36 protein-coding genes, 1 pseudogene and 1 CRISPR repeat array (2 of these 38 running past the window's edge) are annotated in these 57,671 nt (G+C 67.7%); of the genes and pseudogenes, 22 read left to right on the forward strand and 15 right to left on the reverse strand.

Going from position 1 to position 57,671, the window contains the following annotated elements:
• The 11 genes and pseudogenes from AC1GI4_RS05255 to AC1GI4_RS05305 all read left to right on the forward strand — a co-directional run.
• Positions 1-420, forward strand: partial view of an Eco57I restriction-modification methylase domain-containing protein gene (locus tag AC1GI4_RS05255; protein WP_479628815.1) — the 3' end only. Its footprint begins 3,507 nt before the window's first position; the window shows 420 of its 3,927 coding nt (coding positions 3,508-3,927); the start codon falls outside the window, past its left edge; the stop codon is at positions 418-420.
• Positions 417-3,857 (forward strand): DISARM system helicase DrmA, encoded by a 3,441-nt coding sequence (drmA, locus tag AC1GI4_RS05260; protein ID WP_479628816.1) that lies wholly within the window; start codon positions 417-419, stop codon positions 3,855-3,857. The genes AC1GI4_RS05255 and drmA overlap by 4 nt, the downstream gene beginning before the upstream one ends.
• Complete coding sequence (gene drmB / locus AC1GI4_RS05265; protein ID WP_479628817.1) at positions 3,854-5,722, forward strand: DrmB family protein; 1,869 nt, start codon at positions 3,854-3,856, stop codon at positions 5,720-5,722. Before drmA ends, drmB begins: the two co-directional genes overlap by 4 nt.
• 117 nt (positions 5,723-5,839) lie before the next feature.
• Positions 5,840-7,339 carry a hypothetical protein gene (locus AC1GI4_RS05270; protein ID WP_479628818.1) on the forward strand — a complete coding sequence of 500 codons (1,500 nt, stop codon included), beginning with the start codon at positions 5,840-5,842 and terminating at the stop codon, positions 7,337-7,339.
• Entirely contained in the window at positions 7,329-7,892 is a 564-nt protein-coding gene (gene casB, locus AC1GI4_RS05275; RefSeq protein ID WP_332753418.1) for a type I-E CRISPR-associated protein Cse2/CasB, read from the forward strand. Before AC1GI4_RS05270 ends, casB begins: the two co-directional genes overlap by 11 nt.
• Positions 7,882-9,102, forward strand: coding sequence for a type I-E CRISPR-associated protein Cas7/Cse4/CasC (gene cas7e, locus AC1GI4_RS05280; protein ID WP_479628819.1), 1,221 nt, complete (start codon positions 7,882-7,884; stop codon positions 9,100-9,102). The genes casB and cas7e overlap by 11 nt, the downstream gene beginning before the upstream one ends.
• The gene (gene cas5e, locus AC1GI4_RS05285; RefSeq protein ID WP_479628820.1) at positions 9,099-9,833 is read left to right on the forward strand and encodes a type I-E CRISPR-associated protein Cas5/CasD; all 735 of its coding nucleotides are present in this window, start codon (positions 9,099-9,101) and stop codon (positions 9,831-9,833) included. The genes cas7e and cas5e overlap by 4 nt, the downstream gene beginning before the upstream one ends.
• Positions 9,830-10,597, forward strand: coding sequence for a type I-E CRISPR-associated protein Cas6/Cse3/CasE (locus AC1GI4_RS05290; protein WP_479628821.1), 768 nt, complete (start codon positions 9,830-9,832; stop codon positions 10,595-10,597). Before cas5e ends, AC1GI4_RS05290 begins: the two co-directional genes overlap by 4 nt.
• Positions 10,597-11,511: a type I-E CRISPR-associated endonuclease Cas1e gene (cas1e, locus tag AC1GI4_RS05295; RefSeq protein ID WP_479628822.1), complete on the forward strand. Its 915-nt coding sequence runs from the start codon at positions 10,597-10,599 to the stop codon at positions 11,509-11,511. Before AC1GI4_RS05290 ends, cas1e begins: the two co-directional genes overlap by 1 nt.
• A complete protein-coding gene (gene cas2e / locus AC1GI4_RS05300; protein WP_294274137.1) occupies positions 11,512-11,838 on the forward strand; it encodes a type I-E CRISPR-associated endoribonuclease Cas2e in 327 nt (108 codons plus the stop codon).
• Positions 11,839-11,898: 60 nt separating this feature from the next.
• Positions 11,899-17,722: a CRISPR direct-repeat array (repeat unit 29 nt; unit sequence GGCTCCCCCGCACCCGCGGGGATCGACCC).
• Positions 17,723-17,730: 8 nt separating this feature from the next.
• Positions 17,731-18,439: pseudogene (locus tag AC1GI4_RS05305) on the forward strand (IS5 family transposase); the annotation flags it as partial.
• A gap of 16 nt (positions 18,440-18,455) precedes the next feature.
• Here AC1GI4_RS05305 and AC1GI4_RS05310 read toward each other — a convergent pair.
• The 7 genes from AC1GI4_RS05310 to AC1GI4_RS05340 form a co-directional block, all read right to left on the reverse strand.
• Positions 18,456-21,860, reverse strand: coding sequence for a S8 family serine peptidase (locus AC1GI4_RS05310; RefSeq protein WP_479628823.1), 3,405 nt, complete (start codon positions 21,858-21,860; stop codon positions 18,456-18,458).
• 292 nt (positions 21,861-22,152) lie between these two features.
• Positions 22,153-22,707: a GNAT family N-acetyltransferase gene (locus AC1GI4_RS05315; RefSeq protein WP_479628825.1), complete on the reverse strand. Its 555-nt coding sequence runs from the start codon at positions 22,705-22,707 to the stop codon at positions 22,153-22,155.
• Entirely contained in the window at positions 22,704-23,255 is a 552-nt protein-coding gene (locus tag AC1GI4_RS05320) for a 4'-phosphopantetheinyl transferase superfamily protein (protein WP_479628826.1), read from the reverse strand. The genes AC1GI4_RS05315 and AC1GI4_RS05320 overlap by 4 nt, the downstream gene beginning before the upstream one ends.
• On the reverse strand, positions 23,252-27,274 hold the full coding sequence (locus AC1GI4_RS05325; RefSeq protein WP_479628827.1) for a Pls/PosA family non-ribosomal peptide synthetase: 4,023 nt from the start codon (positions 27,272-27,274) through the stop codon (positions 23,252-23,254). The genes AC1GI4_RS05320 and AC1GI4_RS05325 overlap by 4 nt, the downstream gene beginning before the upstream one ends.
• Before the next feature lie 38 nt (positions 27,275-27,312).
• Complete coding sequence (locus AC1GI4_RS05330) at positions 27,313-28,275, reverse strand: glycoside hydrolase family protein (protein WP_479628828.1); 963 nt, start codon at positions 28,273-28,275, stop codon at positions 27,313-27,315.
• Positions 28,272-29,039 carry an SDR family NAD(P)-dependent oxidoreductase gene (locus tag AC1GI4_RS05335; RefSeq protein WP_479628829.1) on the reverse strand — a complete coding sequence of 256 codons (768 nt, stop codon included), beginning with the start codon at positions 29,037-29,039 and terminating at the stop codon, positions 28,272-28,274. Before AC1GI4_RS05335 ends, AC1GI4_RS05330 begins: the two co-directional genes overlap by 4 nt.
• Positions 29,040-29,120: 81 nt before the next feature.
• Entirely contained in the window at positions 29,121-30,635 is a 1,515-nt protein-coding gene (locus AC1GI4_RS05340; RefSeq protein ID WP_479628830.1) for an MFS transporter, read from the reverse strand.
• A gap of 369 nt (positions 30,636-31,004) precedes the next feature.
• Between AC1GI4_RS05340 and AC1GI4_RS05345 the strand changes: the two genes are divergently transcribed.
• From AC1GI4_RS05345 to map, 5 genes are all read left to right on the forward strand, one after another.
• Complete coding sequence (locus tag AC1GI4_RS05345; RefSeq protein WP_479628831.1) at positions 31,005-31,991, forward strand: alpha/beta fold hydrolase; 987 nt, start codon at positions 31,005-31,007, stop codon at positions 31,989-31,991.
• Positions 31,992-32,052: 61 nt separating this feature from the next.
• Complete coding sequence (locus AC1GI4_RS05350; protein WP_479628832.1) at positions 32,053-34,173, forward strand: S9 family peptidase; 2,121 nt, start codon at positions 32,053-32,055, stop codon at positions 34,171-34,173.
• Positions 34,174-34,271: 98 nt separating this feature from the next.
• On the forward strand, positions 34,272-34,631 hold the full coding sequence (locus tag AC1GI4_RS05355; protein ID WP_294269194.1) for a YbaN family protein: 360 nt from the start codon (positions 34,272-34,274) through the stop codon (positions 34,629-34,631).
• 43 nt (positions 34,632-34,674) lie between these two features.
• Positions 34,675-34,881, forward strand: coding sequence for a ParD-like family protein (locus AC1GI4_RS05360; protein ID WP_294269196.1), 207 nt, complete (start codon positions 34,675-34,677; stop codon positions 34,879-34,881).
• Position 34,882: 1 nt separating this feature from the next.
• Positions 34,883-35,647: a type I methionyl aminopeptidase gene (map, locus tag AC1GI4_RS05365; protein WP_479628833.1), complete on the forward strand. Its 765-nt coding sequence runs from the start codon at positions 34,883-34,885 to the stop codon at positions 35,645-35,647.
• Between the two features lie 135 nt (positions 35,648-35,782).
• On the opposite strand, the gene AC1GI4_RS05370 is transcribed toward map, so the two are convergent.
• From AC1GI4_RS05370 to AC1GI4_RS05400, 7 genes are all read right to left on the reverse strand, one after another.
• Positions 35,783-36,466 (reverse strand): response regulator transcription factor, encoded by a 684-nt coding sequence (locus AC1GI4_RS05370; RefSeq protein ID WP_433910031.1) that lies wholly within the window; start codon positions 36,464-36,466, stop codon positions 35,783-35,785.
• A complete protein-coding gene (locus AC1GI4_RS05375; protein ID WP_479628834.1) occupies positions 36,466-39,132 on the reverse strand; it encodes a DUF4118 domain-containing protein in 2,667 nt (888 codons plus the stop codon). The genes AC1GI4_RS05370 and AC1GI4_RS05375 overlap by 1 nt, the downstream gene beginning before the upstream one ends.
• The gene (gene kdpC / locus AC1GI4_RS05380) at positions 39,129-39,701 is read right to left on the reverse strand and encodes a potassium-transporting ATPase subunit KdpC (RefSeq protein ID WP_479628835.1); all 573 of its coding nucleotides are present in this window, start codon (positions 39,699-39,701) and stop codon (positions 39,129-39,131) included. The genes AC1GI4_RS05375 and kdpC overlap by 4 nt, the downstream gene beginning before the upstream one ends.
• 130 nt (positions 39,702-39,831) lie before the next feature.
• Positions 39,832-41,868 (reverse strand): potassium-transporting ATPase subunit KdpB, encoded by a 2,037-nt coding sequence (gene kdpB, locus AC1GI4_RS05385; protein ID WP_479628836.1) that lies wholly within the window; start codon positions 41,866-41,868, stop codon positions 39,832-39,834.
• Between the two features lie 15 nt (positions 41,869-41,883).
• Positions 41,884-43,587, reverse strand: a complete 1,704-nt coding sequence (kdpA, locus tag AC1GI4_RS05390) for a potassium-transporting ATPase subunit KdpA (protein WP_479628837.1) — start codon at positions 43,585-43,587, stop codon at positions 41,884-41,886.
• Positions 43,588-43,599: 12 nt separating this feature from the next.
• Positions 43,600-43,689, reverse strand: coding sequence for a K(+)-transporting ATPase subunit F (kdpF, locus tag AC1GI4_RS05395; RefSeq protein WP_037531783.1), 90 nt, complete (start codon positions 43,687-43,689; stop codon positions 43,600-43,602).
• Positions 43,690-43,798: 109 nt separating this feature from the next.
• A complete protein-coding gene (locus AC1GI4_RS05400) occupies positions 43,799-44,650 on the reverse strand; it encodes a TorF family putative porin (RefSeq protein ID WP_479628838.1) in 852 nt (283 codons plus the stop codon).
• 313 nt (positions 44,651-44,963) lie between these two features.
• On the opposite strand from AC1GI4_RS05400, the gene AC1GI4_RS05405 reads away from it, so the two are divergent.
• From AC1GI4_RS05405 to AC1GI4_RS05415, 3 genes are all read left to right on the forward strand, one after another.
• Positions 44,964-47,012 (forward strand): phosphocholine-specific phospholipase C, encoded by a 2,049-nt coding sequence (locus AC1GI4_RS05405; protein ID WP_479628839.1) that lies wholly within the window; start codon positions 44,964-44,966, stop codon positions 47,010-47,012.
• Between the two features lie 210 nt (positions 47,013-47,222).
• Positions 47,223-49,526 (forward strand): glycoside hydrolase family 31 protein, encoded by a 2,304-nt coding sequence (locus AC1GI4_RS05410; protein WP_479628840.1) that lies wholly within the window; start codon positions 47,223-47,225, stop codon positions 49,524-49,526.
• Between the two features lie 105 nt (positions 49,527-49,631).
• Positions 49,632-50,210: a hypothetical protein gene (locus tag AC1GI4_RS05415; protein ID WP_479628841.1), complete on the forward strand. Its 579-nt coding sequence runs from the start codon at positions 49,632-49,634 to the stop codon at positions 50,208-50,210.
• Positions 50,211-50,468: 258 nt separating this feature from the next.
• On the opposite strand, the gene AC1GI4_RS05420 is transcribed toward AC1GI4_RS05415, so the two are convergent.
• Positions 50,469-53,921: a TonB-dependent receptor gene (locus tag AC1GI4_RS05420; protein ID WP_479628842.1), complete on the reverse strand. Its 3,453-nt coding sequence runs from the start codon at positions 53,919-53,921 to the stop codon at positions 50,469-50,471.
• A 254-nt stretch (positions 53,922-54,175) separates the two neighbouring features.
• On the opposite strand from AC1GI4_RS05420, the gene AC1GI4_RS05425 reads away from it, so the two are divergent.
• The 3 genes in view from AC1GI4_RS05425 to AC1GI4_RS05435 are tightly spaced (each overlapping or abutting the next) and all read left to right on the forward strand, a layout consistent with a single transcriptional unit that may run on beyond the window.
• Positions 54,176-55,693 carry a tryptophan halogenase family protein gene (locus AC1GI4_RS05425; RefSeq protein ID WP_479628843.1) on the forward strand — a complete coding sequence of 506 codons (1,518 nt, stop codon included), beginning with the start codon at positions 54,176-54,178 and terminating at the stop codon, positions 55,691-55,693.
• Positions 55,690-57,159: a tryptophan 7-halogenase gene (locus AC1GI4_RS05430; RefSeq protein ID WP_479628844.1), complete on the forward strand. Its 1,470-nt coding sequence runs from the start codon at positions 55,690-55,692 to the stop codon at positions 57,157-57,159. Before AC1GI4_RS05425 ends, AC1GI4_RS05430 begins: the two co-directional genes overlap by 4 nt.
• Positions 57,156-57,671, forward strand: partial view of a tryptophan halogenase family protein gene (locus tag AC1GI4_RS05435; protein WP_479628845.1) — the start only. 1,095 nt of this gene lie beyond the right edge of the window; 516 of the gene's 1,611 nt are visible here — the first part of the coding sequence; it begins with the start codon at positions 57,156-57,158; its stop codon lies off the right edge, out of view. The genes AC1GI4_RS05430 and AC1GI4_RS05435 overlap by 4 nt, the downstream gene beginning before the upstream one ends.

Consider the following 57,671-nt stretch of genomic DNA (forward strand, 5'->3'; position numbering starts at 1 on the left):
GATCGTCTCCGTTACACGCCCTCGGACTGTTTCGAGACCTTCCCCCTGCCCCCCTGCCATACCGACTCCCCCGAACTCGAAGCCGCAGGGCGAACCTATCACGACCACCGCGCCGCGCTGATGGTCGCGCGCGATCAGGGGATGACGCCGACCTATAACCGCTTCCACCGCGCCACCGATACGCAAGCGGACATCGCGACGTTGCGCGACCTGCACCACGCCATGGATCGGGCGGTGCTGGCAGCTTACGGCTGGGGCGATCTCGCCGCCGAGGCCGCGCCGGTCTTCCTCGATGCCGAGAGCGAGGACGACCACCGCTATCAGGGCCGCCTCTTTTGGCCCGCGCCGTTTCGCGACGCGGTGCTGGCGCGCCTTCTCAAGCTCAACGAGGAACGGGTCAGGATGGAGCGGATGCTGTGAACGCGGACGGCGTGCGTGCGGAGATGGTGCGGCGGCTGCGCCGTAACCTGATCGGCCCGAGCGAGGCGGACGACCATGACCTGCTCGCCGAACGGCTCCCGGCGGGCGAGAACCCCTCGCGCTGGTATCTGGCGGGCTTCATCGCCCCCTCGGGCGAGCTGACCCAGGAGCCCGCCGCCGATACCGAATGGGATGAGGTCGATGGCCTCCTCTCCGATGTCGAGGCGTTCGGCGCGGGCGGTGCGGCGGGGGATCATGACGAGCCGGAGGTCCCGGCCGCGCGACGGCGCTTCCTGCCCAGTTCGATCGGGCTGTCGACCATGGTCGATCCCCAGGTCCGTGACGTGGAGGTCGCGCTCGACTGGGGCGATTATGTGCCCGAGCCGCCGCTGCCGCCCGACATGCTGGAGAGCGGCGGCGAGCCCGGCCATACGCCCATCGGCTGGCGGCGGGTGGCGCGCGAGCATCGCATTACCCTGACCGTGCCGCGCGAGGACGAGGGCGTCGCGCATCACCCGCTACCCGGCACCGCCGCCACCGCGCGGCCCGGCGGTGCGCTGGAGCTGGCGATCCGCGCCCGGCCCTTTGCGCTGCACCTCGCCGACGGATCGCGGCGCATGGTGCAGGTCGTCACCGTCTTTCTGGTCAACAAGCGGCTGGAGCCCGCCTCGCGCTATCGCGACCTGGCTTATGCCTTTCAGGTGCGGCTGTCGCTTCGTTGCGAGGCCGGGTTCGTCGCGCAGCACGACCTGTCGCGGATTGCGCGCGACGACTGGGACGACCAGCTCGCCGATCTGCATTACCGGGACAGCGCCGCCTATGCCGCCGGTCTGGGCTGTGCGGCGGCGCATGTCACGGACGCGGATGGCTGTGTCCGCCGCGTCCACACCACCCACCTGCCCCGCGCCGCCGTGGAGCGAACCGTGGCGGCGGCGGTGCCGGGTGTCGTGTTCGGCATGGATGCACTGGCTACGCTGGCGCGCGAGGACGGACAGGCGTTGCAGACGGCGCTCACCCCGCTGGTCACGGGCTATCGCGACTGGGCGGACGGCCAGCGCGAGGCGGCCACGGCGCCCGATCTCGCCAATGCCAGCCAGCGCGCCCGAACCGCCGCGACGCTGATCGCCGCGCAGGACGAAGCGCGGACGCGTATCGCCGCCGGGATCGCACTGCTCGCCGGGGACGCACAGGTCCGCCTCGCCTTCGAGATCGCCAATCGCGCCGTCGCCGACGCCACCCGCGCGCGCCGCCCCACCGACACGACGCCCGCCTGGCGGCCGTTCCAGCTCGCCTTCATCCTGCTCAACCTGTCGGGCATGGCCGACAAGCGCCACCCCGACCGCGACATCGCCGACCTGCTGTTCTTCCCGACCGGCGGCGGCAAGACCGAGGCCTATCTGGGCCTCGCCGCCTTCACCATCGCGCTGCGGCGGCTGGGGGCGAGCGGGCTGCTGGGCGCGGGCGTGTCGGTCATCATGCGCTATACGCTGCGGCTGCTGACGCTGGACCAGCTGGGTCGCGCCGCCGGGCTGGTCTGCGCGCTGGAGCTGCTGCGCGACGGCCCTGAATACCGCGACGCAGCGGGCCGTCCGCATCTGGGCGACTGGCCGATCGAGATCGGACTCTGGGTCGGCTCCGACGCCAGCCCCAACAAACTGGGCGGCAAGGGCGACCGAACCGAAGGCACCGCCGTCAAGCGCGTGCGTGCCTATACCAGCGGTCGCGATACCCGCGCGCCCGCGCCGATCAAGGCCTGCCCGTGGTGCGGCACCGCCTTTACCCCGCAGAGCTTCCGCTGCGTCCCCCATGCCGACGCCCCCACCAACCTCGAACTGCGCTGCGTCAGCCTGACCTGTCCCTTTACGGGCGATCGCGCGTTGCCGGTGGTGACGGTGGACGAGGCCATTTACCGCCGCCTGCCCGCTTTCCTGATCGCCACGATCGACAAGTTCGCCGCCCTGCCCTGGAACGGTCAGGCGGGCGCGTTCTTCGGCCATGTCGACCGCGCCGACGACAAGGGTTTCTACGGCGCGGCCGAACCCGGCCAGGGTCGCGCCCTCGACGGCGGGCACCGGCTCGATCCGCCCGATCTGGTGGTACAGGACGAGCTTCACCTGATCTCCGGCCCGCTCGGCACCGTCGCCGGACTGTACGAAGCCGCGATCGACCGGCTGGCGAGCCGTGACATGAACGGCCGGCGGGTGCGGCCCAAGATCGTCGCCTCCACCGCCACCGTCCGCCGCGCCAGCGACCAGATCCGCGCACTGTTCGACCGCGACCGAACCCGCATCTTCCCGCCGCCGGGGCTCGACCGGCGCGACAGCTTCTTCGCGCTGACCCGCGCCGAGAGCGAGGCCGATCCGGCACGCTGGTATGTCGGGCTGGCCGCCGCCGGGCGCGGGCCGAAACTGGTCTTCCTGCAGGCACTGGTGACGCTGCTGGGGTCTGCGCAGGCCATGGCCGAGGATGGCGACGAGGCGGACGCTTATCGCACCGCGCTCTGTTACTTCAACGCGCTGCGCGAACTGGGCGGCGCGCGGCGGATCGTCGAGGACGAGGTGGCCGCCCGGCTCGCCAGTTACGGCGCGCAGCGGCGGCGGCTGGAGCCATCCGACCGCCCCTTTGCCGACCGTGTGCTGGGCGAGCCGGTCGAGCTGACCTCGCGCGTATCGACCGATCAGGTCGCGGCGGCGAAAAGGCGGCTGGAAGCGACCTTCGATAGCGGCGAGGGCCAGCCGGTCGATGTCGCGCTGGCGACCAACATGATCTCGGTCGGGCTGGACATTGACCGGCTCGGCCTGATGCTGGTGCAGGGGCAGCCCAAGACGGCCGCCGAATATATCCAGGCGACCAGCCGTGTCGGTCGCAATCCGGCGCGCCCCGGCCTGGTCGTCGTGGTGCTCAACGTCCACCGCCCGCGCGACCGGATGCATTTCGAGCAGTTCGGCCATTTCCACGACACCTTCTACCGCGCGGTCGAGGCGACCAGCGTCACGCCCTGGTCGCCGCGCGCGTTGGACCGCACGCTGGCTGCGATCGTGGTGGCGATCGCCCGGCATCTCGACCCCGCGCTCACCCCGGCGAGCGCGGTCGATGCGCTGGCGAGCCTGCCCGCAACGCGCGCGGCGGTGGTGCGGCATCTGGTCGAGCGCGCGCCGCCCGAGGTGCGCGAGACGCTGGCCGCGCAGATCGAGGCGCTGCTCGACGACTGGATCGATATCGCCGCCGAACAGACCGCCGCCGGGGGCCGCATCACCTATGGCGACCGGCCGCACCGGCTGCTCCACCCGCCGCTCGATCCGGCGCTGGACCAGCTTCCCCCCGAGCATCGCCGCTTCCAGGCCGGGTGGAGCATGCGCGACGTCGAACCCGGCGTCCGGATCAAGCCGCGCGGCCCCGATGGCGAACGGGTCGGCGGCGCGGGAGACATGGCATGACGACCAAGCCCATCACGCTGCGCCAGTCGCAGCTCATCACCGCCTTCGGCCCCGGCGCGATGGTCGACCTGCCCACCCGCTCGGTGGTCATCGGCGGGCTCGACCTGTGGCACATGCGCGAACGGGGCAGCTGGCAGCCGATCCACGAACCCCGCGCGACGGCGGTGCTGGAGACGCTGCTGCGTGCGGGCGGACGGCTGGCCGAGGATGCACGCCTCTCGCTACGCACACCCCCTGCCGACAGCGACACCTCGAACGCCCCGACCGAACCGCCCGGTGTCGAGGCGCGCATCTTCCCCGCCTGGTTCGTCGCGAGCGATGCCGAAGAGGTCGGCGAGGTCCGCCGCCGCCGCCTGGTCCGCTGGCGCGATCTCGACCCGCGCGGGCGCAACATGCTGGTCGACGAGGACGGTCGCCGCGTGAGCGTGACGCCGATCCGCTTCGTCGCGGGATGCCGCAAAGGGCATTTGCAGGACATCCACTGGGCGCAGGTCGTCCATATCGGTCAGGAGGGACGGGAGGAACGCTGCATCCAGCCGCTCTGGCTGGAGGAGCGCGGCACCTCGGGCGATCCGGCTTCGACCCGTGTGGTCTGCGGCTGCGGCGCGGCGTTGTCGCTTCGGGATGCGCAGGCGAATGGGCAACTCGGTGGATGCCGGGGGCGTCGCCCGTGGCTGCGCACTAACGAGCCGGACGCATGCAGCGAGAATCTGCGCTTCCTCACCCGCACCGCGACAAACGCCTATTTCCCGCAGGTGCTGACCGTCATCTCGCTGCCCGCCGCCGAAGACGAGCTGTCGCGACTGGTCGAGGCGCATCTGGACGCGATCGACTGGGTGACGTGCGAGGCGGAGATGGTGATCGCCCGCCGGTCCAACCCCGCGCTTCGCGCCGCACTGGCGGGGTGGAGCGACGCCGATGTCGTGACACGGATCGGCCAGTTGCGCCTGAGCGGCAACCAGTCGCTCGCCAAGGCCCCCAAGGTCGCCGAGTTCGACCTGCTCGCCTCCGGCCAGCCGCAGATCGGCGTCGATGCGCCCGACGCCCGGCTCCACGCCCGCACCCTGACCCGCGCCGAATGGGACGGCGAGCGCCCCCGCCTCGCCCCCATCGCCTCGGCGGTGGCGGTCGACCGGCTGCGCGAGGTGGCGTGCCTGTATGGCTTCACCCGGTTCGAAGCCGCGCCGACCGCGACCGACGGCGATCTGGAGGAGCTGTATCTGGCGGTCGAGGGTGCAGCACTCGCCACCGAGCTGGAATGGCTGCCCGCCGTCGAGCATCGCGGCGAAGGCATCTTCCTGCGCTTCGACCCGGATGTCATTCGCGACTGGCTGTCCCGCCCGGCGGTGCAGCGGCGCGGCGAGGCGTTGTACCGGGGATGGGATCGCTGGCGGGCCGGGCAATTCTATGGCGCGCGGCTGCAATTCCCGCGCGTCGCCTATTATGCCATTCACGGCTTTTCCCATGCGCTGATGAACGAGATCGCGCTCGACTGCGGCTATCCGGCGACCGCGCTCAAGGAACGGCTCTATGCGATCGTCGATGACGAGGGCGAGCGCTTTGGCCTGCTCATCTACACGGCCTCGACCGGCACGCAGGGGACGCTGGGCGGGCTGGTCGCCGTGCTGCCCCGGCTGGGCGCGATCGCCGAGCGGGCGCTGGACCGGCTGGCGCTATGTTCCGGGGACCCAATATGTGCAGAGCATGACCCCGACGCCCACACCGACGAGCGCGCGCTGAGCGGTGCCGCCTGCCATAGCTGCCTGCTGGTCGCCGAGACGAGTTGCGAGGCGCGCAACCTCTATCTCGACCGGGCGCTGACCGCGCAGACGTTGCTGGCGGGCGGGACGGGGTTGTTCGAGTGAGCATTCGATCGGATACAAACTCCCACGGCCGGGAAAGAATAATCGCAACCCCATGCCGATCCCGGATTGACGAGAATCAGGAAACCGCCTTTATTTTTCAAATACGGGGGCGAGTGCATGATCGAATGGCGCGACGATAAAGACTGCGATCATCGTGGCAGCCTGTTCGCTGCATTTGCGGCCCTGGCGCGCGGCGAAGCGAGGAGCTTTCCTGCCCTGCGCCCGCATCAGCGCGAACCCTGGCACAGTTTTACCGTACAGGTCGCCGCGCTGGCGCTGATCCGCGCCGGACTGGACATGCTGCCCGACAGCGAGGCGGCATGGCGGGACCTGCTGATCGGTCTGACCCCGGAATGGCCGGATGGCGAGGCGTGGGAACTGGTCGTCGAGGACTGGTCGAAACCGGCCTTGCTGCAACCGCCCACCGTCGCGGCGACCGACCGCGCGGCCTATAAGAACCGGCTGCCGACGCCCGATGCGCTCGACATGCTCGTCACCGCGAAGAATCACGACCTGAAGCAGGAGCGGATGGTCGGTGCGAGCGAGCAGGACTGGCTGTTCGCGCTGGTGACACTCCAGACGACCGAGGGCTTTCTGGGCGCGGGTAATTACGGCGTGTCGCGGATGAATGGCGGATTCGCCAGCCGGATGAGCCTGGGTGTACGCCCCGGCGGCGGCGCGGCGGCGGGTTTCCGGCGCGACGTGCTGCGTTTGGTCGAGCATGCCCGCGCCCGGCCAGACCGACGCGACGGTATTCCCCTGCTCTGGACCGTGCCGTGGGACGGTACGGTATCGCTCAACTATGGCGATCTGGACGAACTCTATGTCGAGATCTGCCGCCGGGTGCGGCTGGAGCGGGCGGAAGACGGTACGATCACGGCCCGGGCAGCAGGGTCGAAATGCGCGCGGGTCGCCGCCGCCGAATTGAAGGGCATGACCGAAGACCCCTGGGCGCCGATCAAGGCCGATCGCTCGTCCAGCCATACGCCGACGGGCGCAGGATTCGCCTATCGCCAGATGGCGACGCTGCTCGATGCGAAGAAGATTGTCCGCCCGCTGCTGTCCGAGCCGCATGACGGTGATGACCGTGAGGGTCTGTCGATCGTCGCGGCGGCGCTGGTGCGCGGACAGGGCAAGACCGAGGGGCTCCACCGCCGCAGCGTGCCGGTCAGCCGCTGGGAAACGATCAGCGCCTATGAGGAAGCACCGCTCGACCGGATTGGGGCGGTCGCCGAAAAGCGCGCCGGGGAAGCGAATGAGGCGAGCAAAAGGCTGGGCCGGGCACTTATCTCGCTGGTGCAGGGCGGCCCCGACAAGGCGCGGCTGGACGATGACGCTGCCAAGAAGAAGACCGAGCGCTGGTTGGAGCAGTTCAACCGCACGGTGGACAGCGAGTTCTTCGACGCGCCCTTCTGGGCGGAAGCGGCGGGGGATGCGGGCAATCACCGGATACTCTGGCGGACCCGTCTGCGCGCTATCGCCAGCGAGGTGTTCGACACCGCAGCCGAAGCCGCCCCGCGCACCGAGGTCCGGCGCATCCGCGCCATTGCCCGTGCGCGCTCTTTTCTCGACGGTCAGATGGGGAAGTGGATGAAGGATGTGCAGCATGGCGAGTGAAGCCGCCGTTCCGGCTGCGCCGGGTGCCACCCCGGAGCGCAACAAGGGCGCGATCGATTCCATCGCCGGGCAGATTGCATTCCTGTCCACGGGCGACCGCGCGCTGCTGCGCCGCATGTATCTGACCGAAAGCCATCAGGCCGACGGCGTCGTCATCCGCCTGATGCACCGGGCGGGCCTGACCGCGCCGTCCGACCCCAGGGACTTCGCGCCGTGGCGGCTGCTGGTGCATTGCGCGGCGTTGCTGTCGGGCACGGCAGGCCTCTATCCGCATGCCACGGGACGACCGCTGGGCGCCGCCTTTCAGGAGATCGGCTTGTCGGAAAACCGGCTGATGCGCCTGACCTCGGCACGCGGCAAGGGGCTGGAGGCGCAGATAATCCGCGCCGTGCGGATGCTCGCTCAGAAGGGCCAGGTCCCGGTCAATCTGCGCACGCTATTCGCGCTGATCGGCCATGACCCCGACAAGGCGGAGGACGCCCGCATCCGTATCGCAAAAGACTATTATGCCGCCGAAGCGCGGTCCGAAGAGGGGACTTCGAGTGACGACTGATACGACCAAGCCCACGACGCCGAAGTTCATCCAGATCCATTTCCTGGCCGCCTGGCCCGGCGCGCTGCTCAATCGCGACGATGCGGGCCTCGCCAAGCGCCTGCCCTTCGGCAACGCGACCCGGACGCGCATTTCCTCGCAATGCCTGAAACGGCACTGGCGCGTCGCCGACGATCGCCATGCACTCCGCACGCTCGCCAAGCAGTCCGGGGTCGAGGGACTTCGCTCCAAGATCGCGATCGAGCGCGAGGTGACGGGGCCTCTGCGTGCCCGCTTCGACGAAAAGGCGGTCGATGCGGTCGAACTCGCGTTCCTGACCAAATTCTACGGCAAGAACGCCAAGGACAAACAGTCCCGCCAAGCCCTGTTGTTCGGTCGCCCCGAACTGGTCTGGATGCGCGAACAGGCCGAGCGCCTGCTGTCCGAGAACCTCGATGCCCCATCGGCCAAGGCGGCCGCTGAAGCCTGGATCAAGGAGGAAAAAGCCAACCTCAACCAGTTGCGCGACCAGAATATCCTCGCCGCCTCGCTGGAGGCCGCGCTGTTCGGCCGTATGGTGACGAGCGACACGCGCGCCAATCGCGACGCCGCGATCCATGTCGCCCATGCCTTCACCGTGCATGAGGAACAGGCCGAGCTCGACTATTTCACCGTCGTCGACGATCTGCGCGACCGCGAACAGGGCGACGATGCGGGCGCGGCGGGAGTGTTCGATACCGAGCTGACCTCGGGCCTCTATTACGGCTATGTCGTGGTCGATGTGCCGCTGCTCGTGTCCAACCTGACCGGCTGCGACCGCGCCGACTGGACGGGCGAGCATGACCGTGCGCTGGCGGCGCAGGTCGTCGAGCATCTGGTCCACCTGATCGCCGAGGTCTCGCCGGGTGCGAAGAAGGGCTCGACCGCACCCTATAGCCGCGCCGAACTGGTCCTGGTCGAGGCAGGCGACCGCCAGCCGCGCACGCTGGCCAATGCGTTTCGCGACGCCGTGGCGCTGGTCGATCGCGAGTCCAATCATTCGCTCGGCAACCGGAGCGCGGCGGCGCTGACCGCCCATCTCGCCGAGATGGACCGGGTGTATGAAACCGATGAGGTGCGGCGCCAGGCGGCGATGGCCGACCTGAAGCTGGACGGCGTGGCGGACGGCAGCCTGCGTCAGCTGGCCGAATGGGCGGGCGGGCTGGTCCGTGATGCGCGGATCACCGCATGAGGCATTTGCTGCTGGACCTCGACGCGCCGCTGATGAGTTTCGGCGGCGATCTCGTCGATGCGTATGGCGTGGTGCGCGACTTCCCCGCCAAGTCGATGGTGGCGGGGCTGTTCGGCAACGCGCTGGGCTGGGAACGCCATGACACCGCGCATCATGCCGCCCTGCAGGCGCGGCTGACCATCGGCGCGGCGCGCGTGGCCGAGGGGCAGCGGCAGCGCGAGTTCCAGACCGCCAAGTTGGAGGCGAATGACCGCGGCTGGACCACGCATGGCCGGGTCGAAGGGCGCGCGGGTGGTGCGGACACCTATAAGTCGCCGCATATCCGCTACCGCGACATGGATGCCGATGCGCGCGTGCTGGTCGCCTGTCGGCTGGCCGAAGGAGACGGCCCCGATCTCGACACGCTCGCCGCCGCGCTCGACCGGCCCGAGCGACCGCTGTTCATCGGCCGCAAGCCGTTCCTGCCTTCGCGTCCGCTACTGCTCGGTGTGATTGAGGCAGCGACGCTCCTCGACGCGCTGGTCGCGGGACTGGCGACGCTGCGCGAGCCGCCCGCCCATCAGAAAACATTGCGCGCGCAATGGCCTTATGGCGAGCAGACCGGCGACACCGTCGCGACCGGCGCGCGCGAGGAGGAACTGACCGATGAGCGCCACTGGCCCGCGGGCGTCCATGCCGGGCTTCGCCGCGTGATCCACGGCCGCATCGCCTGGCCGAAGGCGGCGGCATGAGCCTGCACCTCGTTCGGATCGGCATCGATCCGCAGGCGCTCGCCATCTTCGCGGCCGAGCGGCGGCTGAGCGACGATGACGCGGGCTATGCGCTCCACGCCGCGCTCGCGGCCCGGTTCGGCGACGCCGCCCCCCGCCCCGTCCGCTATCTGCCCGACCATGCGCGCGGGGCCCATCTGCTCGGCTATGTCGGCGACCCTGCCGCGCTGGACGAGGCCGCCGCGCTGCCGCCGACCGAGGGCCTGCTCGCCGATCTGTTCGGCATACCGCAGAGCCAGGCCATGCCGGAGACGTGGCGCGACGGCGCCCGCTATGGCTTCGACCTGCGCGTCCGCCCCGTCGTGCGATTCGGCAAGTCGGTTCGCGCCGCCCGCGGCGACCGCGCCGATGCCTGGCAACGCCGCGCGGGCGAGATCGACGCCTATGTCCGCGCCTGTGAGCGGGTGGCGGCCCAGGGCGGCGACACCCGGACGGTCGATCGCGAAACAGTCTATACCGCATGGCTGGCCAAACGGCTGGAGGGTGCAGCAATGCTCGACGACGCGACATTGCGCATGTTCCAGCGCTCCCGCACCCGGCGCAGCACCCATGCCGCAAAAGGCGCACGCAACCATAGCGTTGAAGGCCCGGACGCGGTGATGACCGGCACGCTGACCGTCACCGACCCACAAGTCTTTGCCGCGCTGCTGTCGGGTGGCGTCGGACGTCATGCCGCCTTCGGTTTCGGGATGTTGCTGCTCTCGCCGCCGGGACGCGCCGGGTAATGCTGTCCGGCCGCCTGGGCCTGGAAAAGGCGCGCATCCCCCATTCCGACCGGCATGGTCTGGTCTGGCTGGAGCGCGGGCGGCTGGAGGTGGAGGATGGCTGCCTGCGCTTCGTCACCGCGGGCGGCGGGCCGATGGAGGCGGGCGACTATCAGATCCCCTATCATTCCATATCGATCATCCTGCTCGGGCCGGGATCCAGTGTCACCCATGACGCGCTGAGGTTGCTGGCCCGCCACGGTTGCGCGCTGGCGGCCATTGGCGAGGGGGCGGTGCGCTTCTATACCGCGCCGCCGCTGATGCCCGACAGCTCGGCACTGGCGCGGGCGCAGGTCCGCCGCTGGTCCGACCCGAAGCAGCGGATGGAGGTCGCCCGCGCCATGTATGCGATGCGCTTCGGCGAGATCGTGCGCACCCGCGACATCGCCGTGCTGCGCGGCCAGGAAGGCGCCAGGATCAAGCGCGCCTATGTCCTTGCCGCCGAGCGCCATGGCATCGGCTGGAACGGCCGCCGCTATGACCGCGAGAACCCGGAAGCGGGCGACCTCGCCAACCAGGCGATCAACCATGCCGGATCGGCGATGACCGCCGCCGCCAGCGTCGCGGTGGCCGCGACCGGCGCGATCCCCCAACTGGGCTTCGTGCATGAGGATTCCGGGCAGAGCTTCGTCCTCGACATCGCCGACCTCTATCGCCACGACGTGCTGCTCGACATCGCCTTCGGCGCGGTGCGCGAGGCCAGGGCGCGTGGCGCCGCCCCGATCGAACGCTTGGTCCGCAAGCGCGCCGCCCTGCTCTTTCGCCAGCGCAGCGTCATTCCGGGCATGATCGACCGGATCAAGACCCTGCTGATGCCCGGCGGCGGCGGCGAGGACGGCGCCGTGCCCCTGCCGCCCGTACCGATGACGTCCTGAATGCCGCTGACCATGGTCATCACCCGCGACGTCGAGGATCGCTATCGCGGCTTCCTGGGATCCGCCATGCTGGAACTGGCACCGGGCGTCTATGCCCAGCCCCGCATGAGCGCGGGCGTCCGCACCCGCATTTGGACCGTGGTTGAGGAATGGCACACCCGCCTGCGCCGCGGCAGCATCGTGATGTGCTGGGCGGAATCGGCGGCGGCGGGCGGGTTGGGACTGCTGACCCTGGGGGAGCCGCCCAAGGATGTCGTATCGCACGAAGGCATCCTGCTGGTGCGCCGCGCTTTGTCCTCCCGCATCCGTGCCGGAGAAACGTCGTAAGGCTGGGCTCGTCGAATGATCTTTGACATCGTGAACGAAATCAACGATCTGCCTAGCAGAGGCTCCCCCGCACCCGCGGGGATCGACCCGTCGATCACCAGGGAGACGTGACGAACCGGATGGCTCCCCCGCACCCGCGGGGATCGACCCCCTATCGACGGCACTTGGCGCGCACAGCAGGGGGCTCCCCCGCACCCGCGGGGATCGACCCCAAGCAACCGCGATCCCGACCAGACGCCACGCGGCTCCCCCGCACCCGCGGGGATCGACCCTCCGTATTCAATTCTCCACCTCCACCTCGGGCGGCTCCCCCGCACCCGCGGGGATCGACCGGACGAATACCACAAGGATTACACACATTGCCAGGCTCCCCCGCACCCGCGGGGATCGACCCTATTGGCAATCGCGGCATTGGTTTTATTGGCCGGCTCCCCCGCACCCGCGGGGATCGACCCTTTCTTAAGTTCGATCTTCATTTTATTACTTTGGCTCCCCCGCACCCGCGGGGATCGACCCTATGTTTCAGACGGTTTATCTCCGGTCTGGATGGCTCCCCCGCACCCGCGGGGATCGACCCCGGGAAGGTCTTTTACATTAAGCGGCTTGGCAGGCTCCCCCGCACCCGCGGGGATCGACCCTTAGCATTCAAACAAGGCCAGTTTCCTTGGCAGGCTCCCCCGCACCCGCGGGGATCGACCTTGTGATGCGCTAACTGTTCCATTAACGCCATTGGCTCCCCCGCACCCGCGGGGATCGACCCTCTATCCTTCCCAATTAAAGTCAACAGGTTTAGGCTCCCCCGCACCCGCGGGGATCGACCCACTTAATGTTTCTTCTTCACTTAAAGGTGGCAGGCTCCCCCGCACCCGCGGGGATCGACCCAAGGCAAAGGGTTCGCCCAAGGCCAAGGATACGGCTCCCCCGCACCCGCGGGGATCGACCCCACCAACGGATCGCACCACCGATTATTACTAGGGCTCCCCCGCACCCGCGGGGATCGACCCAATACGGTCGCCACTTATAATCGTGCTTACGCGGCTCCCCCGCACCCGCGGGGATCGACCCTTTTTTGTTTTTATGGCTTGAACTAATCCGCGGGCTCCCCCGCACCCGCGGGGATCGACCCCCTGTAGTCCTTCTGTTTTCTTAATAAATGAAGGCTCCCCCGCACCCGCGGGGATCGACCCTGCCACCAGCCTTGTTTATTTCACGCATAGCAGGCTCCCCCGCACCCGCGGGGATCGACCCGTAACCGGCTTCCACTTGTGGACCGCGAGCGCGGCTCCCCCGCACCCGCGGGGATCGACCCCAAGTCCAGCTTGACCGGGAAATCGACTTCACGGCTCCCCCGCACCCGCGGGGATCGACCCTTCCGTAGCAATAGCAATGGGGCACGTCGAGGGGCTCCCCCGCACCCGCGGGGATCGACCCGTTATCATCGAGCAGAAAGTGGAAAACCCGACGGCTCCCCCGCACCCGCGGGGATCGACCCTAGCCAAGCCCGATCCGTGGGCAAATCTCGACGGCTCCCCCGCACCCGCGGGGATCGACCCGGAAACGGCGTGATCGGCGCGCCCGTGTCATCGGCTCCCCCGCACCCGCGGGGATCGACCCCGACCATGTCGGCAACGACGACACCTGTGACGGGCTCCCCCGCACCCGCGGGGATCGACCCCGGGTCGAGGGGGTGATCATACAGCCGCTGCCGGCTCCCCCGCACCCGCGGGGATCGACCCGCCCAGGCCTCGCTCGATCTGGCGAAGGCCTAGGCTCCCCCGCACCCGCGGGGATCGACCCTGTCGATGATGTCCGGCGCGCGGCTCCAGATAGGCTCCCCCGCACCCGCGGGGATCGACCCGAATCCGGCGGTCTGGTGAGTGGGAAGATGCGGGCTCCCCCGCACCCGCGGGGATCGACCCAGGACCGGGAAATCGCTGGTGGTCTGGGTGATGGCTCCCCCGCACCCGCGGGGATCGACCCGAAAAGCTGCGTCTTCTGCCCGTGCCCGTTCAGGCTCCCCCGCACCCGCGGGGATCGACCCAGGATGCCGAACGCCCCCATGTTGATAAAGCGGGCTCCCCCGCACCCGCGGGGATCGACCCCGACCATGTCGGCAACGACGACACCTGTGACGGGCTCCCCCGCACCCGCGGGGATCGACCTTTGATCGGACTAACGGTTAACCCGCTCATGCCGGCTCCCCCGCACCCGCGGGGATCGACCCTGCGCAAAATCCCTTTTTCCGGATGCTCCCGAGGCTCCCCCGCACCCGCGGGGATCGACCCTGGAACGATCCGCAGACGATGCGCGCGCGCGTGGCTCCCCCGCACCCGCGGGGATCGACCCTCAATGCGCGCGGTGGGAGCATCAGCCCAGGTGGCTCCCCCGCACCCGCGGGGATCGACCCCGATCATCGGTTGACCCTCCCCGCGAAGAACCGGCTCCCCCGCACCCGCGGGGATCGACCCGACCAGACCCGATCGTCGCACGGCATACCAAAGGCTCCCCCGCACCCGCGGGGATCGACCCAGCCCCGGCTGAAAGGCGAGCTCGGACTGAACGGCTCCCCCGCACCCGCGGGGATCGACCTTTCAATCTGGCGCTGATCGAGAATGGTTCGTCGGCTCCCCCGCACCCGCGGGGATCGACCCCCAGAGCTCCCGGCCGATCAGCAGGAAACGAAGGCTCCCCCGCACCCGCGGGGATCGACCCCCTTGGCTTACCATCTAGCCAATCCGGCGATCGGCTCCCCCGCACCCGCGGGGATCAACCCGTCGGCCTCGACATGAACGACAACGGCAAGGCGGCTCCCCCGCACCCGCGGGGATCGACCCTCTATGCAGGCCTTACCGAGGAGGCAGTAAAGGGCTCCCCCGCACCCGCGGGGATCGACCCGGCGTTTTCGATACAAAACGGACCTTTTGGGAGGCTCCCCCGCACCCGCGGGGATCGACCCAGGATATCGACGCGATCAAAGGGTCGATCGCCGGCTCCCCCGCACCCGCGGGGATCGACCCCAGTATCCTGATCGGCCGTGAATCGCACGCCCGGCTCCCCCGCACCCGCGGGGATCGACCCCGTGCTTATCGATCCCCTTCCCCTTGCAATCGGGCTCCCCCGCACCCGCGGGGATCGACCCGGATTTGGGGGATGCTGGCCACGGGGCCTCGCGGCTCCCCCGCACCCGCGGGGATCGACCCCGCACAAGACCGAACAGAAGCCCCGCCTAGCTGGCTCCCCCGCACCCGCGGGGATCGACCCGCGACGCCGATTGCCGGTGCGCCGCCAGCCGCGGCTCCCCCGCACCCGCGGGGATCGACCCGTCGGCGACCGCCTGGCGAAGGTCTGGGCGCAGGCTCCCCCGCACCCGCGGGGATCGACCCCAAGTCGACACAAATCACCGTTGCGCACTCCAGGCTCCCCCGCACCCGCGGGGATCGACCCAATTCCAACTCGGTTTCGGACACATCCTGCCCGGCTCCCCCGCACCCGCGGGGATCGACCCGGTTGCGGCGCGCGGTCGACGCGTGCGCAGTCGGCTCCCCCGCACCCGCGGGGATCGACCCAGCAGCACCGCGCGCTGCTAACACCTGCTGGCGGCTCCCCCGCACCCGCGGGGATCGACCCTTCGTCAAGAACAAGGTCACGATCCGCGCCGAGGCTCCCCCGCACCCGCGGGGATCGACCCTCTTCGAAGTCTGGGAGGGACGGCAGCTTGCCGGCTCCCCCGCACCCGCGGGGATCGACCCGAATATGGCTCGACGTGGGTCTATCTCGACGAGGCTCCCCCGCACCCGCGGGGATCGACCTTAGGATCGCTCCCCGAATTCGTAATCATGAACGGCTCCCCCGCACCCGCGGGGATCGACCCGGATCGCAGGGGGGCGATGCGCTCCTTTGCGGGGCTCCCCCGCACCCGCGGGGATCGACCCTATCTTAGAATATCAAAAGCGCGACTGCACTTGGCTCCCCCGCACCCGCGGGGATCGACCCTATTGGCAGTCTGCAAAGCAAAGCTGTTAATGGGCTCCCCCGCACCCGCGGGGATCGACCCGATGATCGCTAGGATTGCTACGGAAAAGCCCAGGCTCCCCCGCACCCGCGGGGATCGACCCTGTCGATCGCCATCGCCAACGGCGCGAGCAAGGGCTCCCCCGCACCCGCGGGGATCGACCCCGCGCACGTCCCGCCGGGAGGCTTGAACCCCGGGCTCCCCCGCACCCGCGGGGATCGACCCTTGCCGGCCGTGATAGCCGGGGTTTCCACGACGGCTCCCCCGCACCCGCGGGGATCGACCCGGTCGATCCACGTCGGGACGCGCCTCGCCCGAGGCTCCCCCGCACCCGCGGGGATCGACCCCATTGCGCGTCTTCGACCGGAAAGGCATTGCGGGCTCCCCCGCACCCGCGGGGATCGACCCAAGGGTTAGCCGTTATTACGGCTATACTTACGGGCTCCCCCGCACCCGCGGGGATCGACCCTTGATGTCCGACGTCGACCGCCATTGGCGTTAGGCTCCCCCGCACCCGCGGGGATCGACCCAAGCCTTACGGCGTTCTCACCTATGTCGAGGGGGCTCCCCCGCACCCGCGGGGATCGACCCCGTGCTGAAAGCGGCGTCACAGAGGGCGTGTTGGCTCCCCCGCACCCGCGGGGATCGACCCGCGCTTGGCAGAGCAGCTGGGCACGCGTCCCGGGCTCCCCCGCACCCGCGGGGATCGACCGTCTCATTGGCCACCAGCGTGGTGGACAGCTCCGGCTCCCCCGCACCCGCGGGGATCGACCGTTCCCATGATCCGTTGTCTCGTTATCGCCGCGGGCTCCCCCGCACCCGCGGGGATCGACCCCAGCCGACGAAAGCCCGGCCGCGAGCGTCTTAGGCTCCCCCGCACCCGCGGGGATCGACCCCTGTTGTTCGGTGAGAGTGCCGATGCGCTGGGGGCTCCCCCGCACCCGCGGGGATCGACCCTGACCGAGACACCGTCTTCGATATAGCTGATGGGCTCCCCCGCACCCGCGGGGATCGACCCTAGTGACGTTCCACTAGTGGCGGGGGTGCGACGGCTCCCCCGCACCCGCGGGGATCGACCCTGGTGCCGTGGGCAATGGCATGTCGTCGGCGAGGCTCCCCCGCACCCGCGGGGATCGACCCTCTGCCTCATTGCGCTGGCCGGGCTGATCCAAGGCTCCCCCGCACCCGCGGGGATCGACCCTATGTCCGGGGGCTCGGGACAAACGTCGCCAAGGCTCCCCCGCACCCGCGGGGATCGACCCGAACAGGAGCAGGACGCCGGGGCCGCAGCCGAGGCTCCCCCGCACCCGCGGGGATCGACCCAACGGCTATGACACGATCGACCATTCGTCGGCGGCTCCCCCGCACCCGCGGGGATCGACCCGCGATAGCGAATATCCGTGATGAAGCAGGCATGGCTCCCCCGCACCCGCGGGGATCGACCCCCAGGAGCGTTGAGGTTCTCTTTCTGAGTTCCGGCTCCCCCGCACCCGCGGGGATCGACCCTGATCGACCGCATGGCAGTAGCGATACAGACCGGCTCCCCCGCACCCGCGGGGATCGACCCGAGGCGGGGGAGCAGGGCGGTAAGGTCGGTCAGGCTCCCCCGCACCCGCGGGGATCGACCCCGCCCCGGCGAGGGCCGCCGTTACCTCACGGAGGCTCCCCCGCACCCGCGGGGATCGACCCGCAGAAGGCCAAGGATCATCCGCTCTATCGGCGGCTCCCCCGCACCCGCGGGGATCGACCCGTAAGCGCGAATGTGATCGGCTCCTCGGCCCGGGCTCCCCCGCACCCGCGGGGATCGACCTCGTGACGAGCTGCCCGATCAGGTCCCGGCGAAGGCTCCCCCGCACCCGCGGGGATCGACCCTGCCTTGGGTGCCCCAAGAGCGGCATGGGCTAGGCTCCCCCGCACACGCGGGGACGCGCGGCCGCAGCGGCGTGGACAACCGGCTGTTCGTGGACGCGATCCTGTGGCTGGCTGGCAATGCGGCACGCTGGCACGACCTGCCAGAGGTCTTCGGCAAGTGGACAGGGGTGCGTGCCCAGTTCCGACGCTGGTCGCATGCCGGTGTATGGGAACGACTCTTCCATAGCCTGGCCGATACGCCGGACTTCGAGTACGTCCTCATCGACAGCACCATCTCGAAAGTCCATGCAGATGCGGCAGGCGCAAAGGGGGGCTGAAGCTGCCGCGATCGGGCGATCTCGGGATGGCTTAACGACCAAATTGTATGCAGCTGTAGATGCCTCCGTATCCATCCGACACCCGGCCAACGCGGCGATCGCCCAGAGGCCGAGACGCCGCTGACGGGCTTGAAGGGTGTCGGCCATGTTATCGCCGATGCCGCTTATAACGCCGATCCGCTGCGTACTTTCATCGCCGACGACCTTGGTGCCACCGCGCACATCAAGGCCAATCCGAGCCGAACCGCCCATCGATTGGCGGCTCTACAAGGAATGCCATCAGGTCGAATGCTTTTTCAACAAGCTCAAACGCTTCCGGCGCATCGCCCTACGCTGCGAGAAAACCATCACCGACTCCATGGGCTTCGTACATCTCGCATGCGCCATGATCTGGCTGCGCAACATGCAGATGGGACCTAGAAGGACAGCTTCAGCCCGGCGCGATAGGACTGGTTGCGGACATCCTCGCGGCCCACGGTCGAGTCCGCCGCGAGCGAGACGGTCGCCCGGCCCGAGCGATAGGCGATCCCTGCGCTGATCTCGCCCCAGTTGCGGTCCTGCGTTGCAGTCAGAAAACGCGCCTGCGCTTGCGTGCCTCCCGCGAAACCGGCGTTGAAATAGCCCGGCCGCCCCTCGAAATCATGAACATAATAGGCCGTTGCGAAGGGGCGGAAGCCGCCTTCGGTCGCGTCGATCTGAAGCCCCGCGCGGCCCTGGATGCTCAGGAAGCGGTCGCGTCCGTATGTCAGCGCCGGGCCGGTGCCCGTCTCACCGGTGGGGGTGAAATCGATGCTGCTGGTGCGGATCGCCACGCGCGTACCGAAGCGCACCGCGCCGCTGCCCTTGGTATAGCTCGCCCCCACCTCACTCGACAGCGCCAGCGCATTGTCGCGCGACCGCAGGTCGAACGGGGTGCCGACGAAACTGCCCTGCCGCCGGGTCGAGGACTGGTACACGCCCGCCCCGAACTGCGCATCGAGCGCGGGGCCGAGCGTGCCGCCCAGACGTCCGTAGAGTGTACCCTGGATCAGCTCGCCCTTGGCCGACTGGCCGAAACGCGGGTCGCCGTCGATGTCCGAATAGGACAGGCCGAAGCCCAGCGCCGCCGTGTCGGACACCCGCGCCTCGACACCGCCCGCGATATAGAAGCCATCGAACGGATCGCGGCCACCGATGGTGCCGGGCATGATCGCGCCCGAGCCGTCGACATAGCCCCCGGCCAGATAGGCCGAGACATTGTCGGGCAGCATGGCTTCACGGACCATGCTGGTCGGCGTGTCGCTGACCGTCTGGGGGCGGCCGGGGGTGACGATGGCGTTGGCGGCGAACTCCAGCGGCTTGCCGATCATCGCGACGGTTCCGCCCGCAAAGCCGTCGGGCGTCATGCCGTTCAGGCGATCGCGATAGAAGCGTGCGATATTGTCGGTCGCGGTGGTGCCGATCGCCTGGCGCGTCGCCTCGGCTCGCGGTGCGATCGCCTCCAGGCTGGTCCGGATCGTGCCGACATCCTGAAGGTCGAGCAGGTCATAGGTGCCGCGCAAATTGGCATAGGCCGAACGGTTGGCGTCGAGCAGCCGCGCATAGGCGGTCTGCACCGGTGTCGCCGCCACGACGCTGGCATAGGGCCTGGCCCCCACCGCGGCCGTCACCCGGGCTGCGCTATAGCTCAATTCGGGATAGAGGATCGCGCTGAACGCGGTCGCGCCGCCGAAGCTGCCGGTGATGCCGTTCGAGGCGGTCAGGATCGTATAGCGGTCGCCATAACGCGGCACATAATCCACCGGCCGCAGCGTCAGCGTGCCGCCGCCCAGCACGATGCTGCGCGCGGCCAGCTGGTCGGAGGTCCCGCCGGGGCCGATATCGGCGACGAACTGGCTGCCCGAACCCAGGCTGGCGGTGCCTGCGACGGTCAGCGTCCCGAAGGCCCCGGTGCTGCCCGGCGAGACGATGCCGCCCGACCCGGCGGTCAGCGACGCGACGCTGCCATTGCCCGCGAGGATACCGCTGGACACCGCCGTTACCGCCGAACGGGTCAGGCTGCCGTCCACGGTCAGCTGCCCCTGCTCGACGCGGGTCGGGCCGCTATAGCTGTTGGCGGCGGTCAGGATCAGCTCGCCGCCGCCACGCTTGACCAGGCCGCCGATATCGTTGGGGAAGCCCGCCAGCACCTCGGCCGAATAGCGGTCGCGCGCGTCGGTGATCGGGTTGCTCCAGATATCGGTCGTGCCCGAAGCCACCGTCACCTCGCGCGTGTCACGCAACGCGGTCGGCCCGCGCAGCGCCACCGCCATTTGCGGCGCCCCCCAGCCCGAGCGCAGGTCGACGCCCGGCGCGTCCAGGTCCTTGGAACTCGACACGAGGATGTCCGAGATCAGGCCGGTATTATATTCGGGGAAATACTCCATCAGCAGTGCGGCAAACCCCGAGACGTTTGGCGCCGCCATCGACGTGCCGGTCAGCGCGGCATAGCCGGGCCCGGTGAAGGTGATGTATTTCTGAAGTTCGGCGGTGATGATCGCATTGGCCTGGGTCAGCACCGAATAGGAAAAGTCCCGGCCGACCAGCGCGACATTGCCGGATATGGTCAGAATCTGCGCCAGACGGCTGGTATAGCCGTCGGGATCGGGCGTCATGAACCGCGCGCCATAGGCCAGCGAAATGCCGACCGCCTGCTGCGCCACCTTGGTCCGTTCGGCATCCTCGTCGAAGAAGCGCCCCGATGCCTTGGCCGCGTCACGCCGGTTGAGATAGTCGTTCAGCACGCCCAGCCACGTATTGACCGCGGCGTTCTGCAACTGGGTCAGGGTCGTTGCGGCATAGATGGTCGGATACATGGCGCGGGTATATCTGGCGCGGATCGCGGTGCCGTCGACCAGATAGGTCGGCGCGGCGGACACGACCGAGTTGCCCGGCCCGGCCACGCACCAGGTCGCGGTCTGGCCGCACAGGCTGGTGCTGGGATCGGCGATGCCGTTCGCCCGGTAGTTCGCCACCGACAGCCAGTTGGAGCGCAGCCGCAGATCGCTCAGCGGTGTCACCGCATCGATGCTGGCATGGACGCCCGACCCGTTGCCTGCCGAAAACACGACCAGCACGTCGTTCTTCAGGACGGGATCGTAGAAATTGCCCAGCGCCTGCTGGAACGCACCGCGCGCCTGGGCCGGAGTCAGCGTATAGGGCTGGGTCGCGGTCGAGCCCCAGCTGTTGTTGATGATCCGAACCCGCCCGGTCTCGGCAAGCGCCGGGATATTCTCCTGCGCGGTCGCGACCGTGACATTATCGAGGATCTGGTCGCGCCACCACAGGAAATCGCCTGCCGAGAAATTGGTCGTGGCCGACAGGATGTTCGCGCCGAATGCGTTGCCGAACATCACCCCGTTTGCCAGCCGATCGCCCGCCGCCGTGCCCGCGACATGGGTGCCATGGATTTCCCAGGGACGCCGGGGATTGACCAGGCCGTCATTGCCATAGGTCGACGGAATGGGCGTACGCAGCCCGGAAATCTTGCCCGATCCGGCGAACAGCGGGTGGTCCATCGCCACGCCCGCATCGTTGATCCCGATCGTCTGCCCCTTGCCCGAGAGGCCCAGGACATAGGCATATTCCAGCCCCAGATAGCCCTTGGTGTAATCGACCGAGAATTGCTTGTCCTGCCGCCACGACGCCAGCGCCGCGTTATAGTCCGCCGTCCGCTGACCATTGGCCATGACATAGCCGCCCGTCGGCGCGGGGGGAACATATTGGCTCTGCGCGACGGCAGATCCGGCCTGAACGAAACAGAATGCAGCGATCGCCAGCGACGATACGCGAGAAATGCCCACCCCCACGCTATTCCCCCTTAATACCCATTAATAACATCGAGTTATGGGTGACGGGGTTTTCACGAGCGGTAGGGGCTGTCAACTCCGAAAATGGATCGATTGCAATCGCTTGCAATTTAATTCTGTTTCGTCTTCGCAACAAGGCCGTATAACGTAGCGGAAGGCATATCGGCTTGCCGATCAGCCGACCGCAACGCGATGCCCCCCGCCTCCGCGGAGCGAATCGTTCGTGGCAGCCGACAAGTGCATGATGTCCTTTGGAGGGTGCGGCAGGGTGTGACCTCGCCCCGGATCACCGGCGCATGCGATACCCGTTTCGGGCAGCCAGTTTCTCTCGCACCGCCGCCAGCGCATCGTCCCGGCGTTTCGCCAGCACGTCGACCGATATCGTCGCCAGGTCGAAGCGCAACTCGTGCATCGTCATGCCCGAGCGATAGCCCTCCGGCCAAACGGCGGTCTGCTCGAACCCACAGCGCAGGAAAAAGGGCGCCACCTGTGGCGAGGTGTCGACGGTGACATATCGGGTAGCGGGCACCGCATGGGTCGCGACATGCAGCAACCGCGCGAGCAGCAACAGCCGCCCTAGCCCGCACCCGTGATAGTCAGACGCCGCCATGCCCCAATAGAGCAGTGCCTTGTTGTAATGGTCCCAGACCTCATAGCCGCCGAACGCCGCCGCCCGGCCGTCGATCGCCACGACGAAGGCGGGGCCGTCCGGTTCGTCCAGCGTCTCGATCAACCAGTCGCGGTCCCCTGCCCCGAAATAGTCGGCGCGGTTGGCGTCGAAGATCGCCAGTACGTCCGCCCGGTCGCTATCCGCATAGGGGCGAACCGCCACATCGCTCACGCCCATATCGCCACCGTCTCGATCGCGCCGTCCCGATCGCGGGTCCAGCAGCGCGAAACGCCTTCGCCGTGCGCGGTCGCTTCGCAGTCGTCGATCAACCGCGTCTCGATCGCCTCGGCGGCGATGCGGCGGGGGTCGCCGATCAACTTGGCGTGCGCCTCCTTGATCGTCCAACGACGCAGCCAGGCACGCGACGGATCGGGGGCGGCGCGCACGGCCTGCGCCTCCGCAGACGTCAACATGTCCCACAGCGGCGGCGCATCGTCGAGCGTCTCGCGATCCACCGCGATCGGCTGCCGCGCCGCCGCGATCAGGCACATATCCCCTCGCCCCGCGATGCCGAGATACCAGCCCGGGGGAGACGCGACCTTCGGCTGGCCGGTCGCACTTCGCGCCAGCGTCACCGGGGCTTGCGCCAGCCGGGATAGCAGGGCCTCCGCCAACGACGCTCTTTTGCCGCGACCCGGATCGGGCGTGCGCCACACGACCGGCGAGCCCCCGTCCCACGCCAGCCGGTCGAGCGGCCCGTCGTGGCGCAGCGGGATCATGCCCCGGTCACGATCCGCGCCGGGCTGCCTTCCCAGTTCGTGCCGTCGGGCAGCGTCTCGCCCTTCATCACCACCGACAGATCGCCCAGCTGCGCGTCCGCGCCGACTTCAGCATCGTAGAGAACGATGGCGAGCGACCCGATGGTGGCCCGGTCGCCGACCTTGATCGCGCCGACCTTCATCACGCGGTCCTCGAACAGATGCGTCTGGAGCCCGGCATAATCGTTGAGCGCGACATCGTCGCCGATCGTCACCAGGTCGTGCTCGGTCAGGTCGGTCGTGTCGATGTAACAGCGCTTGCCGACCTTCGCCCCCATCAGGCGCAGATACAGACCGATCCAGGGCGTGCCCCGCAACGGCTCCAGCAGGTTGGCGACCGCGAGGTTCTCATAGGTCGCCGTCACCAGTTCGGTGCGCCAGACGAAGGTGCTCCACAGCGGTGCGGTTCGTGCCCCGTAGCGCCCGACGACCAGCCATTTCAGCGCCAGCACGAACAGCCCGCAGGCCAGGCAGAAACCGACATAGAGGAACGGGAAGGCCGAAATGATGACCAGCCCACCCTCCTCCAGATCGTCGAGATCGCCGACGATCGACAACAGCGCGCTGAAGAACACCAGGAAGGCGGTCAGCGACAGGATGGTGCGGATCGCCTCGATCGACAGGCGCGTGGCGATCAGGCCGCGCGACGGGTTGAAGCGGGCGCCTTCGTCGAACATCGTCGCGACCTGCCGCACCGGCAGCTTGATCGCGGGCGAGCCGAACCAGGTACTGCCCGCCTCGGTCGCGAGGGTCGGGTCTTCGGGTGGCTTGGAGAGGACGCCGATCAGCACCTCGTCGCCGATCTGCGCGCCTGTGGGCAGCAGCGCCGAATTGCCGATGAAGCTGCGGCGGCCGATCTTCGTATGCGCCAGTTCGATGGTGCCATGGCCGATCTTGGCCGCGCCGAAGATCACCGAGTCCGCGATGAAGCTCTCCGGCCCGATCTCGACCAGATCGGGGACGATGGCGCTCGCGGTCGAAATCTCCGCGCGCCGCCCGACCTTGACGCCCAGCGCGCGGTACCAGGGGATGACATAGAGGGTGGCGAAGATCGGGTGCAGCAGCCGCAGCGCCAGGTCATTGATCTGCCGGACCATCCAGTAACGGACATAGAACCAGCTATCGAGGCGATAGACGCCCGGCTTCACCCGGCCGAGGATCAGCCGCTTGGCGAGCACGGTCAGCACGCACATCATCACGATATAGGTCGCGGCGAGCAACGGCGAGACGAGCATGTACCCATAGCCGGTCGTCGCCCAATCCAGCTCGATCAGCGCGATCAGGCCCGGCGCGATCGGCAGGATGGCGATGATCGGCAGCAGCAGCGCGCCGATGAAGATCGCGATCGACGGCCCGGCGCGCTTGCCCGTGGTGATGGCCTCGCCCGGCGCGACCATGCGGTCGAAGGCGGCGGGCGACCCGGTCCAGCGTTGCCGCGCGGGGATCACCGTCTCGGCCGGAAGCGCGGCCATGTCATCGAGGATCGCGTCATCCTCGAGCGCGGAATTGCGACCGACCACCGACTGCCCGCCGACAAAGGCGCGGTTGCCCAGCGTCACCGTGCCCAGCCTCAACAGGCCGCGCTCGACCGAGCTGGTCGCCATCACCGCCTGGTCGCTGACGATGGCATCGTCGCCGCACGCGAACAGGTCGGCGGTGTCGATCACACCATTGCCGATATAGGCGCGCTTGCCGATCTTGGCGCCCAGCATTCGGTAATAGCCCCGAATCATCGGCGTACCCGCCAGATAGGGGGTCGCCGTCACCGCGATGATCCGCCGCACCAGCCACCAGCGGAAATAGGTGCCGCCCCAAAGCGGATAGTCCCCCGCCTTGAACCGCCCCGCGATCAGCCATTTGGCCGCGATCGAGAACAGCATCGAGGCGACCGGCACGATGGTGAAGAACAAGGCACTCAGGATCAGCGCGTCGATACGCGGCATCCGTCCGGCCAGATGGGTATAGGCCACATAGGGGAAGAACCATTGCAGCCCGGCGATGGTATAGACGGGCAACAACGCGACCGTCTGCGCCGCGACGCACAGCCATCGCTTCCATTCGGGCACGCGGTGGAAGCTCTCCTCGGTCTGCACCGCGACCGCCGCCGCGCCGCCGATCCGAATGGCCAGCGCCCGAATAGTCGGCGCGGCATAGAGGTCTTCCAGCGACAGCCCCTCCAGCCCCGCGACCTTGCGCGCCGCCGAGACGAGCCGCGCGGCCTTAAGCGAATGGCCGCCCAGATCCTCGAACAGATCGTCGGTGACGGACACCGGCTGCGGCGCAAAGGCTTCGGTCCAGATGGCGTGGAGCTTTTCCTCCATCGGGGTGGCGGGCGGCTCGATCGTGCGGCCGGTGTCGATGGTGATTTCCGGCTTTGCCAGTGCCTTGCGATCGACTTTGCCCGAGGCGGGCAAGGTCGGCAGCGCCGCCATCAACTGATAGGCGGCGGGACGCATGTAATTGGGCAGGCGTTCGGTGACGCGCGCCTTGATGTCGGCGATGTCGATCGTCTCACCGTTCCGCGCGACCAAAAAGGCCGCCAGAAATTCCGAACCATCGGCGTCGGTGAACAGATGGACGACGGTCTGAGCGACGCCCGGCGCCTCGCCGATCACCGTCTCGATCTCGGCCAGTTCGACGCGGAAGCCGCGGATCTTCACCTGGGTGTCGATGCGTCCGACGAAATCGATATCCCCCGCCGCGTCCAGCCGGACGAGATCGCCCGAGCGATAGATGCGCTCCGGCCCGCCCGACACCGTGTCGAACGGGGTCATGGTGAATTTCTCGGCCGTAAGATCGGGCCGGTTGACGTAACCGACGCCGACGCCGGGGCCGCCGATGACTAGCTCGCCCTCCTGCCCCGCCTCGACCGGCTGCAACTGCTCGTCGACGATCCAGGCGGTATAGCCGGGCAGCGGCTTGCCGATGGTGATGCGCTTGCCCGGCTGCACCTCGGTCCAGGTCGCCGTGACCGACGTCTCGGTCGGGCCATAGGTGTTGAGCAGCCGCAGGCCGGGGCGGGCCAAGCGGCGCGGCAGGTCGGCCGGGCATGCCTCCCCGCCCATGTTGATAAGGCGAAGGGTCGGCACCGGATGCTCGACCAGCGCGATCAGCGAGGGCACGACATGCCAGATCGTCGCCTTTTCCTCGGCCAGCGTGATCGCCACGTCAGGGCCGCTGGCGGCCAAGGCGTCGGTCGCTATGAGCAGCTTGGCGCCGACGAAAAAGGCGCTCCACATCGTCTCGACCGACATGTCGAAGGCCAGGCTGAACCCGCCGAACACGATGTCGCTGGGCTCCAGCGCCAAGATCGCACTTTCGGAACGGACAAGGTGGCAGGCATTGGCATGGGTAATCATCACGCCCTTGGGCCGTCCGGTCGTGCCCGAGGTATAGATGATATAGGCCAGGTCCTGCGGGTCCGATCCCGTCACGTCGCGACCCAGCGGCGCGTCCGGTTCGGCGGCCAGATCGCCCAGTTCGGCGTCCAGGCACAGCGTCTCGCCCGGTATCTCGCCCGCCCGCGCAGACGTGGTGATGGTCAGCGCCGCGCCGCTATCCTCGATGATGTAGGCGATACGGTCCTGCGGATAGCCCCAGTCGACAGGCACATAGGCCGCCCCCGCGCGCAGCACGCCCAGGATCGCCATATACTGGTCCAACCCGCGCGGCAGGCACAGCACGACGCGGTCGCCCTTGCCCACCCCCAGCGCGCGCAGCCGGTGCGCCATCGACAGGCTGCGCCGGGCAAGCATGTCGTAGGTCCAGGCCTTGGGTCGGGCATATTCCTCGTCCGCGCCGATCAGCTGGGCCGCGATCGAGGCCCCATGGTCGCGCACGGTCGCATCGAACAGCTCATGCAGCAATTCGTCACGGGCATAGGGCCGCCCCGGCCGCAATGCGGGTGCCGGGGCGATCGAGGCATGGATGCTCGGGGCATGAGCGTCCGCGGTACCGGGGGCTTCGGTCTCTCCGAGCATCAACGGGCTTTCTTGCGCAAGGACATGGACAGGACGGCTCAACTGCGCCGGATCAATGCCCGCGACAATCGCCGATCCTCCAGCGAATAGTAAAGCCAGATACCATCCGGCGCGACCACGACAGAAGCGGCAAAGGCGATGTCGGTCGCGCCGCGATCGTCGGCGGGCGGCGGCAGGATCAGCGGCTCGATCCCGCGCGCGACGACGCGGGTGTAATGTTCATCGAAGGCGACCCAGCCGATCCGCCAGCGCGCATCGCGGGTCGCGCCGTTGTAGAACATCACCGGGCAGTTCGTGTCGTCAATCAGCAGCGGGCCGGTCGACAGATGCCAGTCGTCCCAGCTGTTCTCGCGCGGCATGAAGGGTGTGGGCTGCTCGGTCCAAGGGCCCGCGACATCTTCGCCGATCGCCAGACCGATGCGCGAAGCATCGTCGGCGGCATATTCATAGAACAGCCGCCAGCGCCCGTCCGCCGTCCGGTCGACCGTCGCCTCCTTGGTGTTGCCCTCCGACTTGGAGGACGCAAGCGCGACGCCGCTCTTCTCCAGCCGGTCGAGCGACGGCCCGCTGGCATAGGACAGCTCGCCATGCGCATGGTCGGCCAGCACGCCGGAATAATAGACGATATAGCCGTCCTCGGTGCGAACGACCGTCGGGTCCTCGACCCCGCCAGCATCATGCTCGCCCGGCCCCGGCGCGATGGACGGCGTATCGAGCATCGTGAAGTGCCGCCCGTCCTCGCTCCAGCCCGACCAGATGACGCCGGTATCGGTCAGTGTCTCGCCGGGGCGCACGACGGCACGAACCATCATGCCCCAGCGGCCATCCGCCTCGCGCCAGACATAGGGGCTCATCAGGTCGCGGGCCATCAGCTCCGGCGGGCCGTCGAGCGTCACATCCTCGATCCGCTTGACGTTGAAGTCCAGGTCGAGCGTCGCATCGGCCACCCGGTCCTTGCGATGCGGATCGGCGACCGGGCTGTTCGCGTCGGGAACCGTCATGCGCCCAGCGCCTGCATCAGCGACAGGCCGCCATCGATGACGATCCGCGCGCCGGTGATGTACCGCGCCTTGTCGGAGGCGAGGAAGACGGCAAGGTCCGCGACCTCCGAGGCGTTGCCCGCCCGGCCGATCGGGATGTTCTTCTCCAGGCTGGCACGATAGGCGGGATCGGCCTGCGCCTTGGCATTCATCGGGGTCAGGATCATGCCCGGCTCGATCGCGTTCACCCGGATGCCGCGCGGCGCCTCTTCGATGGCCAGCGTCTCGACCAGCGTGGTCAGCCCGCCCTTGGCCGCGCAATAATCCGCACCGCCCGCACGCACCGCATAAGCGTGGATCGACGAGATCTGCAGGATCGTCGCATCGCCCTTCGCCTCGCCCCGCCCGGTCAGGAAACGGCGCGACGTCAGGAAGGCGCCGGTCAGGTCGGTTTCGATCATGCGCTGCCAATGCGCCAGCGTCATGTCGCGTACCGCGATGCCCGCCATATTGACCCCGGCCGAATTGACCAGCACATCGGCCGGGCCCCATTGCCGCTCGACCACGCCATAAGCCTTGTCGACCGAGGCCTCGTCATCGACCGCGACCTGTACCGTCATCGCTTCGCCGCCCGCCTTGCGCACCGCCTCGGCGGTCACGTCGGCGGCGGCCTGATCGCTGTGGAACAGGACGGCGACCTTGGCCCCGACTGCCCCGAACGCCTCGGCACAGGCCGCGCCTATGCCCGATTCCGCTCCCGTCACGATCACCGTCTGCGATGCCACCGGCTTCTCCTTTCATGGATGAAAGCCCGTAACGATTCTTGTCATGGATTGTTGCTGAACGGGAACGACATTAAATATCCGTCATTCGTCGCTATCCCCGCTTCCATGATGGCCGCTCATCGCCGCCCCCGCGTCGGGCGCGAAGCGACGGTTCCAGATGACCGCCGAGGTGGAAATGACCGCCACCACGATGAAAGCCGCCGAGAAACTGTTCAGCGTCGGCCCGCCCTTGCCCTCGATCAGCGAACCCAGCTGCAACACGGTCGCCGCCGTACAGATGCCCAGCGACAGGGTCAGCTGTTGGAAGGTCGCATAGAAGCTCGTCGCCGCGCTCATCCGCTCCTTGTCCACATCGGCATAGGCGATGGCGTTGAAGCCGGTGAACTGGAACGAGGTGAAGAAGCCCGACAGCGCCAGGATGAAGGTGATGAGCGGGATCGACCAGTCGGGGCGGAAGAACGCGCAGGTCGCATAACCCGCGCTGCTCGCCAGCCCCGAGACGATCAGGCTGCGGCGAAAGCCCCAGCGGCGCAGCACGCGCGGCGCCAGCGCCTTCATCGCTAGCGCCCCCACCGCGCCCGCCATGGTGATCGTCCCCGTCTTGGCCGCGCTGAGCCCGAAGCCGAGCTGGAACATCAGCGGCAGCAGGAAGGGCTGCGCGCCCTGGGTGATGCGGGTCAGCGAGCCGCCGATCACCGACAGGCGGAAGGTCGGCACGCGCATCAGCGTCGGGTCGAGGATCGGGTCGGTCGTGTGCTTCGCGTGGCGGATGTAAAGCCAGCCAAAGACCGCGCCGACGATCAGCAGTACGAGCGCGATCCACCCGGTGCCGGGGCGGCTCGCCAGCTCGAATCCGAACAACAGGCAGCCGAGCGCTATGCCGGACAGCAAAAAGCCCGACACGTCGAACCGCAACCGCGCATCGCCGCGCACCTCGGGCACCAGCATCCAAGCGCCGATCATGCCGATGACGCCGATCGGAATGTTGAGATAGAAGATCCAGCGCCAGTCGAGCCAGGTCACGATGAACCCGCCCAGCGGCGGTCCCAGGATCGGCCCGATCAGTGCGGGCATGACCAGCCAGGACAGCGCCTGCACCATGTCCGCCTTGGCGACGCTGCGCAGCAGGACCAGCCGCCCCACCGGCACCATCATCGCGCCGCCGATCCCTTGCAGGAAACGCGCGGCGACCAGGGTGTGCAGCGATCCCGACTGGGCGCACAGGATCGATCCGAGCAAGAACACCCCGATCGCCGAACAGAAAACGGTGCGCGACCCGAACTTGTCGGCCAGCGTCCCGCTGGCGGGAATGAACAGTGCGAGTGCGAGCAGATAGCTGGTCAGCGCAAGGCTGAGGCTGGTGGCGGGGGTCGCCAGATCGCGCGCCATGGTGGGAAGCGCGACGGTCAACACGGTGCCGTCCAGCTGCTGCATGAACAGCGCGGAGGCGACGACCAGCGCGATCACCCGGTAGCCGCGGGTCTGCACCGGCTCGGCGGAGCGGGGGGCACCGCTGGTCACCGCCTCGACACCGGGGGCCAGCCCGTCATTCACATCCGCACTCATCGAGGCCAGGTTACGCCGTCGCCACCGCATGTCATTCCATTCGTCAATCGCGCACCCCCAATGTCCTAAAACGCGATAGCGGCCCGTCCGATCAAGGCCCGTGACGAAGTTTTGCTGTCGGAACTTAAGATTCCCCATTCCTCCCCTGTAAGGGGAGGTGGCAGGCCGAAGGCCTGACGGAGGCGTGTAATCCTCTCGATGGGGGCGACACCCCTCCGACGTGCTACGCGCGCCGCCTCCCCTTGCAGGGGAGGAATAGAAGGTCTTCCGACCCTTGTCCGTGAGCCACCGCTCACCCCGCGATCCGCCCGGATCGCCCCCGGTCGCCACCACACAAACGGAACGGCACGAAGCCGCCGGGGTTTGGAAACGGTCCAAGCAAAGGATCTATTTCCGCCGATGCCGACGATCACCACCGACCACCTCACCATCGCCTGCGACCTGTACGGGTCGCAGGACGCGCCAGCCGTGCTGCTGCTCCATGGCTGGCCTGACGATGCGACCAGCTGGGACCGGGTCGCACCCCGCCTGGCCCAGGCGGGGTTGCGTGTCGTGGTGCCGACCCTGCGCGGGTTCGGCGCGACACGATTCCGCTACGACCATACGCCCCGCACCGGCGACAGCGCGATCCTGGCGCTGGACGCGATCGCGCTGATGGACGCGCTGGGTATCGATCGCTTCATGGTCGCGGGGCATGACTGGGGCAGCAACATCGCCGAGGCGCTGGCGATCGGCTGGCCCGAACGGGTGCGCAAGCTGGCGATGCTCAGCACGCCGCCGCGCCTGGGGGGCATGCCGACCCCGCCCTTCGATCAGGCGCAGCGGCAATGGTATCACTGGTTCATGGCGACCCGACGCGGCGCACAAGCCGTCCGCGACGACCGGCGCGGCTTTGCCCATATCCACTGGGTCGACTGGTCGCCGCCGGGCTGGTTCGACGAGGCGACCTTCGACCGGGTCGCCCAGTCCTTCGACAATCCCGACTGGCCCGCGGTGACGATCCACAGCTACCGCGCCCGCTGGGACGAGGCGCAACCCGACCCGCGCGGGCGTTGGCTGGCCGACCGGGTGAAGGCGACCAGGACCCTGTCGCTGCCAACGCTCTATCTTCATGGCGAGGTCGATGGCGTGAACCCGCCCGCCACCGCGCGCGACGTGTCCGGCAAGTTCACCGGCCCGTTCAAGATGGTCGCGCTGCCCGGCGTCGGTCACTTCCCCCAGCGGGAGAACCCGGAGGCGGTCACGCGCCACTTGATGGACCTGTTCGTCGAGGCCGAGGCGGAGCATCGTCCCTGGAAGATCGCCGCCGGGGTCGCCGCCGCCGGGCTGCTGGCCGCCGCGATCGGCTTCGCCTGTACGCGGACTAAGGACGCAGCCCCCGGATAAGTGCTTGCGAAGGCACGGTCCCGACGCCATCCTGCCATCTTCTGGCAAAGGGGGGACGGCGATGCGGTGGTGGGCGGCAACGGGATTGATGGCGCTGGCAATGCCTGCCCTGGCGCAACAGGCAACCCCGCCGGTCGCGGCCAAGAAGCCGCATCAGGTCCCCTCGCCCAATGGCGCGCGTGAGGACGAATATTACTGGCTGCGCGACGACACCCGCAAGAACCCGGAGATGCTCGCCTATCTCAACGCCGAGAATGCCTATGCCGATGCGCAACTGGCCGCGCTCAAGCCATTGGAGGCGAAACTCTACGAAGAGACGGTCGCGCATATCAAACAGGACGACAGCAGCGTCCCTTACCGGAAGAACGGCTATTGGTATTCGTCCCGCTTCGCGACCGGCGCCGACTATCCATTGATCGAGCGCCGCCTGGGCAGCGCCACCGCCCCCGCCGTCCTGTTGTTCGACCAGCCCGCCATGGCGAAGGGACACAGCTTCTTCTCGCTGTCCGACTGGGCGGTCAGCCCGGACAACAGGCTGGTCGCCTGGGCCGAAGACACGGTCGGGCGGCGGCAATATGTGCTGAAGGTCAAGGACATCGCGACCGGGCGTGTCCATGAAGACACCATCTCCAACATCGAGCCGAACATTGTCTGGGCGGCGGACAATCGCACCCTGCTCTACATCGCCAAGGACCCGACGACGCTGCGCGGCTATCGCGTGATGGCGCATGTGCTTGGTACGCCGGTCGGCACCGACCGGATGCTGTATGAGGAGAAGGACGACACCTTCAACATGGGGATCGGCCGCACGACCGACGACCGCTATATCTGCATCAGCGTCCAGAGCACGGTCAGCGACGAACAACGCTGCGCCTCCGCCACGCAGCCGACCGCCTTCACCGTCATCGCCCCGCGCGAACGCGAGTTCCGCTACGGCGCCGACCATCTGGGCAACCGCTGGATCATCCGCACCAATCGCGGTGCCAAGAACTATAAGCTGGTGATGCTGGCCGATGGCGATCTGGCCAAGGGCGTAGCGGCGTGGCGCGACCTGGTGCCCAGCAGCGGCACCGTGTTCATCGAGGATTTCAAGCCGTTCAACGGCTTCGTCGCGATCGACCAGCGCGAGGGCGGGAACCGGATGATCCGCCTGCTGACCGATGCGGGCAGATCGATCCCGGTCAAGGCGGACGAACCCGCCTATCGCATGGGCCTGTCGACCAACGAAGAGCCGGACACGCCCTGGGTCCGCTATACATACGGCTCGCTCGTCACGCCGACCACGACCTATGAGGTCAACGCCCGTACCGGCGAGCGCCGCACGCTGAAGGTGACGCCGGTGCCCGGCTATGACCCGTCGCGCTACGTTACCGAGCGGGTCTGGGTACCCGCCCGCGACGGCACGCGCATCCCGGTGTCGCTGGTCTATGCCAAGGGGGTCAAGCGCGACGGCACCGCCCCGCTCTTCCAATATGCCTATGGCAGCTACGGCATCTCGACCGATCCGAGCGTCGATCCGGGGCGGATCGGCCTGCTCGATCGGGGCGTGGTCTATGCCATCGCGCACATCCGCGGCGGGCAGGAAATGGGGCGCGGCTGGTATGACGACGGCCATCTGCTCAACAAGAAGAACAGCTTCACCGACTTCATCGACGTGACGCGTTATCTGGTCACGCAGAAATATGCCGCGCCCGGCCGGGTGGCGGCGATGGGCGGCAGTGCGGGCGGACTGCTGATGGGTGGCGTCGCCAACATGGCGCCGCAGGATTACAAGCTCATCATCGCGCAGGTGCCGTTCGTCGATGTGGTCACGACGATGCTCGACGCCTCGATCCCGCTGACGACGTTCGAATATGACGAATGGGGCAATCCGGCGAACAAGCCCTATTACGACTATATGCTCAGCTACTCGCCCTACGACAATGTCGCGGCCAAGGCGTATCCGGCGCTTTATGTCGGGACCGGCCTCTGGGACAGCCAGGTGCAATATTACGAACCCGCCAAATGGGTCGCCCGCCTCCGCGCCAAGAAGACCGACGCCAACCCGCTGCTGTTCCGGGTGAACATGGAGGCCGGTCATGGCGGCAAGTCCGGGCGGTTCGAGCGGATACGGCAGAATGTCGAGTGGCAGGCGTTCATGCTGTCGCAGCTGGGGGTGGCGGGGTCGCAACCTTCGTTCTGACTCCCCTCCCGCAGGCGGGAGGGGGCGTGCTTCTTGGTGATGGGGCCGTGCCTGAAACCAGCCTTCCCCCCACCCCCACACCCCGCTACGCATCCCGCATGATACGGCTCGGCTGGCTCATCCTGGGGTGCCTGTTCGTCGCGCTTGGCGTGATCGGCGCGATCCTGCCGCTGATGCCGACGACGATCTTCCTGATCCTGGCGGCGGGATGCTTCGCGCGCTCCTCGCCCCGGCTGGAGGCCTGGCTGCTCGGCCATCCGCGCTTCGGCCCGACCTTGCGCGCGTGGCGAGAGCACGGCGCGATCGGGCGGCGGGGCAAGGTGATGGCGTGCGGCGGGATGGCGCTGGGGTACGGCCTGTTCCTGCTCGCGGCCCGGCCGCACTGGCCGCTGGCGCTGCTGGTCGCAGCCGTCATGGTGGCTTGTGGGGCCTTCGTCCTGACCCGTCCGACCGCCTGATCGGGCTTGCACGCGCGATATACGAAGCATACACGTTTCATATATGGGTATCGTAAAAATCGACGACCAGCTTCACGAAGAGGTCCGCCGCGTCAGCACCGTCATGTGCCGATCGATCAACGCGCAGGCCGAGTTCTGGATGAAGATGGGCATGCTGGCCGAGGCCAATCCGACGCTGAGCTTCCACGAGATCGTGAAGGCGCAGATGGCCGCCGCCGACATCCCCCTGCCGCAACCGCTGGTCGCCTGACATGGTCAAGACGGCGGAAGAGCTGGCGCTGATGCGCGTATCCGGGCGCTTGCTGGCGCAGGTGTTCGAGATGCTCGACGGGGTGAGACTGTCCGGCATGTCCACGCTGGCGATCAACGACCTGGTCGAGCGCTACATCACCCACGACCTGTCGGCGCGGCCGGCGAGCAAGGGGCAGTATGGCTTTGCCTATGTGCTAAACAGCTCGATCAACCAGGTCGTCTGCCACGGCGTGCCGAACGCCGGGGACGTGATGAAGGACGGCGACATCGTCAATCTCGACATCACCTTGGAAAAGAACGGCTTCATCGCCGATTCCAGCAAGACCTATATGGTTGGCGACGTCTCTCCGGGTGCAAAACGGCTCGTCCGCGTGACGCAGGAAGCCATGTGGAAGGGCATCCGCCAGGTCCGCCCCGGCGCGCGGCTGGGCGATGTCGGCGCAGCAATCGAGAAGCACGCCAAGGCGAACGGCTATTCGGTCGTCCGCGACTATTGCGGCCACGGCATCGGGCGCGAGATGCATGAGGCACCCGATGTGATGCATTTCGGGCGGCCGGGCACCGGCGTCGCTTTGCGCGAAGGCATGACCTTCACCATCGAGCCGATGATAAACCAGGGCACGAGCAAGGTGTCGACCAGCGACGATGGCTGGACGGTGGTGACCGATGACGGAAAGCTCTCTGCGCAGTTCGAACATACGGTCGCGGTGACGAGGACCGGGGTCGAGGTGCTGACCCTGCGGACGGGGGAGAAAGTGGGTTGATCTATAATCCTCCCCGGCACGGGGAGGTGGCAGCGCGAAGCGCTGACGGAGGGGGCTGGCCGCAAGGTACGTCCTTTATGGCACACCCCCTCCACCAGCTTCGCTGGTCCCCCTCCCCGTGCCGGGGAGGATTTTTCACCCCTCGACCCGCAACCGATACCCGACGCCCAGTTCGTTCGCGATGACGCTGCCCACCGGCTGCGGCGCTTCCAGCTTCTGGCGCAGGTTGCGGACCACGATGCGCAGATAGTCGATGCGCGGGTCCTCGTCCCCGCCCCAGGCGGCGTCGATGATCTTGTCATGCGTCACCACCCGGCCGGGATGCCGCGCCAGCATCGCCAGCACATCATATTCCTTGCGGGTCAGATGCTGTTCCTCACCACCGCGCGTCACCATCCGCCGGTCGAGATCGATCGTCAGGTCGCCCGTCCGCACCACGGACGGCGCGGCCTCCGCCGCACGCCGGTGGCGCAGCGCCACGCGCAGTCGCGCCAGCAGCTCCTCGCTGTCGAACGGCTTGGTGACATAGTCGTCCGCGCCCAGATCGAGCGCGGCGACCTTCTCCTCGGTCGCCTCGCGCGCCGAAACGACCAGGATCACCCGCTCCGCCCCGCGCAGCAGCGGGATCAGGCTCAACCCGTCGCGGTCGGGCAGCCCCAGGTCGAGCAGCACCGCGTCGGGATGGTCGGCCGCCGCGCGCGCCAGCGCCTCGCGCCCGTCACGCGCCTCGACCACCAGATGCCCCGCCTGTTCCAGCGTGTTGCGCAGCAGGCGGCGGATCGCGACTTCGTCGTCCACCACCAAGATCGTCGCGGGCATCAGGCCATTCCCTCCGGTGCGCCGTCGCGCATGATATGGTCGCGCGGGAAGCACAGGGTGAACATCGCCCCTTCGCCATCCTCGCGATTGCCCGCCTCTACGCCCAGACCCATGGCCTCGGCAAAGGCCTTGACGATGGCGAGGCCGAGACCCGTGCCGCCCGCCACCCGGTCGGAGCCTTCCAGCCGCCGGAACGTCTCGAACACTTCGTTTTCCCGGCCTGGCGGCAGGCCGGGGCCATGGTCGAGGACCGACAGCCGCAGCGTGCCGTGGCGATGCCGCCCCTCGATCACGATCTCGGTGCCCGGATCGCCGTAGCGCCCGGCATTGTCGAGCAGGTTGAGCAGGCAATGATGCAGCAGTTGCGGATCGGCGCGGACCAATGGCAGGTCGGGCGGCACGTCAAGCCGCACCGAATGGCCCTCCAGCGCGCGGCGGGCGTCATGTGCTGCGCCGGTCACCGCGTCGCTGAGATCAATCGCCTCGATCTTGAGCTTCAGCGCCCCCGCCTCGACGCGGGCCATGTCGAGCAGATTGGCGACGAAACGGTTGAGCCGCGCGGCCTCCCCCTCGATGGTCGCGATCAGGTCGGGCGTCGCGCCCTGCCGCAGTTGCGCGGCGGCGGCCATCACGGCCGTCAGCGGCGTGCGCAGGTCATGGCTGACCGAGGAGAGCAGCGCGGCACGTAAGCGATCGCGGGTGCGCACCGCATCCACGTCACGCACCTCCGCCTCCAGCCTTAGTCGTTCGAGGATCAGCGCCGCCTGATCGATCAGCCCGGTCAGCAGCGGCAGGCGATCGGCGCGTACCGGCTCGCCGCCCGCCTCGCGCGCCAGCCCCAATACGGCGAGCGTCCGGTTGCCCGCCTTCAGCGGTTGGAACAGCCATTCGGACGCGGCCAGCGTCGCCGAGCCCTTGCCCGCCGGCGTGCCGGTGTCGAACGCCCAGTGCGCAGCCGCCATCTCCATCGTCTCCAGCCGATAGTCGGGCTTGGTCGCCGCCTGCACCGCCAGCCCGGCGGGCGACGGGGTCAGCAGCACGGCCTGCACCTCGAACAGCCGGGCGATATCCTCGCAGATGACACGCGCCGCCTCGGCCGGGTCGGCCAGACCACTCAGGCGATGGAGAAAGCCCGCCAGCGTCGCATTGTCGCGCGCACTGCTCGCCGCCAGATCGGCCTGTGCGCGCACCCGCGAGGTCAGCTGGCTGGTCGCGACGGCGACGCCCAGCAGGACGAAGATCGAGATGATATTCTCTGGATTGCTGACGCTCAGCGTGCCCACGGGGGGCAGGAAGAAGAAGTTGTAGGCCAGGCTCGACGCGATGCCGGCGAACAGCCCGGTGCGCAGGCCGTAGAGGCTCGCCGCCGCCATGACCGGCAGCAGATAGAGCAGCGCGACATTGCCGAGGTTCAGGATATGGAACAGCGCGCTCGCCAGCGCGGTCACCGCCACGACGCCGAGCAGCGTCAGGCCATAGCCGATGGGCGATCCCCATTGCCCGCGCCGCCGGGTCCGTTCGCGCTCGACCGGCGCTTCGCCGACCGGCAGGACATGGACGGTAACGCCCGGCGTCTCGCGCACCAGCCGGTCGACGACCGATCCGTGACGGAGCTCGAACCAGCGCGAGCGCTTGGCCTTGCCGACCACCAGCTGGGTGGCGCGCGCATCGGTCAGGAAGGCGCGGATGCCCTCGACCACACTGGGCGCAGGGACCGTCGCGACCGCGGCGCCAAGCTGCGTCGCCAGTGTCATGGTCGCGGCCAGCCGCCGATGCTGCGCCTCGCCCAGCGTCGCGGTGCGTGGCGTGTCGATGAACAAAGCCGTCCAGGGCGCGCGCAGGGCATCGGCGGTACGCTTGGCGGCGCGGACCAGCTCGTCGGCGCCGGGAAGCTCGCTGACCGCAACGACCAGCCGCTCGCCCGCCGCCCATTGCCCGCCGACGCCGAGGCTGCGCACATGGTCAAGCATCTGCGCATCGACCGCCTGCGCCGCGCGCCGGAGCGCCAGTTCGCGCAAGGCCGACAGGTTGGACTTGGAAAAGAAGTGCGACAGCGCGCGTGTCGCTTCCTGCGGCAGATAGACCTTGCCCGCCTTCAACCGCTCGATCAGCTCGTCGGGGGGTATGTCGACCACCTCGATCTCAGCGGCTTCCAAGATGCGGTCGGGCACCGTCTCGCGCACGCGGACACGGGTGAAGCTGGCGACGACGTCGTTCAGGCTTTCGACGTGCTGGATATTGACGGTGGAATAGACGTCGATTCCCGCCGCCAGCAGTTCCTCGACATCCTGATAGCGTTTGGGATGGCGGCTGCCCGGCGCATTGGTGTGCGCCAGTTCGTCGACCAGCGCGAGGCGGGGCGCGCGGGCCAGCACGGCGTCGATGTCCATCTCGTGCAGTGTCCGCCCCTCATAGGGGACGGCACGGCGGGGCATGACCTCCTGCCCCCGGACCAGCGCCTCGGTCTCGACGCGGCCATGGGTTTCGACGACCGCGACGACGACATCGACGCCGTCGCGGCGGCGGGCCGCTCCTTCGGACAGCATTTCGAACGTCTTGCCGACGCCCGGTGCTGCCCCGAGGAAGAGTTTCAGGCGGCCGCGCCCCTCACGCTCGGCGGCGCGCAGCAGGGCATCGGGATCGGGGCGCGGCTCGCCTCCCGTCATCGCGCGGGTGTTGCGTCCAGTGCGCGGTTAAGGGCCAGGACATTGACATGCGGGTCGCCCAGCACCGAATCCTCGGTCTCGGCGACGACCAGCGCGCGGACCTGCTCGACCGGCAGGTTACGGACGCGGGCGATCCGGGTCGCCTGCACCAGCGCGGCTTCGGGCGACAGATCGGGATCGAGGCCCGAGCCGCTGGCCGTCACGAGGTCGGCGGGCATATCGCCCATCACACCCTCGGCACGGCGCTTGGCGACGTCCGCCTTCACCCGGTCGGCCAAGGCTTGCGAGGTCGGCCCCAGGTTCGAGCCCGACGAGGCCAGCCCGTCATAGCCCTTGCCCGCCGCCGAGGGGCGCGTCTGGAAATAACGGTCGCTGACGAACGCCTGGCCGACGACCTCGGAGCCCATGACGCGGCCCCCGACCTGCACCAAACTGCCATTGGCCTGATGCGGGAAGATCGTCTGTCCGATGCCGGTCATGGCCAGAGGATAGACCAAGCCGAGCAGGATCGCGAACAGGATCGTCATGACGATCGCGGGTCGGAAAGCGGAGGTAATGTCCGTATTCATGATATTTCCTTCTCTCAGCCCCTCCCCTTCAGGGGAGGGGTTGGGGTGGGGCCTTTCCACAGGCGCTTCGTTCGCGGCGACGCCCCACCCCCTACCCCTCCCCTGAAGGGGAGGGGCTTATGCGCTCAACTCACGCCAGCCCTAGGCCACCGACCACAAGGTCGATGATCTTGATGCCGACGAACGGCGCGATCAGGCCGCCTAGGCCATAGACGGCGAGGTTGCGGGCGAGCAGCGGCCCCGCCCCCATCGGCTTGTAGGCGACGCCCTTCAGCGCCAGCGGCACGAGCAGCGGGATGATGAGCGCGTTGAAGATGATCGCGCTCAAGATCGCCGATTGCGGCGTCGCCAGACCCATGACGTTCAGCACGCCGAGGCCGGGATAGAGCGCCACGAACATCGCCGGGATGATCGCGAAATATTTCGCCACGTCATTGGCGACCGAGAAGGTCGTCAGCGCGCCGCGCGTCATGAGCAGCTGCTTACCGAGGCCGACGACCTCGATCAGCTTGGTCGGATCGCTGTCCAGATCGACCATGTTGCCCGCTTCGCGCGCGGCCTGGGTGCCGGTGTTCATCGCGACGCCGACATCCGCCTGCGCCAGAGCCGGCGCATCGTTGGTGCCATCGCCGCACATGGCGACCAGCTTGCCGCCCTGCTGTTCCTGACGGATCAGCGCCAGCTTGTCCTCCGGCGTCGCCTGGGCGAGGAAGTCGTCCACGCCCGCCTCGGCCGCGATGGCGGCGGCGGTCAGGGGATTGTCGCCGGTAATCATCACCGTGCGGATGCCCATGCGGCGCAGCTCGCCGAAGCGTTCGCGAATGCCCGCCTTGACCACGTCCTTCAGGAAGATCGCGCCCAGCAACCGGCCGTTTTCCGCCACCGCCAGCGGGGTACCACCCGCTCGGGCGATCTCGTCGGTGATCCGGCGCAGCTGGGTTGCCGCCGCCGTCTCACCCACACCCGGATGAGCGCGCAGGATCGAGTCGACCGCACCCTTCTGGATCAGCCGGTCGCCGATCCTCACGCCCGAGATGCGGGTCTGGGCGGTGAAGGGAATGACCTCGGCATTCACGGGCAGGCTGGCGACCGAGACCTTGAACTGCTCGCGCGCCAGGACGACGATCGAGCGGCCCTCGGGGGTTTCATCGGCCAGGCTGGCCATCAACGCGGCTTCGGCCAGCGCATCCACGTCCGAGCCGCCGACGGCACGGAACTCGCTCGCCTGACGGTCGCCGATGGTGATGGTGCCCGTTTTGTCGAGCAGCAGCACATCGACGTCACCCGCCGCCTCGACCGCACGGCCCGACTTGGCGAGCACGTTGAAGCGGACCAGACGGTCCATGCCCGCGATACCGATCGCCGACAGCAGCGCGGCGATGGTCGTCGGGATCAGGGTGATGAGCAGCGCCGCCAGGATCGCCACCGGGATGCTGCCGCCCGCATAGGAGGCAAAGCCCGGAATGGTGCCGACCGCGATCAGGAAGATGATGGTCAGACCGACGAGCAGGATGGTCAGCGCGACCTCGTTCGGGGTCTTCTGACGCTCGGCCCCCTCAACCAGCGCGATCATGCGGTCGAGGAAACCCTGGCCCGGATTGACGGTGACGCGCACCCGGATCTCGTCGGAAATGACGCGCGTGCCCGCCGTCACCGCCGAACGGTCGCCGCCCGCCTCGCGGATCACCGGCGCGCTTTCGCCGGTTATCGCGGCTTCGTTGACCGAGGCCACGCCCGCGACGACTTCGCCGTCCGAGGGGATGAGGTCGCCGGTCTCGACCAGCACCACGTCGCCGATCTTGAGCGCGCTGGCGGGGACATTTTCCCACTCCTGGCCAGCCCCCTTCAGCCGCTTGGCGGTCAGTTCGGCCTTCGCGGCGCGAAGCGAAGCCGCCTGCGCCTTGCCACGCCCTTCGGCCAGCGCCTCGGCAAAGGTGCCGAACAACACGGTCAGCCACAGCCAGACGACCAGTTGCAGCTTGAAGCCGGTGGTCAGCCCGTCATGCCCGACGATGAGCAGTATGGTCAGCAGGGCAGCGACCACCGCGGTCACGAACATCACCGGGTTGCGGATCAGCTCGCGTGGGGAAAGTTTGACGAACGAGGCCTTGATCGCCGGGAGCACCAGCTCGGCGGTGAACAGGCTCTTGGTGGAGGAATGGGCCATGACAGGCGCTCCCGATCAGAAGAGTTGACCGCGGATCATCGCGAGATGATCGGCGATGGGACCAAGGGCGAGGCTCGGCAGGAAGGTCAGGCCGCCCAGCACCAGCACGATGCCGACGAGCAGACCGACCCACAGCACACCCGTGGTCGGGAAGGACCCGGCGGAGGCGGGAACATGCTTCTTCGCGGCGAGGCTTCCGGCAATGGCGAGCATCGGCACGATGATGAAGAAGCGGCCCACCCACATGGCGACGCCCAGCAGACCGTCATACCAGGGGGTCGAGGCGGTCAGGCCCGCAAAGGCCGAGCCGTTGTTCGCCACCGCACTGGTGAAGGCATAGAGGATCTCGCCGAAACCATGCGGCCCCTTGTTGAGCGGCCCCGCCAGCCCCTGCCCCGTGACGCAGGACAACGCGGTCAGGCCCAGGATGAACAGCGGCAGGACGGCGATGGCGAGGACGGCGAGTTTCACCTCACGGCTCTCGATCTTCTTGCCGACATATTCGGGCGTGCGACCGACCATGAGCCCTGCGACGAACACGGCCAGAATGGCGAACAGCAGGAAGCCGTAGATGCCAGCCCCGACGCCGCCGATCACGACCTCGCCCAACTGCATGTTGAACAGCGGGATCATGCCGCCCAGCGCGGTGAAGCTGTCATGCATCGCATTGACCGCGCCGCACGACGCCGCCGTGGTGACGGCCGCGAATAGGGCGGATGCAGCGACGCCGAAGCGGACCTCCTTGCCCTCCATATTGCCGCCCGCGACGCCCAGCTGGTGCAGCACGGGGTTGCCCGCCGCTTCCGCCCAGTAGCAGACGGCCACGCCGCCCAGGAACAGCAGGATCATGGCGGACAGGATCGCCCAGCCTTGGCGCGTGTTGCCGACCGCCTTGCCGAAGCACCAGGTCAGGCCGAAGCCGATCGTGAAGATCGACAGCATCTGGACGAAGTTGGTCAGCGCGGTCGGATTCTCGAATGGATGCGCGCTATTGGCATTGAAGAAGCCGCCGCCATTGGTGCCGAGCATCTTAATCGCTTCCTGGCTCGCCACCGGGCCGAGCAGGATCGACTGGCGCACGCCCTCCAGCGTGTCGACGCTGACGACGCCCGCCATCGTCTGCGGCACGCCGCTGGCGATCAGGAACAGGGTATAGACGACACAGAGCGGCAACAGCAGGTACAGGGTGATGCGCGTCACATCGGCCCAGAAATTGCCGAGATTCTTCGTCTCGCGCCCCGCAAAGCCGCGGAACAGCGCAAAGGCCAGCGCGATGCCGGTCGCCGCCGACAGGAAGTTGTGGATGGTCAGGCCGAGCATCTGCGACAGGTTCGACATGGTCGACTCGCCGCCATAGCTTTGCCAGTTGGTGTTGGTGGTGAAGCTGATCGCGGTGTTGAACGCCAGATGCGGGGTCAGCCCGGCCAGCCCCTGCGGATTGCCCGGCAGATAATATTGCACGCGCAGCACGATATAGGTCAGGATCATCAACGCGACGTTGAAAATCAGCATGTGCAGCGCATAACGCCGCCAGCCTTGCTGCGCGTCCGGGTCTATCCCCGCCATCTTGTAGAAGCCGCGCTCGACAGGGCCGAGAACGACATGCAGGGGCGTGCGCCGCCCCTCATAGAGCGCGAACAACCACGCGCCGACCGGCTTGGTCAGCGCGAGCAGGATCGCGACGAAGCCCAGGATCAGGGCCCATCCTTGAAGCGTCATGATGCCGCCCCTTTAAAAACGTTCGGGGCGGATCAGCACCGCCACCAGATAGACGAGAAGGCCGAGCGCGGTCAGCGCCGCCAGCCAGAGGTCGAGGGTCATGGCTCAGCCCTCCTCACGCATGGTCGCACAGGCGGGCATAGGCGAGCGTCGCCGCCACCAAGCCCGCCATGACCGACAGCCAGATCAGATCGTCCATGTGCGATGCTCCTCAGAAACCGGCGGTGAGGGTGGCGAGGAAGGTGCTGCCCGCGATGTTGCCAGTGCCGTCCTGCCCCTTGCTGAAGCTCGGCCGCAGATAGGCGGCCTTGCGGTCGGAAATGTTGGTGTCGACCCAGGCCAGCCCCAGCGTTAGGTTGTGCCAGCTGGTGTCCGCGCCCAGCGACCAGTCCCAATAATCGCCGGTCGGCGTCGGGGCGGTGGCGTTGGGGCCCAGGCCGTCCATGCCCCAGCTATGGCCGATATGCGCCTTGGCGGTGAACGGCGTGCCATGGATCGCGGCCGCGCCGTCTCCCCAGAGGTACAGGTTGTCGCTCTTGGCGCCGGGACGGTCATAGACGCCTGCGGCGGCGCTGGCGCCGTTATTGTACCATTTGCCGATCGCCTGCTGCTTGGGCGCATAGGCGACACCGGCGGTCAGCGAGACCGGGCCGGTCGTGCCCGACAGCTTGGCGAAAGGCTCGGCATAGTCGGTCTTGTTCGCGCCGCCCGGATACATGTACCAGGTCAGGCCCACGTCGAGCGTTCCGGTCGGGCTGATCCTGGTCTTGTAGCCGCCGATCAGGTCCAGCTCCATGTTCGCGCCGCCGAAGGTTCCCCACCCCGCCAGGTTCGACGCCCAGGTGCCGACATAGACGCCGCTTTTATGAGTCGCCGTGATGCCCGCCTGCACCGCCATGTGTTCGTCCGACTGCGAGATGCCGCGCAGGCGATAGTCGGAGACGATCGCGGCCGAGCCGCTGACGGTCACGGGCGGCGGCGGCGCGGTCTCGGCGGTCTGCGCCGATGCAGCGGCCGGAAGCACGAACAGCGCCGTGGCGGCGCTAAGGATGATGGTCTTCATATATGCCCCTATGGACAGGCCGCCGGGATGAGTGGGGCGACCTCCAGGGCCGAGCAATTAGGCCCGAGCGCCGTAGCAATTCGAGGGCGATCCCCCGGTTTCGCATATAGACGGCGTATAGAAGGCCCCACATTCCTCCCCTGCAAGGGGAGGGGGACCAGCAAAGCTGGTGGAGGGGTGTACCCGGTTGCGAGGGTGGTAGATTCTTACCGCGCGGGACACCCCTCCGCCGCGCTGCGCGCGCCACCTCCCCTTGCAGGGGAGGAAATGATTTGCGTCACCAAAACGTCAACGATGTCGGCCATGGCAGGACATGGTCACCGTCTCCCGCCGCTCCCTCCTTTCCGCCGCTGCCGCCCTGGCCGGAACTGCCGCCCTGCCCCCGGCCATCGCCCGCGCCGCCGCCATTGCGCCCGACCGGCGCACCGGCACGATCCGCGATGTCGAGCATGTCGTCATCCTGATGCAGGAAAATCGCGGCTTCGATCATTATTTCGGCACGATGCGCGGCGTGCGCGGGTTCGCCGACCGCTTTCCCATTCCGGTGGCATCACCGGACGGCGAACCGCGCACCGTCTGGCAGCAACTGGACCGCAAGGCCGAGGGCGGTCCCCGCCTCGTCTCGCCCTTCCACCTCGACACCGACAAAGAGTTCGCGCTGATGCGCATGGCGGGCACGCCGCACACCTGGCCCGATGCGCAGGCCGCCTGGGACGAAGGCCGCATGGCACACTGGCCCGAAGCCAAGCATCAGCGCGCCATGGGCCATTATGCCCGCGCCGACCTGCCCTTCCAGTTCGCTTTGGCCGAGGCCTTCACCCTCTGCGACGCCTATCATTGCTCGGTCCAGACGGGGACCAACACCAACCGGCTGTTCCTATGGACGGGCACCAACGATCCGTTGGGCCAGTCGGGCGGTCCCGCCATCGGCAACTCGCACGACAGCTTCGTCGAGAATGGCGGCGCGGCCGATCCGTATCGCTGGACCACCGTGCCCGAGCGGATGCAGGCGGCGGGGATCGACTGGCGCATCTATCAGGACATGGCGGACAATTTCACCGACAATCCGCTGGTCGGCTTCCAGGCCTATCGCGAGGCCTATCACGGGCGCGGCGACCCCGAACTGAAGGACCGGGCGCTGACCACGCGCGGGCTGGACGTGCTGAAGGCCGATATGCTGGCCGGGCGATTGCCGCAGGTGTCCTATGTCATCGCCACCGCCGCCGGGTCCGAGCACCCCAACCCCTCCAGCCCGGCGCAGGGCGCAGCCTATACCGCCGAACTGCTCGACGCGCTGACCGCCGATCCGAAGGTCTGGGCGCGCACCGCGCTGTTCGTGATGTTCGACGAGAATGACGGCTTTTTCGATCACGTTCCCCCGCCTGCTCCGCCGTCGCGCGGAGCCGATGGCCAGATGCTCGGCGGATCGACGGTCGACCTGGCGGGGGCCTATCACGACGTGCCCTCGACCGGCGACGCCGATGTCGACAAGCCCGCCTATCGCGGCCGCCCCTATGGCCTGGGTCCGCGCGTGCCCATGTACGTCGTCTCGCCCTGGAGCCGGGGCGGCTGGGTCAATTCGGAAGCGTTCGACCACACCAGCATCATCCGCTTCCTGGAGGCGCGGTTCGGCTTTCACGAACCCAATATCGCCCCATGGCGGCGTGCGGTGTGCGGCGACCTGACCAGCGCGTTCGACTTTGCCGGGAGCGATACCACGACACCCAGCCTGCCTGATCCGCGCGGGCAGGCGACACGCGCAGCGGCGATCAAGGGACAGGTCAGCCCGCAGGCCCCCGCCTCCCCCGGCGCACCTGCCCAAGAGCCCGGCATCCGTCGCGCCCGCCCCCTGCCCTATCGCCTCGACGTACAGCGTATCGTCGATCCGGCGGGCGTTCGCCTGCGCTTTTCGGCCGAGGGGGCGGGCGCGGTCTTCCATGTCTATGACCGGCACGCGCTGGACCGGGCCCCGCGTCGCTATGTGCTGGCCACAGGCACGCAGATCGAGCATGTCTGGCCGACCGCCCATGACCTCTGGGTGCTTGGCCCGAACGGCTTTCACCGCCATTTTGCCGGAGGAGACGGACTTGCCGATGTGCAGCACCGCGTCGGCGACGAGGGCCTGACCCTGACCGTCCCGCCCGGCCTGGGCGACCTGTCCATCCTCCGCCTCGAAGTCGGCAAGGCGCCGCCCCCGCCCCGCCCGCTCAGTCCCGGTCGCCACCGCTGGTCGCTCGACGCCGATCTGGGCTGGTACGATGTGACGCTCACCCGCGCCAGCGACCCGCGGTACCGCCTGCGACTGGCCGGACGGCATGACCGCCCGGGCCGTGCGACGGTCAGCGATCCGTTCCCCGCCTGACCTTCGAGCAAGACGGCATCAAATCCAATTGCGCTGAGCCCCTCCCCTGAAGGGGAGGGGTGCAAAATTGGGCTCCATTTCCTCTTCCCCGTCCGCAGGCGCAACGATAGGGTAGCGATCACACAAATAATTTTCGGTATTGGGGGGGGATGTTTCATGCGGGGCAAAGCGCGCGCCACGGTGTCCGGTCGACACGGGCGTTGGGTTTGCATGGCATCGGTCCTGCTCGCAGGCGTCGCCCCGGCGGCACTCGGGGCCGATCCGCTGGGTACCGTCGATCGTAACGGCGCACTCGTCTCGGTCGAACCCTATGCCCCCGGCATCGTCCGCGTCACCATCGCCACCGACCGCACCGAGGCGGAGGCCAAGCCCGGCTATGGCCTGATTGCCAAGAGCGACGCGAGCGGCTGGTCGCACCGCACCGATGCGGGCGGCGACGTCTTCGCCTCGCCCGGCATGACCGTCACGGTCGCCGCGCAACCCTGGCCCAAGCCGCCCAGCCAGATGGAGCGCTACTTCGCGCCCTCGCTACCGCCCGTCTCGATCAGCTTCGCAGGGGTGGACGGCAAGCTGCTGACCCGAATGAACGGCTGGGAGAAAGCGCCGCACACCGTCTCGGGCGAAAAGACCTTCCGCGTCGGCGCCAGCTTCTCAGACACGCCCGAGACCCATTATTATGGGCTGGGCCAGTATCAGGACGGTGTGCTCGACCTTCGCGGGCGGACCATCGACTGCCGCCACGATTATGACCGCCCCGGCGGCGAGTCCGTCTGCGTGCCGTTCATGGTGACGGACAAGGGCTATGCGATCCTGTGGGACAATCCGTCCGCGACCACCGTCTCGCCGGGCCTGCTGAACGCCACCAAATTCGCCTCGAACGTCGGGGAGCGGGTGTCCTTCTTCGTAATCGCGGGCAAGACCACCGACGAACTGTACGCCGGTTATGCCCGCCTGACCGGCGCGACGCCGCTGCCGCCCAAGGCCGCCTTCGGCCTGATCCAGAGCAAGGCGCGCTACGAGACGCAGGGCCAGCTGACCGAGATCGCCGACGGCTATCGCAAACGCGGCCTGCCGCTCGACATCATGGTGCTCGACTGGTTCTACTGGACCCGGATGGGGCAGCTCGACATCGACCGCACCGCCTTTCACGATCCGGCGGGCATGAACGCGCATCTCAAGTCGATGGGGATGCAGAGCATCATCAGCATCTGGCCCCGTTTCGAGCGCGAGAGCCGGTATTTCGACACGCTCGCCGCCAAGGGCTGGCTGATGAAGGACAAGGACGACAATCCGGTCGACGGCCTGCCGATCCGCTCCGACCGCGCAGGCGCGCTGATCGACAGCACCAATCCGGAGGCGCGCGCCTGGTTCTGGGACAAGATCCGCGACAACATCTTTGCCCAGGGCTTCGACTATGCCTGGCTGGACGAGACCGAGCCGGATCTGGTGCCCGAGGGGCATTTCTTTTCGATCGGGTCGGGCGATCGGTATCGCAACGTCTATCCACTGCTCCACACCTCCAGCGTCGCCGAAGGATCGGCGCGCGACTGGCCGGACAAGCGCAACCTGATACTGTGCCGCGCCGCCTATCTGGGCACGCAGACCAATGGCTGCCTGTTCTGGTCGTCGGACGTGCAGTCCAACTGGGAAGCCCTGCGGCGGCAGGTGCCCGCCGGACTCGGCATGACCGCCAGCGGCATCGCCTATTGGTCCAGCGACACGGGCGGCTGGCAATGGCCCAACGGGCCGGAGGCGCAACGCCCGGTGCTGGTCGACCCGGCAGGGGCGACCGCGATGGCGCCCTCCTATCGCGACTACCCGGAGCTGTTCGTCCGCTGGTTCCAGTATAACGCCTTCACCCCGACGCTGCGCATCCATGGCCAGCGGCCGGGCACCGCGCTGTGGGACTATGGCACCGCCGCCGAGCCGATCCTGGCGAACATCCTGCGGCTGCGTTACGCGCTGATGCCCTATCTCTATGCGCTGGGGCGACAGACCAGCCAGACCGGCGCGCCCTTCATGCGCGCGCTGTTCATGGACTTCCCCAATGATCCGGCGGTCAAGGATCTGGGCGACGAATATATGTTCGGCCCCGCCTTTTTGGTCGCGCCGGTGACCGAACAGGGGCAGACCACGCGCCGGGTGTACCTACCCGCAGGCGCCGACTGGTATGACTGGTGGACCGACAAGCGCTACACCGGCGGCCAGTGGATCGAGGCGGCAGCGCCGATCGATCATATCCCGCTATTTGTCCGGGCAGGCTCGATCGTGCCGATGGGCGTACAGGTTCCCAGCACAGCGACGGCGCAAAGCCTGGAGAGCATCCGCGTCTATCCGGGCCGCGACGCCAGCTTCACGCTCTACGACGATGACGGCACGACCAACGCGTGGCGCAAGACGGGTGGACACAGCGCAACCCTGCGCTGGGACGACAGCGCCCGCCGCCTGACTGCCAGTGGCCGCCTGCCCACGAGCCAGTCGGTCGAACCGCTCGTCAAGATCGTCGGACAGTAAGATCAGGCCCGGCTCCCACAGGGGGCCGGGCTTTTTCTGACCCATCGGATACAATCGTTTTTGTGGAGGGACCGGACAAACCGGCCAAAGAGGAGGAGAAGGATCATGATCGGATTTGCAGCCCTGCTGATCGCGGCCCTGCCAGCGGGAGCGGCCGAGCAGACGGCCCCCAGCGCAGCGGCCCAGCCCAGCATCTTCGACAAGGCGGTGAACGCGCCCGGCATCGGCTGGGCCCCGTACGGCCCCAACCAGACCGCCAGGCAGGTCCCCGCCCCCGACGTACCGGGCGGCAATGCCGTGCAGATCAAGGTCGGCAAGGCGGGTGCCAATCCCTGGGACAGCGGTGCGGCCTATCCCACGATCAAGCCGATCGCGGCAGGCGACACGATGCTGATCATGGTCTTCCTGCGCGCGCCGGGCGCCACCGACGCCGCGCCGGTGACGATCCCTATCGGCGCGGGCGGATCAGAACCACCCTATACCCCCATCGCCACCGAGCCGGTGATGGTCGGCCCGACCTGGAAGCGTTATTACGTCTCCGGCGTCGCCAATCAGGCTTATGCGGCGGGCAAGGCGAACATCACGGTCCAGCTCGCGGGTGCCAAACAGGTGATCGAGGTCGGCCCAGCCTTCCTGCTCGACTTGGGACCAGGTTTCGATCGGTCGCAACTGCCGCATAACTGACCAAGCGGCCGGGGCGATATGGGATCGCCCCGGCTGCTGCCAATCTCAAGCCCCGTTCGCACTGAGCGAAGTCGAAGTGCATGCCTCGCCCGAACCTCTTTGAGCAGCTCTCCCCTTGGCCTTCGACTTCGCTCAGGCTGAACGGAGGGTAGGACCGTCCCCCGACATGAAAAACCGCCCGCCTCCAAACCGGAAGCGGACGGTTTTTTTCGTCCGTTATTCCGGCCGAACCCCAAAGGGCCCGGCCGGTCAACCGGATCAGAAGGTGCCGCGGATCGCGAACGAGAAGCGGCGGTCGTTGACGATGTACGAGCGCGGCGCGGTGGCAGTCGAACCGCTGATATAGGCCTGCTCGGTCTTGATGACCTGATTGGCCAGGTTCACGCCCTGTACGCCGATCTTCAAATACTTGTTCAGGTTGATGAATGCCGACGCGTCGAGCTGCCCGCCCGCATCCTGATAGATGGAGGTGTACGGGAAGATCACGTCCGCCGGGGTCAGCAGATACTTCGAACGCCAGTTATACGCCGCACGCAGCGAGACCGGACCCTTTTCGTAGAACAGGGCCGCGTTGACCGTATGCCGCGACAGACCTTCAAGCGGGATGTTACCCGGCTTGATGTTCGACGTGCTGGCCGGAGCACCACCGTTCAGGAACGAGTTGGGCAGGCCCGAGCTATCGATATAGGTATAGCTGCCACTGGCGCCGAACCCGCTGAGCAGGCCTGGCAGGAAGTCGAAGGTCTGCTGATACGCGGCCTCGAAGCCCTTGATCTTGCCGGTGCCGTCATAGTTGGCCGGGCCACGCACCAGCACCGACTGGGTAATGCCGTTGCTGGTGATCGAGCGGTTGGTCAGCGACTGGTAGAAGAAGTTCTGTACCGACTTGTAGAAGACGTCGAACGACAGCTGGCCGACACGAGCGAAATACCATTCGACGGTCGCATCGAACTGCCAAGCCGTCGCGGGCTTCAAATACGGGTTGCCCGCCGTTGCTGTGATCTGGCCGCTGTTGGTGTCAAAACCGAGCTGCAGGAAGTTGCGGATATTCGCAAAATCCGGCCGGGTCATAACCTTCGACGCCGCCAGACGCAGCACCACGTCGCGCCCGATGCCGAACTTCAGGTTCGCGCTGGGCAGGAAGTAATGATACTGGCTGCGCGCCGTGTCGGGCGTGGTGATGCCGGTCGAGAATTGCTGGATCGCGTTATATCCGGCCTGACCGAGCTGACAGATGCCAGCCGGAACGGCCACAAGCGGAACGCCGTTCTGCAACACAGGCTGACCGTTCTGGGTCACCGGCTGCGGTGCGCAGCGGGTGGCGAACGCATCGGTCGTGCCGGTCTGCTGCTGCGTCGGGGCACCGATCGAACCTGCCGAAGTGACGTCGGTCAGGACGTAACGGACACCAACGTTGCCGCTCATCCGCACATTGCCGAAAAGGTTACCTGGCGTAGCAAAGTTCAACTGCGCATAGGCATTCTTGTCCTGCTGCGACACGTCCTGGATTTCCGACGGCAGGTACGGCGTACCGGAGACAACGCCCGCACGCTGTGCCAGCGGCGACCAGGTCGTCGCGGTCGAACCGTTGGCGGTCTTCCACAGATTGCCGATCGACTGAATATAAGCTGCCGACTGCTGATAATTTCCGCTCAGGTCACCCGTGTAATAATAAGCCGACGGAGCGCCGTTGGTCGCGCCACGGAAGAAGTTCGGGAAGGTATAAAGCTCGGTCTGGCCGGGCGCCTGTGCGAACGAGACCGGATTGCTCCCCGACCAGACTTCCGACAGCGCGCCCCAGTTGTAAGTGGTGTAACGAACCTGCGACGAACGATCGGCGTAGCGTGCGCCGAACTTGGCGTGGGTGAAGAAGCCGCCATCGTCGAACTTGTAGTCGACATCCGCCTTGAACGCATATTCGCGACCGACGCTGTCCTCCAGATGGTCCATCGCCGCGCGCCAGAACTGGACGTTGCGATTGGCGAAATATTGCGCATCGGTCTGCTGGTTCAGTGTCGGATTGGGCGTCGCCCAGCTGGCTTGCAGGGTCGATGGCTTGTGCGGGATCACGACCGGGAGATTGCCCGACAGGTCCAGCTCGGAGTCGGCGAAGGTCGAGCCGAACACGCGGAAATCGGTGCTCGTCTTCTTGGCACGGGTATAGTCGCCGTCCAAATTAACCGACCAGTGATCGTCGAGCTGGGTCTTCAGGTTCAGGCCGAAATCGGTGACGGTATTCTCGTCGCGGGTCATGCCACGCGCCAGCGACTGTTGCGTGCCGCCGGTGGGAACCCAGCAGGTTGCCTGACCACTGCACGACGCGCGATAGCCATTGCCCGGTGCGGTGATGTAGCCCGACTGGAACAGGCCGCCGCCGTCGTACACATAGTTCTTGGTCGTGCCGGTGGGGCACTGCGCGATCGTCGAATTGGCAGGCCCCGCGTTGTTCTGAAGACAGCCGACCGGGAAGGTGTTGTACTCGGCAAGATCGGGCGCGGTCTCGAAGGTCCGCTCCGATGTGTTGTTGACCGTGTGGGTACGCAGGAACTGCGCGGTCAGAACGGTGCGCTCGTCGGTGCTCTGCCACTGGCCCGCCAATGCGATGCCGTCACGCTTGCGATCGAACTCCTGCGTCGCGAACTGACCACCGATCGGGGCGTAGCGCAGCGATGCGGGATCGAGATAGCCGTCCGCGCCGGGAGTGCTCGCCGCGCCGCATGCGAAGCCGGTCGCGCCGCCGACAGGCAGCGTGGTCTGGTCGACCGTACCGGGCAGCGGATTGCGGCAGTTCTGCGCCGTGGTCGAGTTGGCCGCCAGCGCCAGCGTGTTGTCGCGGGTCTGGATGTTGGTGATGCGGATGCTGTCCGCGCGGCTGCGGACGCGCGAATAGGACAGGTTGCCGAGCAGGCCGAAGCGGCCGATGCCCGTATCCCAGGTATCGCTGACCAGCAGCGAGCCGGTCGGCGACCACTTCTTCTTGAAGTCGCCGTAATTGCCCTCAGCCGTGAAGCCCAGGTGGAAGCCCTTGTTGTCGAAAGGCTTGCGGGTGTTCAGGTTGACGGTCCCTGCCAGACCGCCCTCGATCAGTTCGGCGGTGGCGTTCTTGTACACCTCGACCGAGCCGAGCAGCTCGGCGGGGACGTCCGAGAAGTTGATCGCCTGCCCACCGATACCGGCCGAGAAGGTGTCACGGCCGTTGAATTCGGAGCGGACGAAGGTCAGGCCGCGCACCGCGACGCCCGAACCTTCAACCGAGAAGTGGTCGGGATCGTTGGCGGCGGCGAAGCGGCTGATCGACACGCCGGGCACCCGCTGCAGCGCTTCGGTCACCGAACGGTCGGGCAGCGCGCCGATGTCGCTGGCGGTGATCGCGTCGACGACGGTGTCCGAATTGCGCTTGATCGTCTGCGCATTCGCCAGGCTTTGGCGGATGCCGGTGACGACGATGTCCTTGCCGTTGTCGGCCTCATCGCCCGCGGGCGGCTGCGCTCCGGCCGCCTGTACGCTGGCGCTGGTGCGCGGCGTGGTCGAACCGGCCGTACCCTGACCCGCGACGGCGCCGGTCGGGGAACTGGCGCTCTGGTCCGGATCGGTCGTTTGCGCGAAAGCGGGTGTGGCCAGCGCGGCGATGCACAGCGCACCGGCGGACGCGCCGAGCAGGAGCCGATTAAAACGATTGGCATTGGCAGTGAGCGGCGCAGTGCTGCGCATAATGGTCATCCCCCCCTTTTCGCGCGCCCCATTGGCGTCGCGCAGTTAGGTCGCGATCGTGCCTTGCGACACGTTCCGCCGACTCATGATTGCGCTACCAGCAACATTTCGACAAGATGTTTAACTTAAAAAACGTCCGATCCGGGACAAGGTGCGACATTCCTGCCACGCTCCCCCTTTGGGTGGATTGCGGACGGACCCGACGCACGGCATGAAACAAGGAATTGGTTCGGGAATCACCGGGCCGGGGGTGGATGACGAAAGTGACAAACGAGGTGGTGCGGGTCGTCATTGTGGGCGGCGGCACGGCAGGCTGGATGGCCGGCGCCGCGCTGACCCGTCTTCTTTCGGGACAATGTTCCGTCCGTCTGATCGAGTCCGAGGCGATCGGCGTGGTCGGCGTGGGCGAGGCGACGTTGCCGCATATCCGCTCGTTCAACGACCGGCTGGGAATCCCCGAGGCCGAGTTCATGGCGCGCACCCGAGCCACCTTCAAACTGGGCATCGAGTTCCGCGATTGGGGCCGGATCGGGGACAGCTATATCCATCCCTTCGGCACCTTCGGCCGGGGCACGGGGGCGATCGACTTCCACCATTACTGGTCGCGATTGGCGCGCGAGGAACAGGACCTGCCACCGCTGGACCAGTTGTCCTATGCCTGCACCCTGGCGCGCGAGGCGCGGTTCGACCATCCCGATCACGCCAAGGGCGGCCTGGCCTCCACCTTCGGCTATGCCTATCAGTTCGACGCGCTGCTGTTCGCGCCCTATCTCCGCAGCCTGGCCGAGGAAGCGGGGGCGGTGCGCACCGAGGGCATGGTCGTCGATGTCGAGCGCGACGGTGAAACCGGGCTGATCCGTGCGGTTGTGCTGGCCGATGGCGAGCGGGTCGAAGGCGACCTGTTCATCGACTGCTCCGGCTTTCGCTCGCTGCTGCTGGGCCAGACGTTGGAAGAACCGTTCGAGAACTGGTCGAAATGGCTGCCGACCGACCGCGCCGTCGCCATGCCGTGCCGCACCGAGACCGCCGTCACCCCCTATACCAGCGCGATCGCGATGCCTGCGGGATGGCGCTGGCGCATCCCGCTCCAGCATCGCACCGGCAACGGCTATGTCTACGCCAGCGACTTCATCAGCGATGGCGAGGCCGCCCGCGCTCTGGAAGAGGCGGTCGAGGGTGAGAAGCTGGCCGAGCCGCGCCTGCTGCGCTTCAAGGCGGGGCGGCGGCGGCGCAGCTGGGTCGGCAATTGCGTCGCCATCGGGCTGGCCAGCGGGTTCCTGGAACCGCTCGAGTCGACCAGCATCTATCTGGTGCAACAGGCGATCACCGCGCTGATCGAACTGTTCCCCGGCCGCGAGATGGAGGCGTCCGATCGTGACGAATTCAACCGGGTCATCGACCTGGAATATGACCGGATCCGCGACTTCCTGATCCTGCATTACCACGCCACGACGCGCGACGATTCGCCCTTCTGGAACTATGTCCGCACCATGCCCATCCCCGACAGTCTGGGCGAGAAGCTGGACCTGTGGCGCAGGCGTGGACGGGTGGTGAAATATCGCGAGGGCGTCTTCCTGGATGCCAGCTGGATCGCGGTCTATCTGGGCCAGGGCATCGTGCCGGGAGGCGGCGACCCGCGCGCGGATGTGGCGGGCACCGACGATCTGCTGCGCGCCGTCGACTTGCTACGCCACGAGATCGCGGCGGATGTCGCCACACGCCCCGATCATCGCGCCTTTCTGGAACGCTATTGTCCGATGGTCGCGGCATGAGCGCGCCCATCGCGACCGTCCTCATCGCGGGCAGCGGCCTGACCGCCTGGAGCGCCGCCGCCGCGCTGAAACGTCGTGCGCCGTTTCTGGACGTCACGCTGCTGGCGACGCCGCCCGCCGGGGACTCACTGTCCGACCGGATCGCCTGCACCCTGCCCTCGCTGCCCGGTTTCCTCGCCGATCTGTGCATCGGCGAGGATGACGGCATCACTCGGACGGGCGCGGGCTATCGGCTGGGCACGCGCTTTTCCGGCTGGGCGGAAGGGCTGCCAGACTATGTCCATGCCTATGGCGGCTATGGCCATGCCATCGGCCCGGCGGCCTTCCACCTGCACTGGGTACGTGCCGCGCGGGACGGTCGTGCGGCGTCATTCGACGCCTATGCCCCCGCCGCACAACTGGCGCGCGCAGGCGGCTTCGTGCCGCCGTCGCCGGGCACCCCCTTTGCCGATCATGATTATGGCCTGACGCTCGATCTGTCCCGTCAGGTGGCGATGATGCGGGCTTTTTCGCTTCATATCGGCGTGCGGGAAGTAAAGGAGTCGATCGCTGGGGTACAGGTCGATCCTCACGGCCATGTGACCGCTATCGCGGTGCAGCATGGCGCCCCCCTGACCGCGGATCTCTATATCGATGCGACCGGCCCCGCCGCGCTGCTGCGGGGCCGCATCGACGAGGCGTGGCAGAGTTGGAGCGAGTGGCTGCCCTGCGACCGCGTTTTGCTGGGCACGCAGGTGTCGGGCGAAGGCGCGCCGGTGCTGACGACCGTGACCGCCCATGCGGCGGGTTGGCACTGGTCGAGCGGAGAGCAGGTCGGCATCGCCTATGCCAGCGCCCATCTGTCCGATGCGGACGCCGCCGCGATGCTGGGCCGTGCCGGTGCGGTGGCCAATGCACCCATCACCATCCGCCCCGGCACGCGACCGGAAGCCTGGCGCGGCAACTGCATCGCGATCGGCGATGCCGCGACGCAGGTCGAGCCGCTGGAATGGTGCAACCTGCATCTGACGCTGAGCGCGATCGACCGGCTCGTCACCATGTTGCCCGACACCGCCATGGCCGAGGTCGAGGCCGCCGACTTCAACCGCCAGACGCTGGCCGAGGCGGAACGCGTGCGCGACTTCCTTGCCGCGCATTACCGCACCGCCCGCCGCCCCGAGCCGATGTGGCAGGCCTTGGCAAAAGCCGAGCTCCCGGCGTCGCTCGCCCATACGCTCGGCCAGTTCGGCGAGCGGGGTCGCCTGCCCTTTTACGAGGAAGAGACCTTCACCCGCGACAGCTGGGCCGCGATCCTGCTGGGTCAGGGCTATCTGCCCCGCCGCATCGATCCGCTGGTCCACGGTATACCCGCGGCGCAAGTCGATGCCGCCATGGCGCGGATGACCGACGCGATCGCCGCCGCCCTTCCCCATGTTCCGGCTCATGCGCAGTGGCGCGCGGCCCAGATGAGACGCCTTGCCCGATGACATCTTCCCCTGACCATCAGATTCGCCGCGTCGTCATCGTCGGCGGCGGCACCGCCGGATGGATGGCCGCCGCCGCCTTCGCCCGTTTGCTGAACAACGGCTATACCCAGGTCACGCTGGTCGAGTCCGAGGAGATCGGCACAGTCGGCGTCGGCGAGGCGACGATCCCACCGATCATCACCTTCAACCAGATGCTGGGGCTGGACGAGAACGACTTCCTCTCCAAGACCGGCGGCACGTTCAAGCTGGGCATCGAGTTCGTCGACTGGGGTGCCAAGGGCGAACGCTATTTCCACCCCTTCGGTCGCCATGCGCAGGATTTGCAGGGCGTACATTTCCACCAGCTTTACTTACGCGAACGCAGCCGTCGCGCGATGCCCGACATCGCCGAATGGTCGATGAGCGCGGTCGCGGCGAAGGCGGGGAAGTTCGGTCGCGCCAAGCCGGACGCACGCTCGCCAATCCGCGAGTTGTTCTACGCCTTCCACTTCGACGCCTCGCTCTATGCCCGC

It is taken from the genome of Sphingomonas sp. 77B (genome assembly GCF_056497825.1).

Coding starts and splice junctions, on each gene's coding strand:
- drmB (WP_479628817.1), top strand. CDS start 3,854: ATGACGACCAAGCCCATCACGCTGCGCCAGTCGCAGCTCATCACCGCC.
- AC1GI4_RS05270 (WP_479628818.1), top strand. CDS start 5,840: ATGATCGAATGGCGCGACGATAAAGACTGCGATCATCGTGGCAGCCTG.
- casB (WP_332753418.1), top strand. CDS start 7,329: ATGGCGAGTGAAGCCGCCGTTCCGGCTGCGCCGGGTGCCACCCCGGAG.
- cas5e (WP_479628820.1), top strand. CDS start 9,099: ATGAGGCATTTGCTGCTGGACCTCGACGCGCCGCTGATGAGTTTCGGC.
- AC1GI4_RS05290 (WP_479628821.1), top strand. CDS start 9,830: ATGAGCCTGCACCTCGTTCGGATCGGCATCGATCCGCAGGCGCTCGCC.
- cas1e (WP_479628822.1), top strand. CDS start 10,597: ATGCTGTCCGGCCGCCTGGGCCTGGAAAAGGCGCGCATCCCCCATTCC.
- cas2e (WP_294274137.1), top strand. CDS start 11,512: ATGCCGCTGACCATGGTCATCACCCGCGACGTCGAGGATCGCTATCGC.
- AC1GI4_RS05320 (WP_479628826.1), bottom strand. CDS start 23,255: ATGATCCCGCTGCGCCACGACGGGCCGCTCGACCGGCTGGCGTGGGAC.
- AC1GI4_RS05325 (WP_479628827.1), bottom strand. CDS start 27,274: ATGCTCGGAGAGACCGAAGCCCCCGGTACCGCGGACGCTCATGCCCCG.
- AC1GI4_RS05330 (WP_479628828.1), bottom strand. CDS start 28,275: ATGACGGTTCCCGACGCGAACAGCCCGGTCGCCGATCCGCATCGCAAG.
- AC1GI4_RS05340 (WP_479628830.1), bottom strand. CDS start 30,635: ATGCGGTGGCGACGGCGTAACCTGGCCTCGATGAGTGCGGATGTGAAT.
- AC1GI4_RS05345 (WP_479628831.1), top strand. CDS start 31,005: ATGCCGACGATCACCACCGACCACCTCACCATCGCCTGCGACCTGTAC.
- AC1GI4_RS05350 (WP_479628832.1), top strand. CDS start 32,053: ATGCGGTGGTGGGCGGCAACGGGATTGATGGCGCTGGCAATGCCTGCC.
- AC1GI4_RS05355 (WP_294269194.1), top strand. CDS start 34,272: ATGATACGGCTCGGCTGGCTCATCCTGGGGTGCCTGTTCGTCGCGCTT.
- AC1GI4_RS05360 (WP_294269196.1), top strand. CDS start 34,675: ATGGGTATCGTAAAAATCGACGACCAGCTTCACGAAGAGGTCCGCCGC.
- map (WP_479628833.1), top strand. CDS start 34,883: ATGGTCAAGACGGCGGAAGAGCTGGCGCTGATGCGCGTATCCGGGCGC.
- AC1GI4_RS05370 (WP_433910031.1), bottom strand. CDS start 36,466: ATGCCCGCGACGATCTTGGTGGTGGACGACGAAGTCGCGATCCGCCGC.
- AC1GI4_RS05375 (WP_479628834.1), bottom strand. CDS start 39,132: ATGACGGGAGGCGAGCCGCGCCCCGATCCCGATGCCCTGCTGCGCGCC.
- kdpC (WP_479628835.1), bottom strand. CDS start 39,701: ATGAATACGGACATTACCTCCGCTTTCCGACCCGCGATCGTCATGACG.
- kdpB (WP_479628836.1), bottom strand. CDS start 41,868: ATGGCCCATTCCTCCACCAAGAGCCTGTTCACCGCCGAGCTGGTGCTC.
- kdpA (WP_479628837.1), bottom strand. CDS start 43,587: ATGACGCTTCAAGGATGGGCCCTGATCCTGGGCTTCGTCGCGATCCTG.
- kdpF (WP_037531783.1), bottom strand. CDS start 43,689: ATGACCCTCGACCTCTGGCTGGCGGCGCTGACCGCGCTCGGCCTTCTC.
- AC1GI4_RS05400 (WP_479628838.1), bottom strand. CDS start 44,650: ATGAAGACCATCATCCTTAGCGCCGCCACGGCGCTGTTCGTGCTTCCG.
- AC1GI4_RS05405 (WP_479628839.1), top strand. CDS start 44,964: ATGGTCACCGTCTCCCGCCGCTCCCTCCTTTCCGCCGCTGCCGCCCTG.
- AC1GI4_RS05410 (WP_479628840.1), top strand. CDS start 47,223: ATGGCATCGGTCCTGCTCGCAGGCGTCGCCCCGGCGGCACTCGGGGCC.
- AC1GI4_RS05415 (WP_479628841.1), top strand. CDS start 49,632: ATGATCGGATTTGCAGCCCTGCTGATCGCGGCCCTGCCAGCGGGAGCG.
- AC1GI4_RS05420 (WP_479628842.1), bottom strand. CDS start 53,921: ATGCGCAGCACTGCGCCGCTCACTGCCAATGCCAATCGTTTTAATCGG.
- AC1GI4_RS05425 (WP_479628843.1), top strand. CDS start 54,176: ATGACGAAAGTGACAAACGAGGTGGTGCGGGTCGTCATTGTGGGCGGC.
- AC1GI4_RS05430 (WP_479628844.1), top strand. CDS start 55,690: ATGAGCGCGCCCATCGCGACCGTCCTCATCGCGGGCAGCGGCCTGACC.